This window comes from Caballeronia sp. BR00000012568055, assembly GCF_029439455.1.
Lineage (GTDB): Bacteria > Pseudomonadota > Gammaproteobacteria > Burkholderiales > Burkholderiaceae > Caballeronia.
In genome coordinates, this window is record NZ_JAQFVG010000242.1 from 1 (window position 1) to 57,041 (window position 57,041).

Here is a 57,041-nt window from a genome sequence, read left to right on the forward strand (position 1 = left end):
GTCGTACGTAAGTTATTTGAGAATCATTCTCATTTGTATTGACGCGATTCAATGTCCATCGTACGATCCGTTTCACGCAACAAATGCCTGACCGCGGATCGCCATCTCATGCGCGCACCGAGTGGATCAAACTCGCCGCGCATTACATAAAAACAATTAGGAGTTCAATGAAAACGTACCGACCCAAAGCGAGCCGGTCGCGACGATTCGCGCTTTCGACTTCCGCCGTGCGTCTGACTTTAATGTCGATGCTGGCATGGAGTTCTTTTGCCGGTTCCGCCTATGCAGCCGCCAGTCCCGATGCCACGCCCGAAGCGCCCGAAGCCGATTTGAATATTCAGGCGCAGCCGGGTAATTTCTGGACCGGTTTCTGGACCCGACAGAACATGCTCGGCGATATGGGTGGCGTGCGTCCGTGGCTCGGTAAATACGGCGTATCGTTCTTATTGACGGAGACGAGTGAATATCTCGCCAACGTGCGCGGCGGATTGGGTCGCGGCGGCGCGTATGACGGCCTCACCACGGCAACCGTCAATGTCGATACACAAAAGGCATTCGGTTTGCCGGGCGGTACGTTCAATGTCAGCGCCTTGCAGATTCACGGCACCAATCTGAGCACGCGTTATCTCGGCACGCTGAACACGGCGAGCGGGATCGAAGCGGAAGGCACCACGCGCTTGTGGGAGTTGTGGTATCAGCAGTCGTTTCTGAACAAGCGTGTGGATGTAAAGATCGGACAACAAAGTATCGATCAGGAATTCATCACGAGCACGTACGCGGCCACCTTTATCAATACGATGTTCGGCTGGCCCGCGCTGCCATCGTACGACATGCCATCGGGCGGTCCGGCGTATCCGCTGTCGGCGCTCGGTGCGCGCGTGCGCGGACAGATCACGCCGAATCTCACGGCATTGGCCGGTGTGTTCGACGGCGATCCGCTCGGCAATAATCCCGACAATCTGCACGGCACGAACTTCAACACCCATAACGGCACGTTGTGGATCGGCGAACTGCAATACGCGATCAATCAGCCATCCGATGGCGAAATGGTCGGCATGAACAGCAACAAGCTGCCCGGCACCTACAAACTGGGCGTCTGGTACAACACCAATCGATTCGACGATCAGCGCTTCGACAACAGCGGTCTCTCGCAGGCCGATCAAAACACCACGGGCACCGCGCAATCGCATCACGGCAACTACAGCTTCTACGCCGTCGCCGATCAGATGATCTGGCGTCCCAATCCGGACGAAGCGCGCAGCATAGGCGTATTCACGCGTTTGATGGGCGCACCGGGCGACCGCAATCTCGTGAGCTTCGCGGCGAACTTCGGCGTGGTGATGAAGGCCCCGTTCAAGGGACGCGATAACGACAGCGCGGGTATTGCGGTGACGTATATCAAGGTCGGCAGCCATGTGCACGATCTCGATCTCGACAATCGCGCGATTCTTGCGAGTCCTTACGGCGTGCGCACGCAGGAAACCACGCTCGAAGCCACGTATGTCTATCAGGTCACGCCGTGGTGGACCATGCAGGCCGATGCGCAATACACCTTCAACGCAGGCGCGGGCCAGAATCCCAACGATCCCACGCAGCCCCTGCGCAACACGTTCGTGATCGGCGTGCGCGCCAATCTGACGTTCTGAGCAATCCTTACGATATAGAACAGCATGCAGATCATCACGAACTTTCATCGCTCCATGCGGCAATTGTCGGTCGCGCTGATTGCGGGCATCGCAACATGCGCGGTGGCGCATGCCGAACCGCAGGGCTTTCTCGAAACGCTCAAGCGCAATATCACGCTCGTCAATACCGTGCCGGATAACGGCGATCAAAACCCGTACGCGCTGGTGGTCGCGCCGGTGACATCCGGCACGATCAAGAAGGGCGATGTGCTGATCGACAACTTCAATAACGCGGCGAATTTGCAGGGCACGGGCAGCACCATCGTCAACTATCACCCGGATACGAAGGAACTGACGCTGTTCGCGCAGATTCCGCGTGATCTGAAGGAATGTCCGGGCGGCGTGGGACTGTCCACGGCGATGACCATGCTCAAGACCGGCTGGGTGATCGTCGGCAGCACGCCGAGCAATGACGGCACCACGGGCACCAAGGGCGCGGGCTGTCTGGTCGTGCTGGACTCGAACGGCAAGATCGCGAAGGTGCTGTCGAGCCCGAATATCAACGATCCGTGGGGCAATATGGCCGTGCTCGATAACGGCGACAACGCGACCTTGTTCATCAGCATGGCGGGCTTCGGCGTGGGCAGCGCGGACGGCAATCCGCCCGTATTCAAGCAGGCCACGGTGCTGCGCATGGACCTCGATATTCCGTCGGGACAAGCGCCGGTCGTGAAGAAAGAAACCGTGGTTGCCAGCGGCTTCGGCGCACAGGCCGACAAGGGCGTGTTCCTGGTCGGTCCGACCGGTCTCGCGCTGTCGGGCGATCAAAAGCTGCTCTATATTTCCGATGCCATCGGCAACCGCATCAACGTGATCGAAGACCCGCTCACGCGCGATACGAGCGCGGGCGTGGGTCGCCAACTGACGGCGGATGGCCTGCTGCATCGGCCGCTCGCGATGGTCACCGCGCCCAACGGTCACTTGCTCGTGACCAATGCGCTGAATGGTCAGGTGATCGAAATAATTCCCGAGTCCGGCAAGCAACTCTATGCACGCTGGATCGATACCGACAAGGCGCAGTCGCCGCCGGGTAACGGCGATCTCTTCGGCATTGTCATGACGCCCGAAGGCGACGGCTTCTACTACGTGCAAGACGATGTGAACACACTCGTGATCGCCAAATAAGCGAGCCGGGCAGCAAGGTAAGCAAGCGAAGGACAGCATCATGAATGACGATAAAACCCATCCCCGCCGCCCTGGCCGACGCGGCTTTCTGAAAGCGGGCGCGGCGGCAGGCATTGCATCAACGGCAGGCGTGGCGCACGCCGCGCTGACGCGCACGCATACGGACGATCTCGCGCGGCAAACGGAGCCGTTCTACGGCGCGCATCAGGCGGGCATCGTTACGCCGCAGCAGAGCCATACGTATATGGCCGCGTTCGACGTGAAGACCGACAAGCGCGATGAACTCATCGCGCTGTTACGTGCGTGGACGCAAGCTGCCGCACGCATGGCGCGCGGCGATACGGCCGCTGCACTGAACACGCCCGATGACAAAGCCGCTGCCGATTCCGCCGATATCCTCGGCATCGGTGCGTCGGCGTTGACGATCACCTTCGGCTTCGGTCCGGGTCTGTTCAAAACGAGCGATGGTAAGGACCGCTTCGGAATCGCATCGAAACGTCCTGCTGCGCTGGTCGATCTGCCTCGCTTCAATGGCGATCAGTTGATCCCTGAAAAAACCGGCGGCGACATCATGATTCAGGCCTGCGCCAACGATGCGCAAGTCGCGTTTCACGCGGTCCGCCAGCTTGCACGCATGGGCACCAACGCGAACGTCACGACGATCCGTTGGGGACAAGCGGGCTTTCTCTCCGGACCGAAGGGACAGACGCCACGCAATCTGATGGGCTTCAAGGACGGCACCAACAATCCCGCGACCGCACAGCAGCCTTTGATGAACCAGTTCGTTTGGTCCAACGGCGCCGATGCACCGTGGATGAAAGGCGGCACCTATACGGTGGTACGCCGCATCCGCATCACGCTCGAACACTGGGACACGATGGAGCTGGGCTTTCAGGAACAAGTGTTCGGACGGCACAAATACAGCGGCGCGCCGATCGGCAAGAAAAACGAATTCGATGCCGTCGATCTCGACGCAGCGGACAAGGACGGCAATCCGACCATCGCCGAGAACTCGCACGTGCGGCTGTCGAATCATATGAGCAACAACGGTATGCAGATTCTGCGCCGCTCGTACTCCTATAACGATGGCACGAACTTCTATATCGAACGCTGGCCGCCGTGGCGCCAAGAAACTGAGTACGACGCGGGGCTGATCTTTATCGCGCACCAGTCGGACCCGCGCACGGGCTTTATTCCGATCAACGTGAAGCTCGCCAAGTTCGACATGATGAACCAGTTCACCACGCACGTCGGCAGCGCTATTTTTGCGGTGCCGCCGGGTGCGAAGGAAGGTTCGTATATCGGCGCTGAGTTGTTCGAAGCCTAAAAGAAAACTTCAAGAGGAAACGCTTCATGGCCTATTCACGCTTCGCCGCATTGCGGCAGATTTCGCAAGTGGTGATGTTGTCGCTGTCGGTTGCAGTGAGCGCGCATGCTGCATCGATCACGGTGTATAACGCGCAGCACGAGCAGGTGATGAACCTGCTCGCGAAAGACTTCGAGTCGCAGACGGGCGTTTCCGTGCGCATTCGCAACGGTGAAGGTCCGGCGCTTGCGGCTCAACTCGTCGCGGAAGGCGCGAACTCGCCTGCCGACGTGTACTTCACCGAGAACTCGCCCGAGCTGATGCTGCTCGAAGAGAAAGGTCTCCTGAATAAAGTCGATACCGCCACGCTTCAGATCATCCCCGCTCGATTCAATTCGCCGTCGGGACAATGGGTCGGCGTGACCGCACGTGAAAGCGTGCTCGCCTACAACACGAGCAAGATTCAGCCTTCGCAATTGCCGCCCTCCCTGTTCGATCTCGCCAAACCCGAGTGGAAAGGCCGAGTCGGTATCGCGCCGAGCGATGCGGATTTTCTGCCGCTCGTCAGCGCCGTGCTCGCATTGAAGGGACAAGAGCAAACGCTGCAATGGCTCAAGGGCCTCAAAACCAACGCGCAAATTTTCGATGACGACGAAGGCGTGGTTGCAGCCGTGAATCGCGGTGGCGTGGTGACGGGCATCATCAACAACTATTACTGGGCGCGCCTGCACGCGGAACTCGGCGATAAAGCTACCCGCAGCGCGATTTATCACTACGGCAAGGGCGATGTCGGCGGTCTCGTCAACGTATCGGGCGCGGCGATTCTGAAGAGCGCGCACAACACCGATGGCGCGCAACAGTTCCTCAAGTATCTCGTGAGCGAACGCGCGCAGGCGTTGATGGCCAAGAGCCGCATCAGCTACGAATATCCGCTGCATGCAGGCGTGGAAGCCGATCCCTTGCTCAAGCCCTTCAACGAATTGCAGCCGCCCACGCTGAGCCTCGAACAACTCGGCGACGATAGTCAGGCGGGCAAGCTGCTGCGTCAGGCGGGCCTTATCTGATCCGATGAGCGAAGTGATCGAACAAGGCGAAGCGCCTGCTGTGGCCGATGCGAACGTGGTGCGTGTGAAGAAGCGCGCGCCGCGTGCGTTGACGGCGGGCGCGGCCGTGAGCGCGCTGCTCGTGCTTGCGCCGCTGTTGTTCACGCTGTATCGCGCGGGCGCGTCGGGTATCGACGACGCGATCGAGTTGCTGTATCGGCCGCTCGTCGGTGAGTTGCTCGTCAATACGCTGCTGATTACCGTCAGCGCCACGATTGCGTCCGCGATCATCGGCACGGCGGCGGCGTGGTTTATCGAACGCACGCATTTGCCGGGACGGCGCTGCTTCGCCATGCTCTGCGCTGCGCCGCTTGCGATGCCCGCGTTCGTTTCGAGTTACGCGTGGGTATCGATCAGTCTGGATTTGCAGGACTTCGCAGGCGCGCTGCTGGTTATTACGTTGTCCTACTTTCCTCTGGTTTATCTTCCTGTTGCAGCAGCGTTGCGTGGCATGGACCCGGCGCTCGAGGAAAGCGCGCGTTCGCTCGGATGCGGACGGCGTGCCGTGTTCACGCGCGTCGTGCTGCCGCAATTGAAGCCTGCGTTGTACGGCGGCATGCTGCTCGTTGCGCTCGGCGTGATGTCGGAATTCGGCGCGTTTCAAATGCTGCGTTATCGCACCTTCACGACCGAGATTTACGCGGAATATCGTACGAGTTTCGATAACGGCGGGGCGTCGCTGGTGGCGTGCGTGTTGTTGCTGATGTGTCTCGTCGTGCTGGCGCTGGAGTTTCGTTTGCGTGGACGCGCACGCTATGAACGTGTCGATCGCGGTGCGCGTCGGGCGGCGCTGCGTTACGCGTTGGGCGCGTGGAAATGGCCTGTTGTCGCGGGTTATGTGGCGCTGGCGATCGTTACGCTCGGCGTGCCCATCGGCATGATCGGCTTCTGGCTCACGCAGGAAGGCGCGGCTGCGGTTACGCCCGCTGAAGTATCGCCACAACTTTTATTCGATGCGACCCTGTCGTCGGTCGGCTTCGGTCTGCTTGCTGCGATCGTCACCGTATTGCTCGCGTTTCCACTGGCGTTGCTGCTCGTGCGCTATCCGGGCCGCATCGCCACGATGATGGAACGCAGCGTGTTTCTCGCGCAGGGCGTGCCGGGACTCGTGATTGCGCTGGCGATCGTCTCGCTTGCAGTGCGTGCATTGCAGCCGCTGTATCAAGGGCTGACGCTGCTGATCGTCGCCTACGCGATTCTGTTTTTACCGCTCGCACTCGTCAGTGTCCGAGCTGCGTTGATGCAGGCGCAACCCCGTCTCGAAGACACCGCACGTTCACTCGGACTCGACGCCACGCGCACCTTTTTCCGCGTCATGCTTCCGCTCGCCGGCCCAGGCTTCGGCGCGGCGGCAGCGCTCGTGTTTATCTCCGTCGTCACCGAACTCAACGCCACCTTGCTGCTCGCGCCGCTCGACACGCACACGCTCGCCACGCAAGTCTGGTCCGATACTTCGACGCTCGCCTTCGCCGCCGCCGCGCCCTACGCGGCCCTGCTCACGGCGATTTCCTTCTGCGCATCCGGCTTGCTGTTCGTGCTGCTCGGCCGCTCCGCTTTACACGACACCACCGCATCATGAGCGATCTCCGCGTACAAGGTCTGCGCAAATCTTTCGATGAACATGCGGTGCTGCATGGCGTCGATCTCGCGGTATCGCGCGGGATGTTGTTTGCGTTGCTTGGGCCATCGGGTAGCGGAAAAACCACGCTTTTGCGCATGCTGTGCGGCTTCGAACGTGCGGACGCGGGAACGATCGATATCGACGGAAAGCGTGTCGAAGGTCCGGGATTGCATGTGCCTTCGGAGCATCGGCGGATCGGGTATGTGCCGCAGGAAGGCGCGTTGTTTCCGCATTTATCGGTGGCGGAGAATATCGTGTTCGGTTTGCCGCGTGCGCAGCGCCGCGCGCAGCATCGTGTGGCGGAGTTGCTTGAACTCGTAGGATTGCCAAGCGATTACGCGAAGCGCGCGCCGCAGCAGCTTTCCGGTGGTCAGCAACAACGCGTGGCACTGGCACGGGCGCTTGCGCCCTCACCCGGACTTGTTCTGCTGGACGAACCTTTCTCTTCGCTCGATGCCGCCTTGCGCATAGAAACCCGTCACGCCGTTGCACAAGCGCTTGCCGAAACCGGCACGACCGCGATCCTCGTCACGCACGATCAGGCCGAAGCGCTTTCGCTGGGCCAGCAAGTCGCCGTGCTATGGAAAGGAAAGCTCGTACAAAACGCGCCCGCACGCGAGATTTATCGACAGCCTGCCACGCGTGCGCTCGCTGAATTCGTCGGCGATGCGGTACTGTTACCCGCTGTCGTGGAAGGACGTCATGCGACGTGCGCGCTCGGCAATTTGCCCTTGCTCATGCCGATAGAAAATGGCCCCGCCGATGTCATGATTCGCCCCGAGCAAATCCGCCTCAATGCGCAAAATGCGCAGGGATGTGAAGCACGCGTGATCGATGTCATATTCAACGGCAAAGACGCATCGATTAAATTGCGTATGAAGGACCGGATCATCAGCGCGTGCGTGCAGGGTCATCGCGCACCGCGCATCGACGAGAAAATATCGTTGACGGTCGAAGGCGAAGTCATGGCTTACTCGAAACACGAGCGCGCCAGCTAAGCATCTCCTAAGCAAGCATCGACTACATTCACGGTTCATTGTGAAGGAGGTCGAATGGAGCAGCGAAACGCAACGCTTGCGAAGGTGCCAGAAGTCACCCTCGCGTTCTGGGTCATCAAGATCGCGGCCACCACGCTTGGCGAAACCGGCGGCGATGCCCTCTCCATGTCGATGAAGCTCGGCTATCTCGTGAGCACCTTCATCTTCGCGATCATCTTCTTTATCGCGGTGACGGCGCAGATTCGCGCAAAGCATTTTCATCCCGCGCTCTACTGGATCACCATCATCGCGACCACCACGGTCGGCACCACGCTTGCTGACTTTGCAGACCGCTCGCTCGGCATCGGCTATGCGGGCGGCAGTTCGATGCTGCTCGCGCTGCTCTTGATATCGCTTGCCGTGTGGTACTTCACGATGGGATCGGTATCGGTCACGACGGTGTCATCGCCGAAAGCGGAGCTGTTCTACTGGGTGACGATCATGTTCTCGCAAACGCTCGGCACCGCACTCGGCGACTGGACCGCCGACAGCGCGGGCTTCGGTTATACGGGCGCGGCGCTGATCTTCGGCGGCTTGCTGTTACTGCTGACCGTTTTGTATTACTGGACGAGCGTCTCGCGTACCGTGCTGTTCTGGAGCGCGTTCATTCTGACGCGTCCGTTGGGCGCGGTCGTCGGTGACTTTCTCGACAAGCCGGTTGCAAATGGCGGCCTGAATCTCAGCCGATACGGCGCGTCGCTGGCGCTGGTGGCGTTTATCGGCGCGTGCATGATCGTGTTCAAGCAGCGGCCTGCGAAAGCGAATCATTGAAAGGCAGAGAATGAGCGAAGCGAATGGAACGGGCGCACAATACCCGCGTTCACGTCCACTCATTTCTCGTCATGAACTCACCGACTCCGAATCACGCGCTGCATATCTGGCTGATCCGCCACGGCGAAACCGAATGGAGCAAGTCGGGCCAGCATACCGGCACGACGGATATCGCACTGACCGAAGCGGGCCGCGAGCAAGCGTCCGCGCTCGAACCGCTGCTCGCGAAGGAGCATTTCGATCTCGTGTTGACGAGTCCGTTGTTGCGCGCGCAAGAGACCTGCAAGCTGGCCGGACTCGGCGATAAGGCGACCATCGAACCCGATCTGCACGAATGGAACTACGGCATCTACGAAGGCCTTAAAACCGCCGATATCCGCAAGGAAACGCCGGATTGGTCCGTGTGGTCATCGCCGATGCCGGAAGGCGAAGTCGCCGCCGATGTCGGCCAGCGCGCGCAACGTCTGATCGACAAACTGCTCGCTGCCGATGCCACGCAGATCGCGCTGTTTTCGCACGCGCATTTCCTCCGAACCTTCGCCGCGCAATGGGCCACCGGCGCGCCCGCAATGGGCGAGCATCTCGCGCTCGATACCGCTTCCGTCAGCGTGCTCGGCTTCGATCGCGAGGCGCGTGTGATCCGCAAGTGGAATTTTCAGCCTTGAGACGCGTTGGAAGTGGCTTTCAATTCCGCGAGATGACGCTGCTTCACGCCGAGATCATCCCAATGCGATGGATGACACGTCAGCACCAGTATCTGATGACGTTTCGCCGCTTCCAGCAAAGCGCGTTTGATGCCTTCGCGGCGCGCGTCATCGGTATGAACGACGGCGTCATCGAACAGCAGCAGCGTGGGACGGCCGGCAGCCTGAAGCAAATCCGCATACGCCAAACGTGCGAGTATGCCGAGTTGTTCCTGCGTGCCGAAGCTGAGCATGTCGAGCGTTTCGGGCTGATCGGCGCGCACCAAAGCGGCGGGCGTGAGGCCATCGTCCACGGACAATTCGCCTGACGGAAACACCCGCTTCAAATAATGGTCGATGCGTTGCGTCAGCGGCGCGCGCAAGGTCGCGACAGCGGTATCGCGCTCCTCGATCATCACCGTTTCGAGCAATTGCAACGCGTCCGCTCTCAACCGCAATTGCCGATGCCGATTGTCCAGTTGCTCGATAGCTGCATCCGCCAGCGCCAGCTTTTCACCGATGCCCGACGCGCCGAGCGCTTCGAGCCTGCTGCGCAATTGCGTGAGACGGTTCCATCGCTCGGATTGTTCGTGACGCTGGATCTCGGCTGATTTCGCGTAGCGCTTCGCTTCCGCAGCCGGATCGTCGAGTTGTGCGGCCTCGATCTTGCGGCTGCATGCTTCGAGTTCGTGCACGTAGCCCTTCAGCAGCGCATCTTTCTCCACCAGCTTCGACTGTCGCGCCTGGCGATCGTCCACGAAGCGAGGATCATTCAGGCGTGCTTCATTCATCGCGAGACGGTCGCGAATGACTTGCTCATCGGCCTGCGCTTTAGCCTTCTTTTCTGATGCAATGACTTGCGCGGCACGTGCGCTTTCGAGTTGTACGCGGGTGGCATCGGATGCGCTTTTGGCTTCGGTCAAAGGCAACGCGCCGGTTGTATCGGGCAACTTCGCCAGGCGCGCTTCAGTCGATGCAAAACGCTCCTTCGCAGCAACGAGTTCATCGCGCAACGCGTCGATGCCCTTGGGCGCATGAAGCTCCAGCGTGCGCGCGTGATTCGCTTTATCGGCGCTCAACGATTGCCAACGCTCAAAGCGCGCATTCCCTTCATTCAAACTCGCCACATTCAGTTCGATCAGCAGACGCGCACGCTCCGCGTCGAGCGTACGCAATTCATCGAGCAACGCGGACAGACTCGTCTCGCCCGGCTTGATGATGAGTTCGCCCAGACCCGGCAAAATCAGCGTTTTCTCGCTTTCGAGGCGCAGTTCGCCATTGCCTTCGAGCGTGGCGCCATCGACAGAAATCGCGCTGGTCAGTCGATATTCGATTCGCGTCAGCGCCGCATCTTTTCGCGCCTGCATAGGCATGATTTTTTCGACGACGACACGCAGACGCTTGAGCTTGTTCACATCGATTTCGGCTTGCGCGGCCTGAGCGGTCAACGCGTGCATTTCAGCGCCTGACGCTTCGGCTTTGGCGAGCGTGTCTTCGAGACGCGCAATGTCCGCACGCGAGAGATTGGCCTGATCCGCAAGATCGCGAGCACTGACAGCAACGTTCGCAAGATCGAGCGCCGCGTGCGCATCGTCATGATGTTTCTGCGCTTCGGCGGCAGCGCCAATCGCGCGCTGATGCACATCCGATACTTCGCCCAAAGCCGCTTGCGTCGTCACAAGTAGCTTACGATCATCCGCCACAGCGTTTTCAATATCCGACGCCGCCTTTTCCTGCTGCACGAGCAAAGCCTGCTCCGCGTTGGCAAAATCGATCTTCTGCCTGATCGATTCACGCACGCGTTCCAACGCGACAAATGCTTCGGCTTCCTTTTTATATTTCTCTGCCTTGACTTCGAGCTCTTCCCACGGCTTTTTGCGCTTCGCATCGTCATATTCGGCTTGCAGCGTGGCAAGCTGATTGATGCTTTCATCGAACTGATCTTTTTGATGGCTCAGTTCGTTGCGTTGTTCACGCAACGCCGCAAGTTCGGTTTCCGCTTGCGCCAGCGCGCCCGTGCTCCGCGATGTCTTCGTCAGCAGCTTGTTGCGCTCGCCCTGCACGCTGCGGATCAGCGCATCTTCACCGCCGGATGCCTCGCCGCCCGACAGTTGCGTGAGGGCATCGCGGATATAGCCGAGCGCATGCGCGCCGGAATCGCGCACCTTGTCCGTCTGACCCTGACGCACCCACAGCAAGCCCGGAATGCCCGCATGTTCCGGCTTGCTCGCGCCACGCTCGCTGCGCGAAAAGCCCAGCAATTCAGCGAGTTTTTCTTCGGCTTCGTCTTCCGCAAACACGTGCTGGCCGATACGCAACTCGCAACGGCTCTTGCGCACGAATGACTTCTTCAGCGCATACGCCACGCCGCCCACATTGAACTTCACTTCGACCGTTGGCTGTCCGTCCGGCCGATGCGTCGGCACGATCGCGCTCAGCGTCGAAACCTTGTAGCGTTCGAGAAACACGGTGCGAATGGCTTCGGCAATCGTGCTCTTGCCCGCCTCGTTCGGCCCCGCGATGATATTCAGCCCCGGCTCGAAGCCATCGATCGTCAATCGGTCCGCGAGCTTGCGAAAGTCCTGAATGGTGATGCTTTCGAGGATCATGCCGCCCCCTTGTCATGTTGATCGCGCTGAAAACCCGCCAGCAATAAAAGCGCATTCGATGCCGCCGCCGCTTGCGTTTCGTCCGCCTGCAAAGCACGCAAGCGCGCAACGACATTGGCGAGATAACCGCTGCGTGCGCCCAGCGCGGCGAGGTCTTCTTCGGTCGGCAATACCTTGAGTTCCGTCGTCGATGAACGCAGCGCACGCACACGCGCGCGCGCTTCTTCTATCGCCACGTGAATGGCTTGCGCATCGGCGAGTGCGGCGCTGCCGGTGATGCGCACGCGCAGCACGTCGGTTTCATCGAGTTGCAGAAGCTGCTGGCGCAGCACGTCGATATCGCTCGAAAAGCGGATCTCGTGCTGCAGGTCGCGCCACTGATATTTGCCGATACGAACGCGCTCGACCGAAGGCAACGCACCCGGTGTATCGATACGCACATCGAGCACATAACCCGGCTCGTTCGCGCGAAAACGGTCTTGCTCAGGCGTGCCCGAATACCAGATACGCGGATTCACTTCATACACGCCATGCCAGTCGCCGAGCGCGAGATAGTCGAGGCGCGCGGTCTCGGCACGCGTCGGCGCAATCGGATTCGCGGAGTCGATGCCTTCCTGAAGAATGCCGCTCACGCTCCCATGCGCCACGCCAATGCGAAAGTGTCCCGCAGGCGTTTCGATATGGTCGAAGAAGGTGGTGGTGTCGTCGTAGGTATTGCGTTGCGTGAGCGGCGCGTGCAGCAGCGAAAGCGAAAGCTCATCGAGCGTGCCGACGCCCGGCGTCAGCAACAGACGCACGTTATCGGGCACGCAGCCAAGACGCATGGCGCGCGTCCAGACGCTTTCTGCGAGCGCGGCATCGTGATTGCCGGGCAGCATGAACCACGGCCCCGCGAAGCCGTTGAGCGCCGCGAACAGCTTGCGAATGACCGTGTCCGAAACGGTCTGCTGATCGAACACATCGCCCGCGACGAGCACGGCATCGACTTGACGTTCCGTGGCCAGCAATGCAATACGTCTTACCGTTTCATAACGCGCTTCCGTGAGATGCGCGGCCTCTTCCGCCGTGAACTGGCCGAACTGCGTGCCAATCTGCCAGTCCGCCGTGTGCAGGAATCTCATCGTGTAACCGTCCGTCGTTCTTTTGTTCAATGTACCAACGCGAAAGCGCCGATTTTATCGGAGCCGTTCACTTCAGCATTCGAAAAGGACACGTTGCATACCTTTGATGTCGTGATGATGCAATCGGCATGATGCTGCTTTACCATGTCATTGCCATCATTCAGGACGCACGTCGCCACACGATGAAACCCGAAACGATCTGGCTCGAAGACTCTTACGGCTGCAACGGCTGGGCCGGAGAAATGGCCGAGCGCATTGCGCGCTTCGACTGGACGGATACCTCGCTGGGTCCCATGCCGCAGTGGTCGAAAAGCCTGCGCGCCGCCGTGCAATTGCTGCTCGCTTCGCCCGTTCCTATCGTCATGTTATGGGGCCGCCCCGGCACGATGATCTACAACGACGCGTACTCGCTGTTCGCGGGCGGACGGCATCCGTTTCTGCTCGGCAAGCCGGTCGAAGACGGCTGGCCGGAGATCGCGGATTTCAATCGCAATGTGGTCGATACATGTCTGGCCGGCGGCACGCTGTCGTATTCGGATTTGCGCCTCACGCTTCACCGCAGCGGACAGCCCGAAGATGTCTGGATGGACCTGCATTACAGTCCGGTCGCGGAAGATGACGGACGGCCTGCGGGTGTGATCGCGGTCGTGTTCGAGACGACGGCCAAGGTGCTGGCGGAAGAGAAGCTGCACAAGCTCACGCAAACGCTCGAAGAACGTGTGGCCATTGCGGTCACGGCGCGTGTCGAAGCGGAAGAGCGCTTCAGACAAGTGCAAAAGCTCGAAGCTATCGGCAATCTGACGGGCGGCGTTGCGCATGACTTCAACAACGTTCTGCAAATCATTTCCGCCAATCTTCAGCTCATCGAACTAAAAACCAAGGACGATCCGGAACAATTGCGACGTCTGCGCGCAGTCGGTGAAGCGGTGACGCGCGGCGGCAAGCTTGCCTCGCAAATGCTCGCGTTCGCGCGACGCCAGCCGCTCAGTCCTGCGGTCGTGCGTCCGGCGAAGCTCGTCACGGATATGTGCGAGTTTCTGCAACGCGCGCTGCCTGAATCGGTCGAGTTGAAAACTACCGTATCCAGCGATGTCTGGAACCTGTTCGTCGATCGCAATCAACTGGAAAACGCGCTGCTGAATCTCGTCATCAATTCGCGCGATGCGATCGAAGGCGGCGGCCATATCAGGCTCGATGTGAGCAATGCCGTGATCGGCGATCAAGTGGCGGGCGCGCTCGCGCTGCCCGCTGGCGAATATGTGAAGCTCGCCGTCACCGACGATGGCGCGGGCATGCCGGAAAGCGTGAAGGCGCGCATGTTCGAACCGTTCTATTCGACCAAGGCCGAGGGCGCGGGCACGGGTCTGGGCCTGAGCATGGTCTATGGCTTCGTCACGCAAAGCGCGGGCTGCGTCGATGTGACGACGGCGATAGGCAAAGGCACTACCGTGGCGCTGTATTTCCCGCGCTGTTTGCAGTGTGAAACTGCCGGGGTGCAAAGCGCGCCGCCACGTGCATCGAAAGGTGGCGAAGTCGTGCTCGTCGTCGAAGACGATGCCGATGTGCGGCTCGCGGCCATCGATATGATCGCGCAGCTCGGCTACAAAGTGCTGTCTGCGCAGGACGCGGACGCCGCGCTCGATGTGCTGCGCAAGCATCCGCACATCGACTTGCTGTTCACCGATGTGGTCATGCCCGGCACCATTCGCGCGAACGAACTGGCGCGGATTGCGAGCACGCCGCCATATCGCGCGAGCGTGGTGTTCGCATCGGGCTATACGAGCGACATCATCTTTCATGAGGGGAGGCTCGACGAAGGTGTCGTACTCCTGAAGAAACCGTACAGCTTCGACGACCTCGCGCGCACCATTCGTCACGCGCTCGACACACGCCGATGAAACCGCACGCGCGTGCGCATTCAATCCGTTGAAATCGGCGGTAAACAGGCCTTTTTCCGCTGTTTCGATTCGGCGCGCGCCGGCTATGATGAACCCATCTCCTCGAACGCTCTCCGCCCCCAAGGATGAGCGCTCTTACGGCGTCGCACGGATCTCCTCTCGTGCGGCGCCTTTTCTTTTTGTGCGCCGTTTTTCCCTTTGCAAGAACCGTTTGCACGGTCATGCGCCATCACGCAATACAATATCCGCACAGCACATCGATCACACCACTCAAGGAACCTGTCCATGACTCAAAGCGCATCGAAATCGCTCGCCGGCAAGACGGCTCTCGTTACCGGTTCGACCAGCGGCATCGGACTCGGCATTGCCACGGCGCTGGCGCAGGCAGGCGCGAATCTCGTGCTGAACGGCTTCGGCGATGTGAACGGCGCAATCGCGCAGATCGAAGCGATCGGCGTGAAGGCCGTGCACCACAATGCGGACATGACCAAGCCTGCCGAAATCGAAGCGATGATCGGCTTCGCGAAACAGACCTTCGGCTCGCTCGATATTCTCGTCAACAACGCGGGCATTCAGCATGTGGCGACCATCGACGAATTCCCCGTCGATAAGTGGGATGCCATCATCGCAATCAATCTGAGTTCGGCGTTCCACACCATGCGCGTGGCGCTGCCCGGCATGCGCGAGCGCGGCTGGGGACGCATCATCAATATCGCGTCGGTGCACGGGCTGGTCGGGTCGGCGGGCAAGTCGGCTTATGTGGCGGCGAAGCACGGCATTCTGGGCCTGACCAAGGTGGCCGCACTCGAAAACGCGCGCACCGGCGTAACCGTCAACGCAATCTGTCCTGGCTTCGTGCATACGCCGCTGGTGCAGAAACAGATCGACGCCATCGCCGAACGTGATTCACTCAGCGACGACGACGCGCGCGCCAAATTGCTCGGCGAAAAGCAGCCGTCGGCGCAGTTCGTGACCACGCAACAGATCGGTGATCTCGCCGTGTTCCTCTGTTCCGATGCAGCCAGCGAAATGCGTGGCGCGGAGCTGAAGATCGACGGTGGATGGAGCGCTCAGTAAGCGTGTTCGAGCCGCGCGCGGAATGGCGCGCGGCTTGGTAGTATCGACAGATCTCTTGTCAGAAAACCCGGAGCAAATAACCCATGACCGCTGAAAATAACCGCGCCGAAGAAGCGCGCGCAATGGAACGCATTGTCAATGCAACGCGGCACGTGCAGGCCGCGTTCTTGTCGCTGCAAAAGCAGTTCGCGCCGGAAGGCGATGGCCGTCCGTCGCAAATCGCGCTGGAAACTTTCGATGCCGCGCTTCAGGAACTCGAAGACGCACAAGCCGCATTCGACACCATGCTCAACGATCTCTTCGACGGGAATCGTTAAGCGTTCTTCAACTCCATCGCAGCTTCGGTCGCCGGCGGCGGCCCGATCAGCGCCGCGTCTCCTTCCGGCTGATTCAGCCCCGACCAGCGCACGCCATCGTTCGTCTGGCGACGCGCCGCCGCGACGCCCGCATCGATCAGTTCCTTGAACGATATCGCCGCCGAACTCGTGCGCACCAGCACTTCGCCCTGCAACTCGCTTTCGGCCAGCACGAGACCGACGATCAGTTCCGCGCCCGGCGCACGTTGATGCAAACGGCGCAGCAGATTACGCAGATACGGCGGCGACTCGGCGGCATCGAATGAGACGACGCAGATGATCGTCACGCCGGTCAGATCCACTTCGCCGAAGCGGCCGCGCGAAAAGCGCTCGTAATGCGCCAGATCCGCGAACAGGCCGTGTTTGCGGAACAACTGCACGGCGATGGTCGCGGCAAGATCGTCCAGTTCGCTGCGGCCCGCGATGCACAGGACCGAAGCCGTGTGCCCTTCCGTCGCGGCATCGAAACGGGCGGGTGGCGATTCGGGCAGCAGGCGGCTCGCCTCTTCCGGCGACTCGAAACTCGCGGGCAAGTCCTCCTTGCGCATGACGGGCACGTCGACATCGTCCGTGTCTTCCAGCCCTTCGATGATGTCCAGCGCCGACTCATTGATGCGCTTCATCTGGTCCGCCGTCACCACGCCGCGCAACACGTCGTTGTGCGCGAGGCGCAAGCCTTCGAGCGCGACTTCATCGTAATAGGCGATCAGCGAGCGTTCCTTCAGCAACGATTCGGCTTGCACCAGCGCTTCGTCGGGATCGTTGGCGAGCAGGCGCTGATAGAAATTCTCGGCGGGTGTCAGCGCAGGTCGATCGCCGAACAGCACATCGAGAAATTCGAGTCGATCGACGTGTCGCCCGAGAATCACGAGGCAAAGCGTGAGCGGCGTCGATAAGACGAGACCAATCGGCCCCCAGATCCAGCTCCAGAAAATCGCCGCGACGATCACCGCGAACGGCGACAACCCCGTGCTATGCCCGTACAACAGCGGCTCGACCACCTGCCCGGCGATGATATCCGTCGCAGCAAACAGCACGATGGTCCAGATGAACATGCTCCAGCCCGGACCGACCGCCGCTGCGAACACGACCGCCACGAGCGCAGCGATCCACGTCCCGACGTAAGGCACGAAACGCAGTAGCGCGGTCATCACGCCAAACAGCAACGCGCCCGGCACGCCGATAATCGCCAGCCCGATCGAAATGACGATACCCACGCCCATATTGATGCCGAGCTGCGCCAGAAAATAGCGCGACAGACGGCGCGCGGCCTCGTCCATCGCCGTGGTGGCGCGATGCAGATCGCGCGAGCCGAACAGGCGGATCAGCCGATCGCGTAAATCTTCGCGTTGCAGCAGGATGAAAACCGCGACCACGAGCACGATGCCCGTCGTTTCCAGCGGACTAATGACGGGCGATAAAAACCGCTGCGCCAGTTCCAGCGGCGACGGCGACGGCTCATGCACTTCCACGGGCATCGGCTGATCGATGGGCGACGCGGCCGGATTGTTCTCGTCCTTGCGCGGTTCCTGCTCGCGCGCGGGCGACAGCCGCTTGAGCGCGGTCGATGCGCGGCCCATGTATTCATCGGCGCGGCCCACGGTCATGCGCTGCACGGTATCGATTTTTCGTTCGATCGCCACCTGATACTTCGGCAGATCGCCCGCAAGCTGCGCGACCTGAGCGCCGATCAACGCGCCCACGGCGGTCAGCACGGACAGCGCCACCACCACCGCCACGATCACCGACGGCACTTGGCCGAGCTTGAAGCGCCGCAATAAATCGACGAAAGGCGCGAGCAGAAAGCTCAGCAAAATAGCGAGGATGATCGGAATCATCACTGCGCGCCCGAAATACAGCGAGCAAATCACGATCACGCCCGTAACGAGCGATGCCAGCGCGCGCGTTCCCGGCGCTTCGGGCGGCAAAATCTTCGCGGGAGGACGGCGTGGCACGGGGGCTTGCGGCATGGAATCGGCTCGCTTGAAACGCTTGAGGGAAAGCGCGGGAAACACGCGTGTAGGTTCGATGATCCCACGGCGCGCCTGGCTAGCTTTTGTCTTCCAAGCAAATCATGTGCCGTTGTTTTCTCGTCTATCGCGCTGATCGAAACAATCAGTTGGATGCGCAGGCATGGCGCATGCGAATTTCTTCGTCATCGAACCAACAAGAGATAAGACGAGACCATTATGGGAGTCGATTCACCCTGTATCAAAGTGTGCGAGTTCGATAAGAAGACCGGCTTGTGCATCGCCTGTCTGCGTACGAAAGACGAATGCAAGCAGTGGAAAAAGCTGAAGGACAAGCAGCGTCTGCGCATTATCGACGAGCGGCCGAAGCGGAAAGCGCAGCTTAAAAAGCATAAGTAGCGAGACAAATGCTGGACTGGTCGGCGGTAGGGATATGGCTCGCTCCGTGTCGCGCAGGTCTAGACTGAATTGGTAAGTCGGCCTGAAATGGGAGGTTGTGGTGAACAAATCAGCGTTGATCTTTGCTTCATGCGTAGTGGTGTCTCCGGCGGCTTTCGCGCAGTTGCACCCCAGCCCGGAAACCGATATGTACGCGCCGCAAAACAACACGCAGCTTCAGCCGAACGCGCCGCTCGGCAGTCAGTACCCGACGCACGGCAACGCGCAGGCGGGCGAACTCAATCTGAATCCGAGCGATCCGCGCGCGCAACTCGTCAACGGTTTGCCGAACAACGCGAACAGTGGCGGCTACGGCTCGCCGCTAGCGGGCAATAAGTCGAACGTGCCGCAGCCGCAGAATTAGCCACCGTTCTCGCAACGAGAACAGTGATTTGAATTTCGCAGCTATTCTGCTTCGCAACGCATGATCCCATACTGATCGACAGAAGCCGGGACGTCTCCCGGCTCACGTCAACGGGATCACGCCATGAAGCTTTATCACCATCCGCTGTCCGGTCATGCGCATCGCGCGCGGCTGTTCCTGAATCTGCTCGGCGTCGAGCATGAAGCGATCGAAGTCGATCTGGCCGCCGCTGCGCACAAGTCGCCGGAATTTCTGAAGATGAATTGCTTCGGGCAGATTCCCGTGCTCGTCGATGGCGATCACGTCATTTCCGATTCCAACGCGATTCTCGTCTATCTTTCCAAAAAGACCGGTTCGACCGACTGGCTGCCCGAAGGCGCGCTCGAAGCCGCTGCCGTGCAGCGCTGGCTTTCGGTCGCGGCAGGACAAATCGCTTTTGGTCCGGCGGCCGCGCGTCTGGTCACCGTGTTCGGCAACAAGTTCGATGCAAACGAAGTGATCGCCCGCGCGCACGCCGTGCTCGGCGTCATCGATGCGGAATTGCAGCATCGCGAGTGGATCGCGGATATCGGCGCGAAGCATCCGACCATCGCGGATATCGCTTTGTACAGCTACATTTCGAGCGCGCCGGAAGGCAATGTCGATATGTCCGGTTATCGTCATGTGAATGCGTGGCTGCGTCGCGTGGAAGCGTTGCCGCGTTTCGTCGCGTTCACGAAGACCAAAATAGGCCTCGCCGCCTGAAGGACGTCGAGCATGTCCAGCGTGTCTGAAATCGTGCGTTCGCCGTGGCATCGCGGCGAGATCGCCATGCAGAAGACGGCGGGCGCAGCCGAGCGCATGAGCGAAATGGGCAAGCGCGTGGTGCGCGATCATATGCCGGATCAGCATCGGCAATTTTTCGCGCAACTGCCGTTCATGGTCGCGGGTTCCGTCGATAAAAACGGCGATCCGTGGGCCACGCTGCTCGCGGGCCCTCCCGGCTTTATGCACACGCCCGACGCGACCACGCTGGACATTCGGCACGCCCACGATCCGCTCGATCCCGCCGACGCCGGTCTGCACGACGGCGCATCGGTCGGACTGCTGGGGATCGAGCTGCATACGCGGCGGCGCAATCGCATGAACGGCGTGATTCATCGTGACGATGCGCGCGGCTTGAGCGTGGCTGTCGAGCAGAGTTACGGCAATTGCCCGCAATACATTCAGTTGCGCGATTTCGAATTCGTGCGCGAACCTTCGGAGGCTTCTTTAGCGACGCCTTTGACGATGGACACGCTTTCGCCGCGCGCGAAAGAAATGATTCAACGCGCGGACACGTTCTTCGTTGCGACGTATTTCGATCGTGAAGACGGGCATCGGCAAGTGGATGTATCGCATCGCGGCGGGCGTTCCGGATTTGTTCGGATAGCTGATGATGGCACGTTCACCATTCCCGATTTCGCGGGCAATTTGTTCTTTAATACGCTCGGCAATATTCTCGTCAACGGGCGCGCGGGCTTGCTGTTTCCCGACTTCGAAACGGGCGATATGCTTCAGCTTACGGGCGTTGCCGAAGTACTGACCGATTCACCGGAAACCCCTGCATTTCAAGGTGCGGAACGTTTGTGGCGCTTCAAGGCGCGGCGTATCGTGTTGAGAGAAAACACGCTGCCTTTGCGATGGACTTTCCGGCGCGAAGGCTGGTCGCCCAATTCGCTGATGACGGGCGATTGGCAACAGGTCGCGGAGCGTCTGAAAGCGGCCGCGCTGGCGAACGCGTGGCGCGAATTCCGCGTGAGCAAGATCGTCGATGAAAGCGATGTGATCCGCTCTTTCCATCTCGAACCGATGGACGACGCGGGCATCGTGCCGCACGCGGCAGGCCAGCATTTGCCGATACGCGTCACGCTGCCGGGCTCAGAAAAGCCGCTGGTGCGCACGTACACGATATCCGTCGCGCCTTCGGATGGCGCGTATCGCATCAGCGTGAAGCGTGAGGGACGCGTGTCGTCGTATCTGCACGATAGCGTGCATGTCGGCGATGTGATCGAAGCACGCGCCCCCGCAGGCGACTTTACGATCGATGCGTTGGAACGCCGTCCTGCGGTGCTGCTCGCCGCAGGCGTCGGCATCACGCCTATGTTGGCGATGCTGCGGCATATCGTGTTCGAAGGCTTGCGCAAGCGGCGCGTGCGGCAGACGTGGTTGATCGTATCGGCCCGGACGCTTTCGAATCGCGCGTTCACGCAGGAGATCGATGAAATCGTCGCGCGTGCGGGCGGCGCCGTGCATGTGATTCGCGTGCTCAGCGATCCATACGGCGCGGTATTCAAGCAGGATTACGAAGTATCTGGTCGCATCGATATGGATTTGTTGACGAGCTTTCTGCCGTTCAACGATTACGACTTTTATCTGTGCGGTCCGGGCGCGTTCATGCAGTCGATTTACGATGGCTTGCGCGCGTTGAATATCGCAGATGCGCGGGTGCATGCGGAAGCGTTTGGGCCTGCTTCTTTGGTGCGTACACTTGATCGCGGCGTGGAAGCGAAGCCTTTGGTTCCTGCTGCGACTGAGGCTGTGGTGAGCTTTGTTAAGTCGAAGAAAGATGTGCAGTGGAAGCCAAAAAACGGCACCTTGCTCGAGCTTGCCGAAGCGAATGGTATCGATGCGGAATTCAATTGCCGGGGCGGGACGTGTGGAACGTGTCGAACGCGGATCGTGCAGGGGAAAGTGTCGTATGCGAGTGAGCCGGCGTTTCGTGTGGGCGAGGATGAGGCGTTGATTTGTTGTGCGGTGCCGGCAGCATCGGAGGATGGATCGCAGGCATTGAAGCTGGCGCTTTGATCGATGCATGCGAGAATGCACGGCATCGCATCCACCGTGCAACTCGCGCATCTCCACATGGACCGCTTCCAGGCAATGACGACCTTCGTCACCGTGGTCGAAACGGGCGGCTTCGCATCCGCCGCGCGCAAGCTCGATGTCTCGCCGTCCGTGGTCAGCCGCGTCGTGACCGAGTTGGAAGAATGGCTCGGCGTGCGGCTGCTCACGCGCACTACGCGCGTCGTGCGTCTTACCGAAGCAGGCAGCGGCTATTTCGAGGACTGCCGGCGCATTCTCGGTGAAATCGATCATGCGGAAAACGCCGCCACCGGCATGCACGCATCGCCGCGCGGCGTGCTGTCGATCACCGCGCCGACCATGTTCGGGCGCTTGCATGTCACGCCGATCGTGCTCGATTATCTGCGCCGTTATCCCGATGCCGATGCCAACTGCTGGTTCGTCGATCGCGTGGTGAATCTGGTCGAAGAAGGTATCGATATAGCCGTGCGGATCGCGCCGCTGCCGGATTCGTCATTGCAGGCGATCTCCGTCGGTCACGTCCGGCGCGTGCTCTGCGCGTCGCCCGCGTATCTGGCGGCGCACGGCACGCCCGCGCATCCTGATGATCTCGCGGAACATACGATCATCACCTCCACCGGCTCTTCCGCGCCGACCGAATGGCGCATGCGCGAAGGCGAACGCGATATCGTCGTGCGTACGCAGCCGCGTTTGACCACCACCACGAACGATTCGGCTATCGCCGCCGCGCTGAGCGATTTCGGCATCGCGCGGCTGCTGTCGTATCAGATCGCGGAATATGTGCGCGATGGACGGCTCGTGATCGTGCTGGAAGAGTTCACCGCGACGCCCGTGCCCGTTCATCTCGTGCATCGCGAAGGGCGTCATGTCACGCAAAAAGTACGCGCGTTTCTCGATATGGCAGTCGCCACCTTACGCGCCGATCCATCTTTGAACTGACGTTGCGCACATCGCGCTAAACAGATTCGCTTTGCGCAATTGTGACGAAAGCGCGAATGAATCGAACGGGCGTTAGCGCATCACCCGTGCAAAATGGCCGCAAACCATGCAACATAGCTGTCTCGACCGATCGAACGATCGGCGCGTTTCAGCCTCTGTCGAACCTTCAACGGCTCACGCACCATGACCAACCCTACTTCTGCAAACCACGAGCGCGCGCTCGACATGATCATTTTCGGCGGCGGCGGTGACCTCGCCGCACGCAAGCTGCTGCCCGCGCTTTACATGGCGCACACGCACTGCAACCTTCCCGCCGATACGCGCATTCTCGCCATCGGCCGCAAAGACTGGTCGCGCGAAGATTATCTGAAGAACTTCATGGAAGAGCAGTCGCGCGCGTTTATCGATAAATCCGCGTTCGATGCCCAGTCGTGGGACAAATTCCTCGCGCTGTTCGATTACGTGCGGATCGACGTGGAAAATCCGTCGGACTTTCAGCGTCTCGCACAAGCCGTGCGCCCGGATTCGCAGCGCGTGTTTTACCTGTCCACATCGCCGGAACTGTTCACGACCATCTGCGATAACCTCGACTCCGCCGGCATTCTCGATTCGACTTCGCGCGTGGTGCTGGAGAAACCGCTCGGCCATGATCTCGCCTCCGCCGTCGCCATCAACGATGCAGTGGGCAAGCACTTCAAGGAAGAGCAGATTTATCGCATCGACCATTATCTGGGCAAGGAAACGGTCCAGAACCTGATGGTGCTGCGCTTCGGCAATGCCATTTTCGGGCCGCTGTGGCAGGCGCCGTATATCAAGAGCGTGCAGATCACGGTGTCGGAAACCGTGGGCGTGGGCAGCCGCGCGGGTTTCTACGATCACACCGGCGCGCTGCGCGATATGGTGCAGAACCATTTGCTGCAACTGCTGTGTATCGTCGCGATGGAACCGCCCGTTTCGCTCGATCCGGACGCCGTGCGCGATGAAAAGCTCAAGGTGCTCAAGTCGCTGCGCCCCATGACCGTCGCCGATGTCGCGCGCGATACGGTGCGCGGCCAGTACACGGCGGGCGCGGTGGGCGGCGAAGGCGTGAAGGGTTATCTGGAAGAAGCGAACGTGCCGGCGGACAGCCGCGCGGAAACCTTCGTGGCGATCCGCGCGCATATCAACAACTGGCGCTGGGCCAATGTGCCGTTCTTCCTGCGCACGGGCAAGCGCATGCAGAATCGCCGCTCGGAAATCGTGATCGACTTTGCCGATCTGCCGTTTTCCATCATTCCGGATGGGCCGCGTCATTACGGCAATCGCCTGACCATCACCTTGCAGCCGGAAGAATCCATCCAGTTGCAGATGATGGCGAAGGAACCCGGCAGCGGCATGCATATGCAGCCGGTCACGCTGAATCTGGACTTGCAGCAGGCCATGCAGCAGCGTCGCGCGGAAGCGTACGAGCGTCTTTTGATCGATGTGATTCGCGGCAGGCTCACGCACTTCATGCGTCGCGACGAGTTGGAAGCGGCGTGGACGTGGGTCGAGCCTATTTTGAACGGCTGGAAGGAACTGGGCGATCGGCCGCGCGGTTACACGGCGGGCACATTCGGGCCGGCGGCTTCGTCGGCGTTGATGGCAAGGGAGAATTTGGCCTGGGCGGAAGAGGCTTAAATCCCGCTCTCTTTCTATGCGATGCGGTGAATCACCGCATCGCCCTTCTCCGCGCCATCCAGTGACCGGCGCTCATCACGCTCGCCAGCACCAGAATCCCGCCCAGGATCCCCAGCACGCGCATCAGCGCGGGCATCGGATCGGACGACCAGTGGTGGTCCTGCACGAACACCATCAGAAACGCGATGGTGAATTGCCTTCCCACGTAACTCGCGCCCTGCGTGCCCGTCTGCACGTGACAGCCGATCCACACGCCCGCGCACAGCACCAGCATGCAGGCGAGCGCATCGTCGCCGAGCAAGGGCAGCAGCGCGAGGCTGATCGCGCCCGCTAATAAGCAGCCGACGAATCGCTGGACCATACGCGTGACGATCGGCTTGCGCGTCGGCTTGCCGAGTGACGACGCGGGCAGAATCAGCACCGCGATGGCCGTGACCATCGCCTGGGCGAAACCGGGCAGGTCGAACGTGTAGGCGAACGCGGCGAGGATCATCACCGACCACGCGCTTTGCCAGGCTAAGCGGCGGCGCATCGCCAGCGCGGCGTGTTCGGCGCGCGCCGCGTGCGTGGCTTCGAGCGCTTGCACGGATTGCGCGGCATCGGATGGGATGATGGTGATTTTCTGCGCGGCGGCGTTGCGGCCATCTACGCGATCCGCCGTCGCCGAGGCCAGCGCCTGCGACACGGGCACTACGCCTTTCTTTTTCCGATACTGCTGCACGCCCGCGTGAAACAGCGCCGACACGGCCACCGTCGCGAAGGTGCCGACGATCACCTCGGCCACGCGCAACAGCGCGAACGACGCCGTCGCCGTCGCGGAGCCGAGCAGATGCGCCTCGAACGTGACCATCAGCGAGGTCACGGCACCCAGCACCCACGCGTAGCCCGCATCCGACACCAGCGCGCGATACACCGACACGCCTGCGATCAGCCCGAGCAGCGGCACGAACAGCCACGGCACATCGCCGATCAGCGGTCCCGCGAGCGCCCCGAGCAACGCGCCCGCCACCGTCCCCAGCACACGATGCACGCCGCGTTGCGCGCACGCGGCGAATTTGCTCTGCATCACCGCGAAACCGCTGATGGCGGCCCACCAGATGTTGGTCAGATGGAAAGCGTAGGCGAGCGAGACGGCCAGCGCGACGGAGAGCATCGCTTGCGTGGCGAAGCGGGCGCGCGTCGCGCTCGGTTTGATGGCGATGAGTTCGCGGCCGATCGCGAGGAACGTGTCGCGCACGATCTGTGTGAGCGTGCCGAAAGCCGCCGCCGGCGCGCGCGACGGGGTAAGCGTGGAACGGGATTGGTCGGTGTGCATCGTTCGGGTTCTTGTGCGCGTAGGGTTGAGACTAGACGCGTATGACCCGCAACGACAAGCAGAAGCCAAAAAACATCGCTAAACCAGTTGCGAAAGTGCAAATGTCGCGACGAGATTGTGAAGCGCGTGAATCGCGGTTACGACCCAGAACGGCGCGCCGCGTCTGTCCTGTTCGATCACGAAGACCGCGCCGAGCACCAGTCCGCTGGCCGCCCCACGCAGCGCGTATTCGGGGCTGTAGCTCACGTGCACCAGCCCGAAACATATCGCCGATACACCGATCGCCCAGTTCGCGCGGCATCGCGTAAAGCGCCGCAATCCGCCGATGATCGCCCACTGGAACACCAGCGTTTCCGTCAACGGCGCGATCGCGGGCAGGCGCGTGAGCGACGCGCGCAATGGAACGCTCATACGCGCGACGTCAGCAGGCGAATGCCCGCCGCCGCGAACACGAGCGCGAGGCAGGCATCGAGATAACGCTGGATGCGCGTGTAGATGCGCCGGGCCGAGGGCATCGAAAAAAGCGCGGCGTAGCCGCCAAACACGCATACGCCGATACACAGGCAGCCCGCCACCACCGCCAGCATATGCGCCGTACCCTGCCCTGCCGACGAGCCCAGCGCCGCCACCGACATCCACACGAGAATCGCCTTCGGATTGGTCAGATGCAGGAGCGCGCCGCGCGCGTAGAGGCGACCGGCGCGCTGGTCACTCGAATTCGACGATACGGCGCGCTTCGGCGGGCGCAACGCCGCGCGGCCCGATTTGAACGCGAGCCACAACAAATACACGCCGCCGAAAATCTTCACCGCGACGAGAAAGCCGGAATACGCGGTCAACACGGCGGAAAGGCCGAGCGCGGCGAGCATCGCCCAGAAAAAGGAGCCGGACATCACGCCCGCCGCGAACGCGAAGGCCGCGCGCCGCCCCGATGTGCTCGCGATCGACATGATCGCCAGATTGCTCGGGCCGGGACTGGCCGTGCCGACGAAATAGGCCGAATAGGCAAGCAGAAGATTCGCGCTGAGGAAGGCAGGTGTGGTCATGTTTTGGCGTCCGATCGAGTGCGTTATCTTCCTTCAGAACGAAGACTCGCGTACAGAGACGCTTGGCGCGCGCGACGACAGCACAGTTTGCAGGCCATCGGCGAGGGCATCGAAGACGGCGCGGCAACGTGGGCTGGCGCGCAGGTCTTCGTGCATCGTCACCCAGGTTTCGAGCGACAGCGCGCAGGCTTTGGGCAGAATGCGCACGAGCGAATCGCGTTTGGCGAGCGGCACCTGACATATGCCGATGCCCGCGCCCGCGCGAATCAGCGCGAGATGCGCGAGGTCGCTGTCGGCGCGAATCGAAAAGAGCGCGCGGGTCCAGCCGGGAAACGACTTGCTCGCCTCGCGCACGAACGCGGTCGGCTGGTCGTAACCGATGATCGAATGCTCCGCGAGCGCGGCCAGATTGCGCGGCGTGCCGTGCTTTTGCAGATAATCGCGGCGCGCGTGCAGCCCGAGTTCGATATTGCCGATACGCCGCGCGACCAGTTGCGTCTGCCGTGGCCGCACCATGCGCACGGCGATATCCGCTTCGCGGCGCAGCAAATCGTGCACACGGTTCGACAACACCAGTTCGATCACCAACCGTGGATACTGCTCGCGCAAGGCCGCGATAATCGGCGGCAGCCATTCCACGCCCACCACTTCACTCGCCGATACGCGCACCGTGCCCTGCACGCGCTCGCCGTCCGCATGACCGCTCGCCGCGCGCTCAAGCGATGCCGCCGTGCTCTGAATCGCTTCGGCGTGCGGTTGCAGCGCCAGCGCGACATCTGTGGGCATCAATCCAAGCTGCGAGCGCGTAAACAGCGATACGTTCAACGCGCTCTCCAGCGTTTCGATATGCCGTCCTGCCGTCGGCTGCGTGATGCCGAGCGCACGCGCCGCGCCCGACAGCGAGCCTTCCTGAAGCACCGCAAGCAGCGTGCGATAGAGTTCCCAACCAATCGTTTCAGCCATACAAATTTGTATATCGAGTCTACGGAGTTCAACAATTTTATTGTGCGCCGAATACGCGGACAATGGGTTCCATTCGAGCTGAATAGATGGAGCATCGTATGGCCAAGGTTCTCGTGTTGGGCGCGACGGGCGGTATCGGCGGGGAAGTGGCGGCGCAGTTACGCGATGCGGGCTGGAACGTGCGCGCGCTGCGGCGTCGTGCGGGTTCCGAGCGTAGCGAAGGCATCGAATGGGTTCATGGTGATGCGATGAATCGCGACGACGTCATGCGCGCCGCACAAGGCGCGGACGTGATCGTGCATGCGGTGAATCCGCCCGGCTACAAGCGCTGGTCCGAACTCGTGCTGCCCATGCTCGATAACACCATCGCGGCGGCGAAGGCACAGGGCGCGACCATCGTGTTGCCGGGCACGGTCTATAACTTCGGGCCGGATGCGTTTCCGCTGCTCGATGAAAATTCGCCGCAACGTCCGGTCACGAAGAAGGGCGCGATCCGCGTCGAAATGGAAGCGCGATTGAAGCGTGCGAGTGAAGAAGGCGCGCGCGTGTTGATCGTGCGGGCAGGCGATTTTTTCGGGCCGAATGCGGCGAATAACTGGTTTTCGCAGGGACTCGTGAAGCCCGGTCAGTCGGTGAAGAAGATCAGCAATCCGAGCACGCGCGGTATCGGACATTCATGGGCTTATCTGCCGGACGTGGCGCGCACGACGGTCGAATTGCTCGCGCGTCGCGAATCGCTCGATGCGTTTGCGCGCTTTCATATGGCGGGTCATTGGGACGATGACGGCACGCAATTCACTGCCGCCATTCAACGCGTGGTCGCAAAATGCAGCGGTCAGAAGCCATCGATCGGCACGTTTCCGTGGTGGCTCATCACGGTTGCATCGCCATTCAACGAGACGTTCCGCGAGATGGGCGAGATGCGTTATCTATGGCGCGAACGCGTGCAGATGAACAACGCGCGGCTCGTGCAGACGCTCGGGCGCGAGCCACACACGCCGCTCGATCAGGCGATCGAAGCGACGCTCATCGGTTTGAAATGTCTCGATGCCTAAGACTTAAGCCGATTCAACGTCCAGCTTCACTTCCCATAACGACTTGCCGTTGAGATCGTGCAGCGAGACCGTCATCGCGCGGCTCACCGGATCGATCTTCGCGCGGCCGTAGAACTGCTGCATCGCGGCGGGCGATTGATTCTGCGGATTGTTCGCGGGAATGCTCACATAACGCAGCTCGGGGCCGAAGGTCGTATCGAGATCGTTCGGGCCGAACGTGCCTGCATTGATAGGACCACCGACGAATTCCCAAAACGGCTTGAAGTCGCTGAATTGCGCGCGTGAAGGATCGTAGTGCGTGGCCTGCGCGTAATGCACATCGGCCGTGACCCACACCACGTTCTGAATATTCTCGCGCTTGATAAAGCCGAGAATCTCCTTCATTCAAGCTCGCGGCCGAGCGGCGCGCCATTGTCCGCATTCGCCCACGCTTCGAACGTGCCCTTCGGCACATCGGGATTTGCGTCGGGTACGACGAGGGAAATCGGCATATCGCTGGCAATCACCTTCCACGTCGCGCGCGATTGCTTGAGCGATGCCTTCAGCCATTCCGTCTGCTGCGAGCCGAGAAACGCGGCATCCGCATCCAGACGCGACTGCTTGTTCGGCGAATTCGGCCCGCGATACGAACGCTCGTCGAGCATGAAAACATCGAGCAGCGGCCCGAACTGAAACGCGCGATACACCTGCTCCGGATCGAGTTGATTGATGCGAAACGGGTTGTATTCGAACATCGCTTGTTTCGCACGCGCTTCGAGCAGATTGATCGCGCGCGTCTGATAACGCTTCTCCGCCGCACCGATCTGCTGGCCCGGATACCAGTTGTTGCGCACTTCGTGATCGTCCCACTGCACGAGGAACAGGACTTCGGCGGTGAAGCGGCGCTTGCTCGCATCGAGCTGGTTATAGGCGAACGCGGCGCGATAATCGTCGAGCGTCTGCGCGACATGCGACTTGCCTTTGGTGACGATGTTGGTCCACATCGTTCCGTCGGGCAATTTCACTTGGGATTCGATCACGCTGTCCGCATAAATCTGATCGCCCGAGTGAATAAAGAAATCGGGCGATTCGCGGCGCATCGCTTCATAGATGCGATATCCGCCGAAGCGCTCGTTGATGCCCCAGCCTTGACCCGCTTCATCGCCGGAAAAGACGAAGGTGATCGGCTTGCTCGCATCGATCGATGCCGTGCGCAAACGCCCTTTCACAGGCTCGCTAAACGCTTTTCCATCGACGAGATCCTGAAAGCGCACGCGATAGAACACATCCGCGCCGGGCGACAGCCCCTTCACGTCGATACGTCCCGTGAAATCGCTGCCCTCCAGCACAGCCGGCCCGATACGCCGCTGAAACGTTCTGAACGCCTCGTCCGTCGAATACTCGACGATCATGCGCGAAGGCCGATCCGCACGGCTCCACACGATGCCGCTGGTCGATGTCACATCGCCGCTCATCACGCCGCCGGGCACTCGCGGGCGCAGCTTATCGGACGTGACGACCGCCGGCGCGACGCCTTGCGCCAGCACATCGCCGATGCGTGAACCCGTCAGCGCGACGCCCGCGCCGGTGAGAAGACCTTTGAGCAATGTGCGGCGATCCAGCATATGAGCATCCTTTTTATGGAATGGGGACGAACGTGCGCTGCGTCGAACCGACGATGTTAAAGCTCAACGGTGTCGCTTTTGTTTCAGCTTCCGCTTCGACGGGCGCGGCATCGTTCGATACGATCAGCACGCGGCGATTGCTGTAACGCGTCACCGCATCCGACACGCGTTCTTCCCAGCAGCGCCAGTGTGCGGTCTTCGAGCGGCCGACCACGATCAGATCGGCATCGAGTTCGCGCGCCGCCCGCGCGATTACGCAGGAGAGCGTCATATTGCCGGGCAGATCGATGGTGACGCACGAGCCTTCTATTCCCGCTTCGCGTATGGCGTTCATCGCGTGATCGGCGACTTTGCTCGCGTGCGCTTCGATCAGCGCGAAGGTGCGCCCGCAATCGCTTTCTATCGATGCCGTCGCCCACCACGGCACGCGATCGACCACATGCAGCGCGGTCAGTTTCGCGTTCGTTTCGCGTGCGCGTTCGATGGCGGTATTCAGCGCGGTGCAGTCATTGCCCGCGCCGATGGCAACCAGAATATGCTTGATCATGATCTCTTCTCCGATGCATGGTTCGACCGAACAGTATCGGCCGATACGTTGGCTGGCATGCAACACATGAAGCGATGAATGGCCGCGTCGTCCTTGCTGCGCCGATGTCGCCATTGAGTTGCCATCGTTTGCCATGATTGGCACGTCATGTGCATAGAGTGATGCGTCGAGCCGGCTGCCTGCCACTGTCCGGTGCGATCGGACCGACTGCCTCGCGCATCGGTCCGTTTTTTTATGCGCTTTTAAAGACCCGTGCGTGGTTCGTACGGGCGCGCCGCATGATGCGGAACGTTTTCCAGTTGCGGACGCAGCGCATCGCTAAAGGTCTTCTTTTGCTGATCGTTCAGCGTGTTGTAGAACGTCAGCCATGCTTTCGCCGATCGTTCGGGAAACTGAGCATCTTCCTGTTCGGCTTTCACATGTTGAGCGTGGATGGCCGAGAGATTCAGGATCGGCTGCGTGAGCAGCGACTGCGTGTTTTGCAGCAGTTCGGCCGCGTGCGTCTGCGCTTCGGCGTGGCTTTCGCGCATGGCGAAGAGTGCGGCCTGCCATTGCGCGTCCTGATCGGCCGTGAGATTCAGTTGATCGTGAAGCGTGCGCATATCGATCGGCTGAACGTGAACGGCGGTGTCGCTGTCGATATTCGGCAATGTGCCTGCGTAGACCGGCGCCGTGCCGAATGCGAACGAAGATGCGGCCACGGCGGCAAGCAGCATATAGGCGGCGCTGCGGATTTTGAGCTTGGTCATTTCGGTTCCCTCTCGATTGGTTGTGCTTCGTTTGACCTTGGAAACGAAGTCTAGAGAGGGGGAATTAGGGAAGAGTTAAGGCGAGGCGGCTCCCGTATCCCCTCACCTCTGTCGGAATACCTCTCATGCGTTACCTTCATGCATGAATCAGATTCATCCCCGCCATGAACATCGATCGTTTGCAACGGACGGGCGACAGCGCGACCATAAGAACACCGCGGCACAACACGCCGGACCCCACACGGAGACAAACCATGAGCGACGTACTCGACAAACCCGCTGAATCGACGTCTATCGTCCAGGACGGCAAGGTTTCGATTTATCAGCCGACGCAGGAAGGCCTGATTTTCCCGGAGCTGCCGCAATTCAAAAGCAGCGCCGAGCATCGGCAATATTTGAAGGAGCATCTGGTCGCCGCGTGCCGCGCCTTTGCGCTGCAAGGCTTCGACTATGGTTTCGCGGGCCACCTGACCGTGCGCGATCCGGAAAATCCCGGTCTGTACTGGACCAATCCGATGGCCATCCACTTCAATCAGGTGAAGGTTTCCAATCTGATCTGCGCGGATCACAACGGTACGGTTGTGGAAGGCAATCACGCAATCAACCGTGCGGGTTTTGTGCTGCACGCCGCCGTGCATGAGGAACATCAGGACATCGTCGCGATGTGCCATGCGCACACGGTCTATGGCACCGCGTTTGCCTCGCTCGGCAAGCCGCTGCTGCCAATTTCGCAGGATGCCTGCGCGTTCTTTGAAGATCACGTCGTTATCGGCGATGAAGCGGGCAAGGTTGCAGTCGAAGTGAAAGGCGGGAACAAGGTTTCGGCGGCGTTCAAGGGCGTGAAGGCGGCGATCCACCAAAACCACGGTCTGCTGACCGCGAGCCGCCACAGTATCGATTCCGCCGCGTTCTGGTTTATCGCGCTGGAGCGCTGCTGCCAGCAGCAATTGATGATCGAACAGACCGGCATCACGCCGAAATTCGTCACCGAAGACCGCGCGCGATACAGCCGGGAGCACGTGGGCAGCGACTACATCGGCTGGCTGCACTTCCAGACCATCTGGAACGATCTGGTCGCCACGCAGCCGGACATGTTCGACTAAATCACGTTGAGCATCGACAAAGCCGTTTCCTGAAGCGGCTGCAAAAGACGAGCGAGCGCTGCCTCGCTCGTTTCCTTTCCGATCGGCATATTCACCGACAACGCCGCCACCACTTCGCCATGCCGGTTCTTGATCGGCACCGCGATGCCTCGCACGCCCATCTGCAACTGCTGCTCCATTTCGACGTAACCATCCGCGCGCGCCTTGCGAATGCGCTCGTACAGCGTGTCCCGATTCGTGATCGTCAGCGGCGTGAAGGGCTTGAACTCGGTGGCATCGAGCCAGCGCCGCACGGACGCCTCATCTGGCCGATACGCCAGCATCACGATCCCGCCCGACATCAGCGCGGCCGGCACACGTGCGCCGAGCACGAAGCCGGTGGTCATCACGCGCGTGGACCCGTTACGCGCGATGATCACGAGATCCCATTCGTCCAGCACACTCACATACACCGACTCGTGAATCTGCGCGCTGAGCTGCTGCAAATACGGCTGCACGATTCGCGGCAGCCGCGCCGACTCGAAATACGACCATCCCACGCGCAGCACGCGCGGCGTCAGATTGAACAGCTTGCCATCGGTCTGGACGTAACCGAGATGCGCCAGCGTCAGCAAATAGCGGCGCGCGGCCGTACGCGTGAGGCCGGTGCGCACGGCGGCCTGCGTGGGCGTCATGCGCGCGTGCTGATCGTCGAAGGCTTCGAGGATCGCCAGACCCTTTTCGAGACCGGCGATCCAGTCGCGTTTATCCAGTTCCGGTTTAGTCATGGCGATATGCTTGTTTAGTTATGGATAGACGTGTGTTTTCGTGCCGGGCTAAAGCCATTTGCTAGTGCTAACCCCTGAAACGAGCGATCATCGAACACATGCGCGCGATAATCGCGCAAAATTTATCATAAAACATTGATTCAAAAGGGTTGCGCTTTTAATCTTCAGTCACTCCAGAGCGACACGAAATTTTGCACATTCGATAACCGCCGCTCGACCAGAACCCACTGAAAACCCATTGTTCGGAGACAACTCTATGGCTAGCCTTCAGGACGAAGCGCACGGCGGCCGCCAGGCGAAGAAAGCGACGGCGAGCGGCTGGATCGGCTCGGCGCTCGAGTATTACGACTTCTTCATCTACGCCCAGGCAGCAGCGCTGATTTTCCCGCAGCTTTTCTTTCCGTCGGGCAATCCGAAGGTGGCGATCGTCGCCTCGCTGGCGACCTACGGCGTGGGTTATGTCGCGCGTCCGATCGGCGCATTCGTGCTCGGCCATCTGGGCGATACTCACGGCCGCAAGAACGTTCTGCTGATCTGCATGTTCCTGATGGGTTTCTCGACGATGGCGGTCGGCCTGTTGCCGACGTATCACAGCGTCGGCATGCTCGCACCGGCACTGCTGGTGATCCTGCGTCTGGTTCAGGGCTTCGCGGTGGCCGGTGAAATCTCCGGCGCGAGTTCGATGATTCTCGAACACGCCCCGTTCGGCCGACGCGGTTATTACGCGAGCTTCACGCTGCAAGGCGTGCAGGCGGGCCAGATTCTCGCCGCTGCCGTATTCCTGCCGCTCGCCTACTTCATGCCGGAAGACATGTTCAATTCGTGGGGATGGCGCATTCCGTTCCTGCTGTCGGCGCTGGTGCTGGTCGCGGGTTACATCATCCGGAAGGAAGTGCATGAAACGCCGGCTTTCACGTCCGAAGGCGCACACGGCGATTTGCCGAAGTCGCCGATCAAGGAAGCCTTCGCCAACAGCACGCCCGACATGGTTCGCGTGGTCTGCATGGCGCTGATGAACGTGATTCCGGTCGTCGCCACGATTTTCGGTGCGGCGTATGCGGTGCAGGCGTCGTACGGCATCGGCTTCCACAAGAGCGTGTATCTGTGGATTCCGGTGGCGGGCAATATCCTCGCGGTGATTGTGATTCCGTTCGTCGGCAATCTATCCGACAAGATCGGCCGCCGTATTCCGATGATTGTCGGTTCGCTGCTCGCGGGTCTCTTGTCCTTCGCTTATCTGTATGCGATCAGCATCAAGAACGTGCCGCTGGCGATCGTCGCATCGCTGTTGATGTGGGGCATCGTGTATCAAGGCTATAACGCGATTTTCCCGAGCTTCTTCCCGGAACTGTTCCCGACGCGCTCACGCGTTTCGGCGATGGCGATTGCGCAGAACATCGGCACAACCATCACGGCGCTGCTGCCGGCGCTGTTCGCTGCGGTCGCGCCGCCGGGATCAACGAACATTCCGTTCACCATCGGCGCACTGGCTTTCAGCGTGACGATCATCGCTTCGATTGCGGCATTCTCGGCGCGGGAGACGTATCGAGTACGACTGAACGATCTCGGCAAGAAGGATGCAGTGCCGATGAACGAGCAGGAATACGAACGACTCCGCGCGGATTCGATGGCGGTGGAGAAGGTCGCCAAGGCGCACGCCTGAATGAAAGTTTGATCGCGAGTGTTGGAGTGTTTGGACGGGCCTTGAGGCAATCAAGGCCCGTTTTTTTATGGGTGATTACATCCCATGTAATTGGCGCGATTCCCCCATGCGCCTACTCTTTGCCTGTACCTTTTCACAGCCAAGGAGCACACCATGTCGCACTTCACGCTTCACACGATCGACACCGCGCCCGCGCAATCGCAACCCGTGCTGCACAAATTGCACGATACCTTCGGCACGATCCCGAACATCGCCGCGGCGATGGCGAATTCGCCGGTGCTAATCAACGGTTTTATCGGCTTGTTCGAGCGTGTGCACGCGAGCAGTCTCACCGAGCCGCAGATTCAGACGCTTTTGCTCACCAACGCCGTCACCAATGCGAGCGCCTGGCCCGTCGCGTTCCACTCGGCGCTCGCGTTGAATCAAGGCGTATCACGCGCCGATGTCGATGCCATGCGCGCAGGCCATCTTCCCGGCGATAATCGACTCGCCGCGCTGTCGATGCTCGCACGCACGCTGATCGAAAAACGCGGCCTTTTGAATGTGTCGGACGAAGCGCGCTTTCTCGAAGCCGGCTTCACGTCAGAACAAATCCTCGAAGTGATCGCAGTCGTAGCCGCATCGACGATTACGAACTACACGGCAAGCGTCACGAAGCCGCCACTCGAAGACGCGTTCGCGGAGTTCGCGTGGTCTTCTAAGGATATCGAATGAATCTTGACAGGCAGGAATTCGGCTCGCTGCTGCGTTATTGGCGCGATGTGCGCGGCGTGAGCCAACTCGATCTGTCGTTGGATGCGGGCATTTCGCAGCGGCAGATCAGTTTTATCGAAAGCGGGCGCAGCGTGCCGGGCCGCGATACGGTCATCACGCTCGCGCAAACGCTCGATGTGCCACTGCGCGAACGCAATGCGCTGCTGCTCGCCGCCGGTTACGCGCCCGTTTATTCCGACGCGCCGTGGAACGCGCAGGAAATGCAAAGCGTGACGCGCGCGCTTGCGCGTGTAGTGCGTCAGCACGAACCATTTCCCGCGCTGGTCATGGATCGCCATTGGAACGTGCTGATGACCAACGAAGCCGCGCCGCGCTTTTTCAACCGCTTTATCGATATGTCCGCGCGCAAAGGGCCGCGCAACATGCTGCATTTGCTGTTCGATCCGCACGGCATGCGCCCTTTTATCGACGATTGGGATAATGTCGCGCGCAGTCTTTTACAGCGTGTATATAGAGAATCCGTGGGACATGTGATCGATGGCGAAACGCAGCATCTGCTCGATGAGTTGCTCGCGTTTCCCGACGTACCGCGCGACTGGAGCACGCATCATACACAAGCAACTGCGCCGGTCATTCCATATGGATTCCGAATCGATGGACAAGTGCTACGTTATTTCTCGATGGTCACGAGCGTAGGCACGCCGCAGACCATCGCCGCACAGGAGCTTCGGCTGGAATGTATGTTTCCGCTCGACGATGCCACCGAAGCGTGGCATGACTCGCTCACGCGCCCTGCTGCTTACGCTCCGTGATATCCGCTGCCGTGCCCAGCCACTCGACGATATTCCCTTCGCCATCGAGCAAAGGCACCGCGCGCGACAAAGTCCAGCCCAGCGCGCCATCCACACGCAACACGCGATGCTCGAGTTCGAATACCGTGCGCGTGTCGATTGCGTGACGAATCGCCTGCATCACGCGCGCCTGGTCTTCGGGGTGAATGTAGGTATTGAGCCAATCGCCGCTGGGCGAGGAAGTATCGGAAATAAAGGCTTTTCCTTGCAGAGAACTCATCACGCTCCAGTCCGGACTCATGCGATACACCACGTCGAAACTCGCGGCCAGATATGCGTGCAACTGTTCCTCGCTTTTATGGCGCGCAGCTTCCGCGCGCTTGCGCACTTCGCCCTCCATGTAGCGCGACAGAATGATGGACGCCGTGTTGGTCAACAGCGCCGTCAGCCGCAAATCGCGGCGCGACGCCGCCCGCGCCTGCGATGAATAAATCGCCAGCGTACCCACCAGTTGTTGCGCGGGGCTGATCAGCGGAAAGCTCCAGCAACCGCGATATCCGAATCGATCGGCAAGCCATCGCCACGGTTCCCAGCGCGGATCTTCGTGCACGTCCGCGGTGAGGACCGCTTCGCCGGTATGCGTCACCAGTCCGCACGCAAGCGATTCGGGACCAATGCGAAAGCCATCGACCGCTTCCGCATATTCATCAGTCATCCCAACTATTCGATGCAGTGTCGTCCCATCGCCATTGGCCAGATACACGGCCGCACGCGTGCCCGGCCCGAGCGTTTCCTGCGCGATGCGCACCAGCATGCCCAGCGATTGTTCCAGCGGCGCTTCATTGATCGCGGCTTCGAGCGCTTCACGCTGGCCGCGCGTCCAGTTGGCGTATTCGTCGAGTTCCTCGTTGCGCGCGCGCAATTCTTCTTCGGCGCGCGCCCGTTCGACCGCGGCCCAGATGCGCTCCGCCATCAGTTCGAGAAACATCAGTTCTTCGCGCGACCACGTATGCGGTGAAGCGAGATGCACCACCAGCGCGCCGAGCACGCGGCCCGATTGACCTGAATCCACGAACGGCGCGTTGGCCCACGCGCCGACGCCGAACGCGCGACAGATATCGCGTTGCGCCGCGCTCATCGCCGGATCGATCATGACGTCGTTGCTTTGACCGGCGCGGCCGATCATATCGATGGCATAGCGGCGTCCGAGCATATTCACGCAGCCATCGGCCGCATCGGTGGCGACGATTTCGAGTTCATGCGCGCCGGCCGGTTCCATGTAGTTGATGCGCAGCGCGCCGAGTTGCTCGCGCAGCATGCGGATCGCGGTGCTGCGCGTATCGCGATGCCCGGCGGGACAGCGCATCGCATCGGCAAAACGCACCATGAAACTGTGCGATGCGCTTTCACGCAGCGCCTGTTCCGCGCGCTTCAGCTCCGAGATATCCGTGAAATTCACCGCGACGCCCGCGTTCTTTTCCGTGCGCGACATAAACGGCCGGATGCGCCGCAAAAAGCACTTGTCTTCCTGATTGCGCACCTCGGCTTCGCGCGGTTCGTCGGTCTGCATGACGGCGCGCACATCGCGAATGAATTCCGGATCGTCGAAGCGCGGGAAGAAGTCGGTGATCGGGCGGCCCACGTCGCCTGCTCTGAGCGGAAAGAGTTCATGGATCGATGGCGTGAACCATCGCACGCGCAACTCTTCATCGAGAAACAGCGTCATGACCGCGCCCGCGCTCAGCACGCGACTCTGCATTTCCAGTTCGGCGATCTTGTTTTCGAGCGTCGCGTTCACCTGGTTCAAATCGTCGTTGGCGATATTCAATTGCTCATTCGATGCCCTCAGTTCCTCGTTCAGCGCGTGCAGTTCCTCGCGCGAGGCTTCGAGTTCTTCACGCGAGACGCGAATGGCTTCGGTCCAGTCTTCATTCGATGCCTCGCGCTTGTCCAATCCGCCGCGCCGTTCGCCCGCCAGAAACGACACCAGCACGCGCGGCGATGCGCCGTTTTCAGCGGTCTGGATCGGCGTGATTCTGATTTGAAGCGCATGCGGGCCGTCGTCTTCTTCGTGCAGGCCGTGAACGGCGGCGGGCTGGCCATCCGCGAATGCGCGCAGCGCCGCCGACCTCAGGCTCGACGCGAGTTCGCGCTGCGTGAGCTTGAGCAGATTGTCGGTCGGCTGGCCGGCGGGAAAATTGAGGAACTTGTCGGTGTCGCCGTAGACCTGAAGAATGCGGAATTCGTCATCGATCAAAACGGATGGCAAATCGAAATGCTCAACCGCCGCGCGATGCGCGACCGACGGCACCGCCGCCGCGTGCCGGAATCGCGCCATGCGATACGGAAAGCGGATGCGCACATCCGCCGCCGGACCGGTTTTGCGATAGATATGCCAGCGGCCCGAAACGGGTTCGAAGCCTTTTTGACGTGCCGATAACGGCTCGCCCTTGCCGAGGAACAGATAACCGCCGAGCCGCAGCGCGCTGTGCAGCAGAAACAGCACGCGTTCGGTCGCTTCGGGATCGAGATAGATCAGCAGGTTGCGGCAGGTGACGAGATCGAGTCCATGAAATGGCGGATCGACCAGCAGGTCTTGCGGCGCGAACACCATTTTTTCGCGCAGCGCGCGTTCGATACGGCAGTTGCCATCGACCGAATAGAAGAAGCGCGCCTGACGCTCGGCGGAGACTTTTTCGAGCGCATTGGCTGCGAACACGCCCCGGCTCGCGCGCGTTACGATATCGGGCGAGGCGTCGGTGGCGAACACCTGAAAGTCCGCCGATGCACCGCTTTCGCTCAGCAGCATCGCTACGGAATAGGCCTCTTCGCCGGTCGCGCAGGCCGTGGTCCACGCGCGGATGGTTTCGCCCGCGCGCTCCTTCAGCAATGGCTCGATCACGTCGTGCTTCAGCGCGTCCCACGCGGGTGGATCGCGGAAAAACTCGGTGACGTGAATGGGGATGCCGCGAATCAGCGCTTCGAGTTCGGCGGGATCGTCGTGCAGCAGGGATTGATAGTTGGCGAACGAGCGCACGCGGCGCGCGTCCATGCGCTGCTGGATGCGCCAGAGCAGAGGCGTCGCCTTGTAGCCGCTCAGATCGAAACCGGCCTGCTTGCGGATCATGCCGACGATTTCATCGAGCGTGCGCGCAATCTCGCCGGTCCACGCGACCTGGCTTTCGGGCCGCACATACGCGGGCGAGGCGCACAACGCCAGTTGCCGCGCGATCTCGCCGACCGGCAGCACGTAATCCGCCGCGCCCCGCGCGATGACCGCGCGCGGCATGTCGTCGTTCATCGTCGTGACCGGGTCTTGCACGATGACCACGCCGCCCGCCTGCTTCACGCAGATCGCGCCCGCCGCGCCATCGGTGCCGGTGCCGGACAGCACGGCGGCGATGGCTTTCGGGCCGCGATCGCCCGCGAGACTTTCGAACAGCGCGTCGATCGTATCGATGCCGGGCCGGCGCGATCCGCCTTCGGCCGGCCGCGTGCGGAAGATGCCGTGTTCAAGCGTGAGTACATCGTCGGAACTGGCGACGTAGATGCGATTCGGCGCGGGACGCTCGCCGTGCATCGCCATACAGACGGGCAGCGGCGTCCATTTGTCCAGCAGTCTGACGAGCTGATCGCGCTGTCCCGGCATGGAATGCTGGACGATGACGATAGCCAGCGCTGGCTGCGGCGGCATCGCCTGAAGCAGACTGTGCAAAGCCTCGATACCGCCCGCCGATGCACCGATGCCCACGACAAAACAATCGTCGGCGGATGCGGGCTTGATCTGGGGTGTGGCCATAAATCACTTCAACTGGAATAAGCGCGCGACTTGTCAGTATGCGCCACTCATGTGTGCGCCATTTACTGCGGCGCTGCGCTGAATCGTCAAAACAATTGAAATTAGATTGAACGGTAAATCGTTTGCCGACTCCTATAAGTCGGCACGTTCACCGTTATTCTTCTGAACAATATGAGCTTGCATCATGAATTGATCAGGAATGCGGAATGCTTGTCGATGCGCTTCGGAAGTCCTTCCCAATGTTTGCCAGCCCACCAAATTTCTATGATGGAAAGGTGACGTAAGCACATCGAAAGCCTCTATAATCGATTCACCCCGGCAGAGGAATCTATTCAATGGCATCGCCAGTATTCGAGTCTGTCCGCCTGGACGACATCATGCTCAAGCCTGACCCGATCGATCCGTCGTGGATACTCGAAGGCGACCCCGTCGCGCGCAGCGGACTGTGGTCGCTGAGTCCGGACAAGACTACGTCGTCATGGGTGTGGGATTGCACGGCCGGTCGTTTCAACTGGTACTTCGATGCCGACGAAACCATCTACGTGATCGAAGGCGAAGTCATCATCACAGCCGAAGGTCAGGAACCGCGCTCCTTGCGCGCCGGACATGCAGCTTTGTTTTATGCGGGTACGCGTTCCGAATGGTATGTGCCGCGCTATGTGCGCAAACATGCCATTCTGCGTCCGCATCTCGCGCGGCCCGTGGCGCTGGCCGTAAAGGTCGGCATCAAGTTGCGGCGCAAGGCGAATGGCTCGCTTGCACGCTCGTTTTGATACCTTGTTTTAGTACGTCTGTTCGGCAATCACCTCCGCGACTTTTTCTAACGCACGTTCGAGCGTAAGCATATCGACCGAGCCGAGCGCGAGCCGTATTGCATGCGGCACGTGTGCGGACGTGGCGAACGGCTGTGCGGTCGATACTGCAATTCGCGTACGCATCAGCGCTGCGGCGATTGCATCGGCGCGTACTTCCTGATCCAGCGGCAACCAAAGAAAGTACGAATTGCGATGCCCCGTGCGCTTCACGCCGCTAAGCACGCGCGCGGCAAGTGATTGCCGCGCGGCTGCATCGCGGCGCTTTTCTGCTTCGAGCGTGGCTAGCGTGCCGTCTTCAATCCATCCGCACGCAATCGATGTCAAAGCTGCAGGCGTGTTCCATGTCGTGGCGCGAATCGTGCGTTCGAGCTTCGCAATGTGTTCGCGCGGCGCGTGGATAAAGCCGACGCGCAATCCCGTCGCAATACTCTTCGATACGCTCGACACATACACCGTCGATTCCGGCGCAAGCGATGCAAGCGGCGGCGGCGCATCGTCGGCGAGAAAGGCATACGCGCCGTCTTCGATGATCGTCACGCCATGCTTGCGCGTCATCGCGACGAGTTGCCGCCGTCGAGTCGCGCTCATCACCCAGCCAAGCGGATTGTGCAACGTCGGCATGGCGTAAAGCGCGCGCACGCGTCTGCGTTTGCACAATGCGCTCAACGCATCCAAATCAGGTCCATTTCCCGCCGATGCAACCGGCGCGAGTTCCAGCCGCGCCGCTTCGGCGGCGAGCTTGAAGCCGGGATAAGTCAGTGCATCGACGGCGATCACGTCGCCGGGTTCGAACAGCGCCATCGCGGTCGTGGTCAGCCCGTGCTGCGCGCCGCTCACCAACAACGTCGTTTCCATCGATGCAGGCACGCCGAGGCCCGCGAGATGCCGCGCCACGGTTTCGCGTTCGTGACCGCGTCCGCCGTGCGGCTGATAACGCAGCAAGGCATCGAGATCGCCGGATGCCGCGAGTTGACGCAAAGCCGCGCGCAACAACTCCGTCTGCCCCGGCGACGACGGATAGTTAAAACTCAGATCGACGATTTCCGCGCCCCACGCCTGAAGGTCGATGCCTTCTCCACGCGGCAGCGCTTCCTTCACAAAGGTGCCGCGCCCGGTCTCCCCGCTGACGAGGCCCATCGCGCGCAATTCGGCATAGACGCGCGTGGCCGTGACGAGCGCGAGACCTTCGCGCGCCGCCAGATCGCGATGCGTCGGCAAACGCGTACCGGGACGCAGACGGCCCGCGCGGATATCGCTGGCTAAGCGATCGACGAGTTGTTTATAGCGCGCTTCAGGCATGCGGATGTATCCATGACAATTATTTGATTGTATCGATTGTCGGTCTTACTATGGCGCGACTCAACCCTTGCATCGAATCATCATGCATATCGCCATTCTCACTTTCGACGGCTTCAATGAACTCGATTCGCTGATCGCGCTCGGCATTCTCAATCGCGCGGGACAAAAGGACTGGCGCGTGTCGATTGCGAGTCCCACGCCGCGTGTGCGTTCGATGAACGGCATCGTGATGGACGCGCAGGCGTCGCTGCAAGACGCGTGCGATGCGGACGCCGTGCTGGTCGGCAGCGGCATCAAAACGCGCGAGGTCGTCGCGGATGCTTCGCTGATGTCGCAACTCAAGCTCGATCCGTCGCGACAGCTTTTAGGCGCGCAATGCTCCGGCACGCTGATTCTCGCGCGCCTCGGCTTACTCGACGATGTACCCGCCTGCACCGATACGACCACCAAACCGTGGGTACAGGAAGCGGGCGTCGATGTGCTCGAACAGCCGTTCTTCGCGAAGCAAAATGTGGCGACGGCGGGCGGATGTTTGTCGTCGCAATATCTGGCTGCGTGGATGATCGCGCGACTGAAGGGAATCGAAGCAGCGTCCAGCGCGATTCATTACGTCGCGCCGGTGGGAGAGAAAGACGCGTACGTATCGCGCGCCTTGGCGAATATATCGGAATACTTATGATGTTTTAATTCTTGCGTGCGCGCGGTGTAAAGCTCACCGTCTCCGGCGCAATTAGAAACGCTTCGGCGAGTTCGGCAAGCGAGCGGCCGCTGTCCATCGAAGTCTTCTGCAACAGCCTGAACGCGACGTCTTCGCTCAAACCGTATCGCGCCATCAAGGCGTTCTTGGCGCGCTGCACGAGCTTGCGTTCATGCAGTGCGCGGCGCGCTTCGTCGAGTTCGACTTCCATGCGCGCGAGCCGCGCCGATTGCGCTTCCAATACCGACTTCAGACTGCTGACCGTCGCGCGGTCTTTGCCAATCAGCATATCCGATGAAACCGGCGCGCTGTCGCCGCCGAAGAAATGATCGAGCGCCTGCGTATGCGTCGGCGGTGTATCGCGTAATGCCTTCATCAGCGCTTCGGAATCGCGCAGCGCTTGTTGCGCAATAGCGATCGACGCATCGCATGCTTCGCGGCCGCGCGCCGCAAGCGCGAGTTGCAGATGCCACATATCCGTGATGCGCGCGCTGCTGGCATCGAACCATGATTCGGTGAGCGATGAATCGATCGCATCGCCTGCGCGCGCGTTGCACAGGATTTGCCGCAAGCTCAGAAACGTGCCGACATGCGCGGTGATCGCGCGACTTTTCCACCAGTCGGTTTGCGCGGCATCGGCGAAATTGTCGAAGACTTCGAGGCTGTGTTGCTGCGCGTTGATCAGATGTACGAATCGTTGCTGCTGATCCGCCGGAAAGCCGCCCGACGCGAACATATGCGCGCCGACCGCGCGTTCCTGGCCCGCTTCTTCCTTGCCCTGAACCACGTGCACGAGCGCGACGAGCGTGCGCGAAATGGAGGGCTCGGGCGCGCCATCGGCAAGCTGGAAGATGAGTTCCATCAATCCGCCGATAACCTTGCTGAACGCCAGCACCGACTCGGGCGCCGTCATGCCGCGACGATCGATCCGCCCGCGCATCGCATCCAGCGATTCGAGATCGAGCAGCACCCACGCAATCATCGCAAGCATGCGCGACGAGGCATCGCGCTCCGGCGAAAGCTGGAGATCGAGATGCGCGTTCAGTTGCGCGATCAGCGGCGCAAGTTCGTTGCGGACGGCCGCGCGTTCATCGCTGAAGCGCTTGCCATCGGAGGCGAGAAAAATGCTCGTGACGCCGCGTTCACGCTGCAAAACGTGAATCGTGCGGCCAATCAGATCGACGAGTTCGATACGTTCGGCCAGCAGCCGCAACGACGCAATCTCTCGTTCCTTGGCGCGCAAAGCGAATTGCGAAGCGGGGGCGAACATCGAATAAAAAGGCCTTGAATCAGATGCTCCGATTGTAGGCCGACAATATTCACTGCGCTTCGCCGCCCGCCATGGTTTCGATGATGGTGCCGAGTTGCGCGCTCATCGGCATATCAAGGCTGGTTCCGGACGGCAAACGTTGCAGGAACCAGCGCGTATATTGCCGATCGATCTCGCCATCCGCCGCGAGTTGCTGGAACGCGTTCTTCACCACTTGCGCCAACTGCGGATCGTTCTTGCGATACATGATGCCGTACGGGTCGTACGACAGATAATCGCCGATCACCTGATATTTGCCGCCCTTCGCCGCGTTCTCCGCGATCAGGCCGTAGAGCAGCACGTCGTCGGTGGCGAAGGCATCGGCCTGGCCGCTGGCGACTTGCGCGAAACCTTGCGCATGATCGGGCACCACGACGAGCTGCATGCCGAGCGAGAATTTTTTATCGATATCGCGCAGGGCTTTTTCATTCGTCGTGCCCGATGTCACCGCGACCTTTTTCCCCGCGAGATCGCGGAACGATTTGATCGGCGAGCCGCGCTTGACCATCACCTTGGTTCCGGCGACGAACATGATCGGCGAAAACGCCACGCGCTTTTGCCGCTCGACGTTGCTCGTGGTCGAACCGCATTCGAGATCGACGCGGCCGCTCTCAACCGAGTCGATACGATTCTCCGCAGTCACAGGCACCCATTGCACAGTGAGATGCTTGTTGATCGACGTTTCTATCGCCGCGACGAGCGACTTGCATAGCTCGATCGAATAACCGATCGGTTCCTTGCGCGCGTTCAGATACGAAAACGGCACCGACGATTCGCGATATCCCAGCGCAATGCTGCCCGTATCGCGCACTTTGGCGAGCGTGCCGCTGAGCGTGGCGGGCGCGAAGGTATCGGCGGCGGGTTGCTGATTGGCCTGATCGTCGTCCGCCGCCTTCGCGCTGAACGCGGCGAACAGCATCAACGCCACGCATGCCACGCGTATGCGCTGCATTTTCATGGCTCGGTCTCCGTCAGACTTGCGCCGGATGGGCCAGCGTCGCTTCCTGCTCGGACTCGATGCGCGCTTCGTTCGCCGCTGCTTCGGACTCCGACATGAGTTCGCCTTCCCACTTCGCGACCACGGCGCTTGCAATCGAATTGCCGACGGCGTTGGTCGCGGAACGGCCCATATCGAGGAAGGTATCGACACCGAGAATCAGCAACAAACCCGCTTCAGGAATGTTGAACTGATTGAGCGTCGCCGCGATCACCACCAGCGATGCGCGCGGCACGCCCGCCATACCCTTCGATGTGAGCATCAGAATCAACAGCATGGTGATCTGCGTACCGAGCGACAAATGAATGTTGTACGCCTGCGCAATGAACAACGATGCGAACGTGCAGTACATCATCGAGCCATCGAGATTGAAGGAATAGCCCATCGGCATGACGAAGCTGGATATCTTGCGCTTTACGCCGAATCGGTCGAGAGCGTCGAGAATCTTCGGATACGCGGCTTCGGAACTGGCCGTTGCAAAGGAGAGCATGAACGCTTCCTTGATAAGCGACAGCAGCTTGAACACGCGTCGTCCGAGAAAGATAAAGCCCGCGAGCGTAAGCAATCCCCACAGCAAAAACAGGCTGAAATAGAAGTCGGCCATAAAGACGGCGAACTTCAAGAGGATGGTCAAACCGTTGACCGCGACGGTCGCGGCCATTGCAGCGAATACGGCGAGCGGCGCGAGTTTCATCACGTAGCCGGTGATCTTCAGCATGACGTGAGAAAGCTGATCGATTGCATCGAGCAGGATCTTGCCCTTCTCGCCGAGCGCGGCCAAGGCGACGCCGAAGAACATCGAAAACACCACGATTTGCAGGATTTCGTTGTTCGCCATCGACTCCGCGAAGGAGCGCGGGACCATGTGACTGACGAAGTCCTTCAGCGTAAATTTCGCCGTCGCCAGATTCGCCGATGCGCCGATATCCGGCAGCGGCAAACCAAGGTTATCGCCCGGTCTGAGCAGATTGGACATCAGGAGCCCGAGCAGCAGCGAGATCAGCGATGCAGTGACGAACCACGCCAGCGCCTTCGCGAACACGCGCCCGACCGAGGCTGCATCGCCCATATGCGCGATGCCGACCACCAGCGTGGAGAACACCAGCGGCCCGATCAGCATCTTGATCAGTCGCAGGAAAATATCCGACATCAGCGAGATATAACCAGCAACCTCGGCGGCGCTTTTCTTGTCGGGGAAGTTCGTGAAGATCATGTAACCGACACCAATGCCGATCACCATTGCGACGAGAATCCAGACGGCTGCGGAACTCCTTTTCATCTCCAGGCCTCCATTGTCTGCATGTCGAATGATTACATGTCAAATTTCGGGTGGATGCGATATTGCCGATTACTGCCGTCTGCGAATCTTCAGATATTAGACCTTGTTTTGCGTGCTGCCGCGTTTTTCTATGCTAAACCGTTATCGCGGAAACGCGACTCCCGAAAAACGCGAACACGGAGACATAAATGGCGGGCTTCAACGAACGCATTCTGAACGGCATCAGCGTGTTTGCCGCGATTGTCGATGCAGGCACGTTCGCGGCGGCGGGCGATCGGCTCGGCATGTCGCAGCCGGGCGTGAGCCGCGCCATCGCGCGTTTGGAAGCGCGTTTGAATATCCGCTTGTTCGATCGCACCACGCGCACCGTTTCGCTCACCGACGACGGAAGACGTTTCTTCGAACACGTGATGCCGCATCTCGCGGGACTTGAAGAAGCCGCGGCCACCGCATCCGGTGGCGCAACGGCGGTGCGTGGCCGCTTGCGCGTGAATGTCGATCCGATTTTTTCGCGCCTGTTGTTAGGCCCGCGACTGGAAGCGTTTCTGAGCGCGCATCCCGAGCTCGAACTCGAACTCCTCACGCGTGATCGCCTTGGCGACATGATCGCCGATGGTTTCGATCTTGCCGTGCGCTTCGGCGAGCCGCGCAATTCGAGTCTCGTCGCACGTAAGTTACTCGATACACCCGTGCGCACGGTTGCCGCGCCATCGTATTTGCAGCAGCACGGCAAGCCCGCAACGCCGCAGGCGCTCGCCACGGACGCGCATACGTGCATCGAGTTTCGCGATCCGGAAACGGGGCGTCCTTATGCCTGGGAGTTTCATCGCAAGAAGAAGCGAATCATCGTCGAGACGCGCGGCAAGCTCACGCTCAACGATCCCGGCACAATGCTGAGCGCGTGTCTTTCAGGCTATGGCATCTCGCAGATACTCATGCTCGGGCACGAACATCTGATCGAAGAAGGCAAGCTGATCGACCTCTTTCCCGACTGGCCCGACGAACGCTTTCCGCTCTATGCGTATTACCCGTCGCGGCATCATCCGCCCGCTAAAACAAGGGCTTTTCTCGATCTCGTCGTCGCTTTGACGGACGGATGATTCTGCGCTTTACAACTCGACGATACGACCGGTGCGCGCGCTTTCGATAATGGCCGCGAGCGTGGCCGCGTTATCCAGACTCGCCTGCATGTAATACGCGCTCGCCGCCTCATCGTGCGATGCGATCATCTGCGCAAACCGCTCGGCGGCAAATAAAAAGCCGCTGCCCGTTTGCGACGTGACCGCTTCGAATGGCACGGAATTGGGGATGCCGCGACGCACGCGCATCTGACTCGGCAGATAGCCGTATGCGTTGCCCGCGATTTCATCGCTGGTGTGATTGAGGTATTCGGTATCGATCGTGCCTTGCGTGCCGACGATCGTCGCCAGGCGATGATTCGCGCCATCCATCGCGCAGGAAAGCTGCGCACGGCGGCCATCGGCATAAAGCAGCGTGGCCATGAGGCTGATATCGACATTGCTGTCAGCCCAAGTCGCGACGGCCTGCACGCTGTGCGGCGCGCCGCCCATCACCAGACGAATCAGACTCAGCGGATAGCTGCCTGCATCGAGCAATGCGCCGCCGCCGAGTTCCGGCTTCATGCGGATATTCGTGCCGGGATCGCGCACGGTAAAGCCGAAATTCGCCTGCATGCTGCGCACCGAGCCGATCGCGCCTTCGCCGATCAGCGTCATCATGTCGGTGGTCTGCGGCTGGAAGTAGAACGGAAAGGCTTCGAGCAAAAGCACGTTATGACGCTCGGCGGCATCGAACATGCGCTCGGCTTCATCGCGATTCAATGCGAGCGGCTTTTCGCAGAGGATGTGCTTGCCGTGCTCGGCGGCCTTGATCGCCCATTCGGCGTGCAGGCTATTGGGCAGCGGGAGATAGATGGCGTCGATTTCGGCGCTCGCGAGCATCGCTTCGTAGCTGCCGAACCAGGTGTCGATCTGATTGGCTTCGGCGTAGGCTCGGGCGTTGTCTTCGCTGCGGCTGGCGACGGCTGTGACGCGTACGCGTTCGCTGGGTCTGACATCGCGCGTGAATTGTTTGGCGATGTTCGCGCCGCCGAGAATGCCCAGGCGCAGGGGCGATGAAGTCTGAAGCGTGGACACGGTGTCTCCTTTCGATTAACAGACTGGTTAATCTGAAGGTATCACACTTTTGCCAACTCCTTCTGCACCACCGCCCGCAAGCCGCGCACCGAAACCGACAGCCCGCTTACATCACCGCGATTTTTCACCTCAAGCATCGCATGATGCCGCTGCGCCACGCGCAACGCGATGGCAAGACCCAAACCGCTGCCCTGCCCCGGCGTGCCTGCGCATCGGTAAAACCGGTCGCAGACGCGGTCGATTTCGTTTTCGTCGATTCCGCTGCCCGTATCCAAAACCGTCAGCGCAATTCCGTTTTGATCGCGCTGCAAGTTCACATCGACACGTCCGCCCGAAGGCGTATGCCGTATCGCGTTATCGAGCAGATTATTGATTAGCACAGCGAACGCATGCGTATCGCCGAGAATGGTGAACGGATCGTGGCTGTCGCATGCGGCGTCCAGTTCCAGCCCGAGATCGATGGACTTCGCTTCCGCGATCAAGGAAAAGTCGCTGACGCGCGCCTCGCACACGCTGCGCAGACTCATCGGCGCGATGGCGGCTTCGCGCGCGGCATCTTCACGCGCCATGCTCAACAACTGCTGTGCAAGATGAATCAGCCGATTCAAGCGCCCGTCGATCTTCGACAGCGTCGTGCCGTCCACGCGCAAGGAACCATCGCCGATTGCGCCTTGTATCTGCAATTTGAGCGCGGCGAGCGGCGTGCGCAGTTCGTGCGCGGCATCGGCAACAAAGGTGCGTTGTGCCTGCGATGCCTCGTTCAGCCGCGTCAGCAATTCGTTGAGCGCATCGACGAGCGGACGCAGTTCGATCGGCATGGGCGCGAGCGTGATCGGATCGAGCGATTCGGGCGAGCGCTCCTTCAGCGCGTTCGATAACCATCGCACCGGCGCGAGGCCGCGCGCCACCACCACCAGCACGAACACCACGATCACCGGTATCAGCAAGGCCAGCGGCCAGATGATGCGCAAGGCCAGCGTCATCGCCAGATCTTCGCGCACGGAGAACGGCTGCGCGACCTGCACGAAGCGATCCGGCTGATTCACGCCGAACGCGCGCCAGCGGTCGCCTTCGCGCTGCACGGAACGAAAGCCTTCGCCGAAGCGCGGCAACTCCGGTTCGTGCGGCGTGTGATAAATCAGCTTGCCCGACAAATCCCAGATGTCGATTACCAAACGGTCATCGGCAATGCCTTGCAGATTGTGGTCGCGTCCTTCGGCAATATCGTTTGCGCCGATGTTGTGCGGCAGCACATGCGCGACCGTGGTGAGTTCGTAATCGAACAATTCGCCCGCTTCCGCGCGCGCGGTGCTGAAGATGCCGTAGCCCGCCGCAAGACACGCCGCCGCGAGTCCGAAGATGAGCCATCCGAGCAGCCAGCGGCGAATCGACGTCATCCAATCCTCTTCAGCCGATACCCCACGCCGCGCACCGTCACGATCTCTTCCGCGCCGATTTTGCGCCGCAGGCTATGCACGTGTACTTCGATCGCGTTGCTGCCGATTTCCTCGCCCCATCCGTACAATTTTTCTTCGAGTTCGGAGCGGCGGAACACGCGCGCGGGTTCTTCGATCAACGCCTGCAGCAAGGCAAATTCACGCGGCACCAAATTGAGCGCGACGCCCGCCTTGCTCGCTTCGTGCGCGGCGGGATCGAGCGTCAATTCGCCATGCGAATACACCGGATGCTTATGCCCCGTGCGGCGACGCAGCAGCGCGCGCACGCGTGCCGCGAGTTCGTCGAGATCGAAGGGTTTCATCAGATAATCGTCCGCGCCTGCGTCGAGGCCGCGGATGCGGTCGTCCACGGCATCGCGCGCGGTGAGGATCATCACGGGCGCGTCGCCGCCCTTTTGCCGATACGCCGCGAGCACGTCGAAGCCATCGCGTCGCGGCAGGTTCAGATCGAGCAGCACGAGGTCGTACACGCCGTTGCCCAGCGACAATTCGGCCGCGCGGCCGTCCTGCGCCCAATCGACCGTATAGCCCGCACGGCGCAACGCGGCGAGCACCGTCTCGGCGATCATCTCGTCGTCCTCAACCAAGAGCAGGCGCATGCGGATTCTCCAGAATCGAAATCATTCGCCTCCGATTTTCCTTTCCAATTGCTTAAGTCCCACTTAAGCGTCATAGACGCCGATGCTTAGCGAATTCGCTCGCGGCGTTAAGCATCGGATAAGGTTCACCGCCGCACTATACGACAAGCGCGCCACCACTGGCCGCGCGTCGGAGGTGCCGATGCAGGCGTCCACACTCGTTTCATTGCGCGCCAATGCGGTCCTGATCGCGTTGTGCGTGGCCGCATCCGATGCGGCGTGGCTTGCCATCTGCGGATGCGCGGGTCATCCGAATGCCATTCAAGCGCCGTTGACGCGCCTGGCGACGCTGTTGAGCGCTGCGTTTATCGTGATCGCGGTGCGGCGCATCGCAAAGCTTTCGTTCGATGCCGCCCGCGCCTCGCGTCGTATCGCGTGGGCGCAGGACGCGGCGCATCGGCTCGTGATCGCCCGTCCTTCTTCGGACGATTGGCTCGTTCAGCTTCATGTCGAATTGCATCCCTCCGCTTCGCGGCGGAGCGTCGCGCACGCGTGTTCACATGCGGCGGCGGCTTGCAGAGTGCCACGCGATCGGGCGTGATCTCGGACTTCGCCCGATCCCCTTTGCCCGGCCTCGTGCCGGGATTTTTTTGCTCGTTCGATTTTCAGGTGAGGGTTTTCGGGAGCGAGGTTTTTGGCACGCTCCGTTTGTGTTTTGAGTGCTTTATTTAGGGGGTTTTCTGTTTGCACGCGCGGATCGATCACGCCTAAAGGTGAGCGAATTCGGGAGCGCGCGAATGGTGAGTCTTTGCGGTATCAAACACTAACCCATGACGTCTTGCGAAAGTTGCGGATCGCAACTAATATTGCCTGCATGGCCGCAAGGAGACGCACATGGACTTTATCGACGCCCCGCCGCAATCACGCGATCAAACCATTCTCGAACTGCGCGAGTTCTCCCGCCGGCTGGTGCGTGAGCTTGGTTTTATGCGCAATACGCTGGCGGATAGCGGACTCGCGCCTTCCGCCGTGCACGCGATCATCGAGATCGGCGCGACGCCGGGCATTCAGGCGCGCGATCTCGCGGATACTTTGCGGCTCGATAAATCCAATGCGAGCAGGCAACTCGCGCGGCTCGAATCCGCGGGATATGTGTCGCGACAGACATCGAGCGACGACGGCCGTTCGTCCGAGCTTTATCTCACCGCTGCGGGACAGAAGCTGCGCAGACGAATCGACAAGTTCGCGACCGATCAGGTGTCGGATGCGTTGCGGCGTCTGGTGCCCGAGGATCAGCGCGCGTTGGTGCGCTCGCTCGGCTTATATGCCGATGCCCTCGCGCATGGTCACGCGCATCCTGTCACGCGTGCGGCGCATGCGGAAAGCGCGCGCGTGGTGGAGGGATATCGGCCGGGATGTATCGGTGATATTGCGGGTTTGCATGCGCGTTTCTATGCGCATCACGCGGGATTCGGCGTGTATTTCGAGCGCAAGGTTGCCACCGAACTCGCCGCGTTTGCGGAGTCGATTCCCGCGCCGGGCAAAGCAATGTGGCTCGTGATGGAAGGCGAGCGCGTGCTCGGCTCGCTGGCGATCGATGGCGATATGAAGAAGCGCGTCGCGCATCTGCGATGGTTCATCATCGACGATAGTTTGCGCGGCTCCGGCATGGGCCGCGAACTGATGTCACGCGCAATGGCTTTCGTCGATGAACACTACGATGAGACGTATCTCTGGACCTTCAAGAGTCTCGATGCGGCGCGCCATTTGTACGAGTCCTTCGGCTTCGAACTGGCGGACGAAGCCGAAGGAGATCAGTGGGGCACGAAGGTTGTTGAGCAGCGGTTTACGCGTCGTGGTTCGTAAGCTTTAATCCAGCGCATCCTGCGAACGCTCGCGCATGAACGCCACCGCGATCAGCGACAACGATCCGCACGCCAGCACGTACCACGCGGGCGCATACACGCTCTTCGTGATCTCGATCATCAAGGTCACGAAGAACTGCGCGAAGCCGCCGAAAATCGCCACGCCCAGGCTATAAACGATCGCCGCGCCCGTGGCACGCACCGAACGCGGGAACAGCTCACCGAGCATCGCGCCGACGGTGCCGACGTTCAGCGAATGCACGATCGACAACGCCGTGACGACGGCAAGCAAGGTCGTCGCGGTCGGCGATTTATTGAGCAGCACGAACGCGGGATAAATGCCGAGCATCAACAGCACGCGCGTGGTCTGCGCAAGCTTGTTGCGTCCGATTCGATCCGACAAATAACCGCCGAGCGGCGCGAGAAAGAACAGAATGCCGCCGGAAACACAGCCTGACAACATCGCCGTCCAGCCGGGAAGCCCGAGCGTTTTCACGCCGTAAATCGACAGATAGAACACGATGATGAAATGCGCCGACGTCCCGCCGATGGTCACGCCGAGTCCCGTCAACACCGCGCGCATATGTTCACGAAGTACCGTAAATAAAGGCACTTTCGGCGCTTTCACCAATGCCGATGCGTGCGCATGCGGTTGCGGTGTCTCTTCCATCGTGCGGCGCAGCCACCAGCCGACCGGAACGATCGCCGTGCCGATCACGAACGGCACGCGCCATCCCCAGCTTTCGAGCTGCGTCGCACTCAGCGATGCACTCAGCGCCACGCCCGTCAACGCGCCCGCGAGCGCGGACAAGCCCTGACTCGCGAACTGCCACGAAGCATAAAAGCCACGTCGATTGGCAGGCGCTTGTTCAAGCAATAACGTGGTCGATGCGCCCACTTCGCCGCCCGCCGAAAAGCCTTGAATCAGGCGCGCGAGCACGAGAATCACGGGCGCGAGCACGCCGACCTGCGCATACGTCGGCGCAACGGCGATCATCGCGGTGCCGAGCGCCATCAGGCCAAGCGTGAGCAGCATCGCTTTCTTGCGGCCCGCGCGATCCGCGTACATGCCGACCACCAGTCCGCCGATCGGCCGCGTAAAGAAGCCGACGCCGAAGCTCGCCACCGCCAGCAACAACTGGCCGATCGGATCGTTCACCGGGAAAAACAGCTTGCCGATGATCAGCGCGAAGAACGCGTAGACCGTGAAGTCGTAGAACTCCAGCGCATTGCCGACCGCCGCCGCCGCGATAAGCCGCGCGCGTGCGCGTTTGCCAGAGCGCGACGGGGTATCGACGGATGAGTCTGCGAAAGTGGGTGTGTTCATGTTGGTCTAATCCGCGAGATAGGCTTCGGCCAGACGCACCCAATAACTCGCGCCGATCGCGAGGATATCGTCGTTGAAATCGTAGCCGGGGTTATGCACCATGCAGCCGCCCTTCGATCCCGTGCCGTTGCCGATCCACGCATACGTGCCCGGACGCGCTTCGAGCATGAAGGCGAAGTCTTCGCTGCCCATCAGCGGCGCGGCGGCGGGATCGACACGTTGCGCGCCGAGCATTTTGGTGGCGACATCCGTGGCGAAGGCGGTCGGTTCCGCATGATTGACGAGCACGGGATAACCGAGTTCGTAATCGATTTCGGCGGTGCAGCCGTATGCGAGCGCTTGCGCGTGGACCAGTGCGGTGATGCGCTCCTTCAGCAGCATGCGAACGGTCGGATCGAGCGCGCGCACGGAGAGTTTGAGCAGCGCGGTCTCAGGAATCACGTTGTTCGCTTCGCCCGCCTGCACGCTACCGACGGAAACCACCGCGGGCTTCTGCGCATCCACTTCGCGCGCGACGATGCTGTTCAAACCCAACATGATCGATGCAACCGCCGGCATCGGATCGCGCGCGCGATGCGGCATCGCGCCATGTCCGCCAACGCCACGCACCACGATATTCACGCGATCCGACGACGCCATGCCCGGACCGGGGCAGAAGAACATATCGCCTGCGGGCAGGCCCGGCATATTGTGCAGCCCGAAGATGGCATCGCACGGGAATTTGTCGAAGAGACCGTCTTCGATCATCGCGCGCGCGCCGGCCTCGCCTTCTTCGGCGGGCTGGAAGATCACGGTGAGCGTGCCGGAAATCTGACGGCTTTCGGAAAGATAGCGCGCGGCGCAAAGGAGCATCGCGGTATGGCCGTCGTGGCCGCAGGCGTGCATCGTGCGCGGCGTTTTGCTGGCGTACGGCAAGCCGGTGGCTTCTTCGATCGGCAAGGCATCCATATCCGCCCGCAAGCCGATGCGCTTGCCGCCATCGCCCTGTTTCAGCACGCCCACTACGCCCGTCTTGCCGAGCCCGCGATGCACCTCGTAGCCCCATTGCGCGAGCAATCCGGCGACGAGATCGCTGGTCGCTTTTTCTTCGAACGCCAATTCGGGATGCGCATGAATGCGCTGGCGCACGGCGACGAGTTCCGGCGCAATCGCCGCGATGCCGGGAATGACGGGTTCGACTGACAGCATGAAGGCTCCTTCTTCGATACGGATCAACAAGCCTTCAGCATATAAAGTCGAAAAGCGAACCAAACGACAGTAAATTAAATGTGTGAACGCTTTTGGTTGTCGGCAAAAACCCTAGGTTATCTTTGTTATGAGCATGAAACTCCATCAGCTGCGCGCGTTTCTGACGACCGCCGAGCAAGGCAGCATTCGCGCGGCGTCGCGCACGCTGCATCTTTCGCAGGCCGCGCTGACGAAGGCGATCAAGGAACTCGAATTGGATTTGGGCGTGCCGCTGATTTTGCGCACGGCGCGCGGCGTTCAATTGACCGCGTTCGGACAGCAATTGCGCGTGCGCTCGCATCTGATCGTAAGCGAAATGCGGCGTGCGGAAGAAGATATTGCGCAGATGAAAGGCGCGGGTGCGGGCAGCGCCAGCGTGGCCGTTACGCCGACGGCGGCCTTGTCGATTTTGCCGCAGGCGTATCGCGCGTTCAGGCGGCAGATGCCGAATGCGCGCGTGAGTTTTATCGAAGGATTTCCGGGCGTGGCCATGCCGCGTCTGCGTGATGGATCGCTCGATTTCGTGGTGGCCGTGGTCGTGCCCGAGCATCTCGCGCCGGAGTTCGATCACATCGAGTTATATGAAAGCCGTTCGGTGATCGTTGGGCGTGCTGATCATCCGCTGAAGGAGTGCACGCGTCTGGCCGAATTGAGCGATGCCGAATGGCTGCTCAATCCATCGCCGGAAAGCTCGACACAGGCTTTGCTCGATGACTACGCCCGACGCGGCCTCGCCATTCCGGGACGCGTAATCGAATGCCCGAGTTTCGTGATCGCGCACGGCTTGCTGCGCGGCTCCGATGCGATCGCTGCGCTGCCGGAGTCGCTGCTGAAGCATCACTGGGTCGGCGACGGTCTCGCCGTATTCCCGATCGTCGATACCTTGCCCGCAGTCTCCGTGCGCGTGGTCACACGCCGGGACAGTCCGCTTACGCCTGCGGCTACGTTACTGCTCGATTGCCTTCGGCACGCCGCGATGTCGCAGTAATCGAATTAATTCGGAATCCCTAGAACTTCAGTTTCAGCATAAAACCGAGCGTAAAGGGAAGATCGCTCGAAGGAATCGGCGGAATCAGGATGATGTTCGCGCCCACGCGCTTGTAGTCCAGCATGATGAGCGGCGCGGCGACCGGACCGATGGTGTGATCGTGGCCGAAACCATAACTGCCGTAGTTGTAGCCCGAGATGATGCCGGCCATCGCGGCGAGCCGGATGTGATTCCAATGCAGGAATTCCGGTCCCCACACACCGCCGCCATAAAACGACGGCTTCGACAGCGAGTTTCGAAAGTAGCCGCCTGTCAGCGCCCAACT

49 protein-coding genes and 1 pseudogene (1 of these 50 running past the window's edge) are annotated in these 57,041 nt (G+C 60.8%); 28 read left to right on the plus strand and 22 right to left on the minus strand.

What is annotated here, in order from left to right; genetic code table 11:
- Window positions 1-167: 167 nt before the first annotated feature.
- From P7F28_RS11325 to P7F28_RS11360, 8 genes are all read left to right on the plus strand, one after another.
- The gene (locus tag P7F28_RS11325; protein ID WP_370467299.1) at window positions 168-1,646 is read left to right on the plus strand and encodes a carbohydrate porin; all 1,479 of its coding nucleotides are present in this window, start codon (window positions 168-170) and stop codon (window positions 1,644-1,646) included.
- A gap of 54 nt (window positions 1,647-1,700) precedes the next feature.
- The gene (locus tag P7F28_RS11330; protein WP_277184648.1) at window positions 1,701-2,810 is read left to right on the plus strand and encodes a hypothetical protein; all 1,110 of its coding nucleotides are present in this window, start codon (window positions 1,701-1,703) and stop codon (window positions 2,808-2,810) included.
- Between the two features lie 40 nt (window positions 2,811-2,850).
- Window positions 2,851-4,137, plus strand: a complete 1,287-nt coding sequence (gene efeB / locus P7F28_RS11335; protein ID WP_277184577.1) for an iron uptake transporter deferrochelatase/peroxidase subunit — start codon at window positions 2,851-2,853, stop codon at window positions 4,135-4,137.
- 26 nt (window positions 4,138-4,163) lie between these two features.
- The gene (locus P7F28_RS11340) at window positions 4,164-5,180 is read left to right on the plus strand and encodes an iron ABC transporter substrate-binding protein (RefSeq protein WP_277184578.1); all 1,017 of its coding nucleotides are present in this window, start codon (window positions 4,164-4,166) and stop codon (window positions 5,178-5,180) included.
- A 4-nt stretch (window positions 5,181-5,184) separates the two neighbouring features.
- A complete protein-coding gene (locus tag P7F28_RS11345; protein WP_277184579.1) occupies window positions 5,185-6,798 on the plus strand; it encodes an iron ABC transporter permease in 1,614 nt (537 codons plus the stop codon).
- Entirely contained in the window at window positions 6,795-7,838 is a 1,044-nt protein-coding gene (locus P7F28_RS11350) for an ABC transporter ATP-binding protein (RefSeq protein WP_277184580.1), read from the plus strand. Before P7F28_RS11345 ends, P7F28_RS11350 begins: the two co-directional genes overlap by 4 nt.
- Before the next feature lie 54 nt (window positions 7,839-7,892).
- Entirely contained in the window at window positions 7,893-8,648 is a 756-nt protein-coding gene (locus tag P7F28_RS11355) for a hypothetical protein (RefSeq protein ID WP_277184581.1), read from the plus strand.
- A gap of 71 nt (window positions 8,649-8,719) precedes the next feature.
- Window positions 8,720-9,313, plus strand: a complete 594-nt coding sequence (locus tag P7F28_RS11360) for a histidine phosphatase family protein (protein ID WP_277184582.1) — start codon at window positions 8,720-8,722, stop codon at window positions 9,311-9,313.
- Here the strand turns inward: P7F28_RS11360 and P7F28_RS11365 are convergent.
- Both P7F28_RS11365 and P7F28_RS11370 read right to left on the minus strand, forming a co-directional pair.
- Window positions 9,304-11,940, minus strand: coding sequence for an AAA family ATPase (locus P7F28_RS11365; protein WP_277184583.1), 2,637 nt, complete (start codon window positions 11,938-11,940; stop codon window positions 9,304-9,306). The two genes, P7F28_RS11360 and P7F28_RS11365, sit on opposite strands and share 10 nt — an antisense overlap.
- Complete coding sequence (locus tag P7F28_RS11370; protein WP_277184584.1) at window positions 11,937-13,061, minus strand: DNA repair exonuclease; 1,125 nt, start codon at window positions 13,059-13,061, stop codon at window positions 11,937-11,939. The genes P7F28_RS11365 and P7F28_RS11370 overlap by 4 nt, the downstream gene beginning before the upstream one ends.
- A gap of 242 nt (window positions 13,062-13,303) precedes the next feature.
- Here P7F28_RS11370 and P7F28_RS11375 point away from each other — a divergent pair, with 242 nt between their 5' ends.
- The 3 genes from P7F28_RS11375 (at window position 13,304) to P7F28_RS11385 (ending at window position 16,353) form a co-directional block, all read left to right on the plus strand.
- Window positions 13,304-14,959 (plus strand): ATP-binding protein, encoded by a 1,656-nt coding sequence (locus P7F28_RS11375; RefSeq protein ID WP_370467300.1) that lies wholly within the window; start codon window positions 13,304-13,306, stop codon window positions 14,957-14,959.
- Between the two features lie 285 nt (window positions 14,960-15,244).
- Window positions 15,245-16,036 (plus strand): 3-hydroxybutyrate dehydrogenase, encoded by a 792-nt coding sequence (locus P7F28_RS11380; RefSeq protein ID WP_277184585.1) that lies wholly within the window; start codon window positions 15,245-15,247, stop codon window positions 16,034-16,036.
- A gap of 83 nt (window positions 16,037-16,119) precedes the next feature.
- Window positions 16,120-16,353 carry a hypothetical protein gene (locus P7F28_RS11385; protein ID WP_277184586.1) on the plus strand — a complete coding sequence of 78 codons (234 nt, stop codon included), beginning with the start codon at window positions 16,120-16,122 and terminating at the stop codon, window positions 16,351-16,353.
- Here the strand turns inward: P7F28_RS11385 and P7F28_RS11390 are convergent.
- Window positions 16,350-18,362 carry an AI-2E family transporter gene (locus tag P7F28_RS11390; protein WP_277184587.1) on the minus strand — a complete coding sequence of 671 codons (2,013 nt, stop codon included), beginning with the start codon at window positions 18,360-18,362 and terminating at the stop codon, window positions 16,350-16,352. The genes P7F28_RS11385 and P7F28_RS11390 overlap by 4 nt on opposite strands.
- Before the next feature lie 219 nt (window positions 18,363-18,581).
- Between P7F28_RS11390 and P7F28_RS11395 the strand changes: the two genes are divergently transcribed.
- The 6 genes from P7F28_RS11395 (at window position 18,582) to zwf (ending at window position 24,606) form a co-directional block, all read left to right on the plus strand.
- Window positions 18,582-18,761, plus strand: coding sequence for a DUF1289 domain-containing protein (locus tag P7F28_RS11395; protein WP_277184588.1), 180 nt, complete (start codon window positions 18,582-18,584; stop codon window positions 18,759-18,761).
- A gap of 187 nt (window positions 18,762-18,948) precedes the next feature.
- A complete protein-coding gene (locus P7F28_RS11400) occupies window positions 18,949-19,164 on the plus strand; it encodes a hypothetical protein (protein WP_277184589.1) in 216 nt (71 codons plus the stop codon).
- Window positions 19,165-19,287: 123 nt separating this feature from the next.
- Complete coding sequence (locus tag P7F28_RS11405) at window positions 19,288-19,908, plus strand: glutathione S-transferase family protein (protein ID WP_277184590.1); 621 nt, start codon at window positions 19,288-19,290, stop codon at window positions 19,906-19,908.
- 12 nt (window positions 19,909-19,920) lie between these two features.
- Window positions 19,921-21,990, plus strand: a complete 2,070-nt coding sequence (locus P7F28_RS11410) for a pyridoxamine 5'-phosphate oxidase family protein (RefSeq protein WP_277184591.1) — start codon at window positions 19,921-19,923, stop codon at window positions 21,988-21,990.
- A gap of 57 nt (window positions 21,991-22,047) precedes the next feature.
- Window positions 22,048-22,947 (plus strand): LysR family transcriptional regulator, encoded by a 900-nt coding sequence (locus P7F28_RS11415; RefSeq protein WP_277184650.1) that lies wholly within the window; start codon window positions 22,048-22,050, stop codon window positions 22,945-22,947.
- 183 nt (window positions 22,948-23,130) lie between these two features.
- Window positions 23,131-24,606: a glucose-6-phosphate dehydrogenase gene (gene zwf / locus P7F28_RS11420; protein ID WP_277184592.1), complete on the plus strand. Its 1,476-nt coding sequence runs from the start codon at window positions 23,131-23,133 to the stop codon at window positions 24,604-24,606.
- A 31-nt stretch (window positions 24,607-24,637) separates the two neighbouring features.
- On the opposite strand, the gene P7F28_RS11425 is transcribed toward zwf, so the two are convergent.
- The 4 genes from P7F28_RS11425 to P7F28_RS11440 form a co-directional block, all read right to left on the minus strand.
- Window positions 24,638-25,921, minus strand: a complete 1,284-nt coding sequence (locus P7F28_RS11425) for an FUSC family protein (RefSeq protein ID WP_277184593.1) — start codon at window positions 25,919-25,921, stop codon at window positions 24,638-24,640.
- 78 nt (window positions 25,922-25,999) lie between these two features.
- A complete protein-coding gene (locus tag P7F28_RS11430) occupies window positions 26,000-26,332 on the minus strand; it encodes a CPBP family intramembrane glutamic endopeptidase (RefSeq protein ID WP_277184594.1) in 333 nt (110 codons plus the stop codon).
- A complete protein-coding gene (locus tag P7F28_RS11435; RefSeq protein WP_277184595.1) occupies window positions 26,329-26,967 on the minus strand; it encodes a LysE family translocator in 639 nt (212 codons plus the stop codon). The genes P7F28_RS11430 and P7F28_RS11435 overlap by 4 nt, the downstream gene beginning before the upstream one ends.
- A gap of 33 nt (window positions 26,968-27,000) precedes the next feature.
- Window positions 27,001-27,930: a LysR family transcriptional regulator gene (locus tag P7F28_RS11440; RefSeq protein WP_277184596.1), complete on the minus strand. Its 930-nt coding sequence runs from the start codon at window positions 27,928-27,930 to the stop codon at window positions 27,001-27,003.
- A 98-nt stretch (window positions 27,931-28,028) separates the two neighbouring features.
- Between P7F28_RS11440 and P7F28_RS11445 the strand changes: the two genes are divergently transcribed.
- The gene (locus P7F28_RS11445; protein WP_277184597.1) at window positions 28,029-28,985 is read left to right on the plus strand and encodes an NAD-dependent epimerase/dehydratase family protein; all 957 of its coding nucleotides are present in this window, start codon (window positions 28,029-28,031) and stop codon (window positions 28,983-28,985) included.
- A gap of 3 nt (window positions 28,986-28,988) precedes the next feature.
- Here P7F28_RS11445 and P7F28_RS11450 read toward each other — a convergent pair.
- The 3 genes and pseudogenes from P7F28_RS11450 to P7F28_RS11460 form a co-directional block, all read right to left on the minus strand.
- Window positions 28,989-30,589: pseudogene (locus P7F28_RS11450) on the minus strand (alkaline phosphatase).
- Between the two features lie 13 nt (window positions 30,590-30,602).
- On the minus strand, window positions 30,603-31,136 hold the full coding sequence (locus P7F28_RS11455) for a universal stress protein (protein WP_277184598.1): 534 nt from the start codon (window positions 31,134-31,136) through the stop codon (window positions 30,603-30,605).
- 242 nt (window positions 31,137-31,378) lie between these two features.
- Window positions 31,379-31,885: a periplasmic heavy metal sensor gene (locus P7F28_RS11460; RefSeq protein ID WP_277184599.1), complete on the minus strand. Its 507-nt coding sequence runs from the start codon at window positions 31,883-31,885 to the stop codon at window positions 31,379-31,381.
- Between the two features lie 254 nt (window positions 31,886-32,139).
- Here P7F28_RS11460 and P7F28_RS11465 point away from each other — a divergent pair, with 254 nt between their 5' ends.
- The gene (locus P7F28_RS11465; protein WP_277184600.1) at window positions 32,140-32,988 is read left to right on the plus strand and encodes a class II aldolase/adducin family protein; all 849 of its coding nucleotides are present in this window, start codon (window positions 32,140-32,142) and stop codon (window positions 32,986-32,988) included.
- Here P7F28_RS11465 and P7F28_RS11470 read toward each other — a convergent pair.
- Window positions 32,985-33,755: an IclR family transcriptional regulator C-terminal domain-containing protein gene (locus P7F28_RS11470; protein ID WP_277184601.1), complete on the minus strand. Its 771-nt coding sequence runs from the start codon at window positions 33,753-33,755 to the stop codon at window positions 32,985-32,987. The two genes, P7F28_RS11465 and P7F28_RS11470, sit on opposite strands and share 4 nt — an antisense overlap.
- A gap of 256 nt (window positions 33,756-34,011) precedes the next feature.
- Between P7F28_RS11470 and P7F28_RS11475 the strand changes: the two genes are divergently transcribed.
- From P7F28_RS11475 to P7F28_RS11485, 3 genes are all read left to right on the plus strand, one after another.
- The gene (locus P7F28_RS11475) at window positions 34,012-35,418 is read left to right on the plus strand and encodes an MFS transporter (RefSeq protein WP_277184602.1); all 1,407 of its coding nucleotides are present in this window, start codon (window positions 34,012-34,014) and stop codon (window positions 35,416-35,418) included.
- Between the two features lie 153 nt (window positions 35,419-35,571).
- Entirely contained in the window at window positions 35,572-36,132 is a 561-nt protein-coding gene (locus P7F28_RS11480) for a carboxymuconolactone decarboxylase family protein (RefSeq protein ID WP_277184603.1), read from the plus strand.
- Window positions 36,129-36,944, plus strand: coding sequence for a helix-turn-helix domain-containing protein (locus P7F28_RS11485; RefSeq protein ID WP_277184604.1), 816 nt, complete (start codon window positions 36,129-36,131; stop codon window positions 36,942-36,944). Before P7F28_RS11480 ends, P7F28_RS11485 begins: the two co-directional genes overlap by 4 nt.
- On the opposite strand, the gene P7F28_RS11490 is transcribed toward P7F28_RS11485, so the two are convergent.
- A complete protein-coding gene (locus tag P7F28_RS11490) occupies window positions 36,916-40,722 on the minus strand; it encodes a chemotaxis protein CheB (protein WP_277184605.1) in 3,807 nt (1,268 codons plus the stop codon). The genes P7F28_RS11485 and P7F28_RS11490 overlap by 29 nt on opposite strands.
- 335 nt (window positions 40,723-41,057) lie before the next feature.
- On the opposite strand from P7F28_RS11490, the gene P7F28_RS11495 reads away from it, so the two are divergent.
- Window positions 41,058-41,495 carry a cupin domain-containing protein gene (locus P7F28_RS11495; RefSeq protein ID WP_277184606.1) on the plus strand — a complete coding sequence of 146 codons (438 nt, stop codon included), beginning with the start codon at window positions 41,058-41,060 and terminating at the stop codon, window positions 41,493-41,495.
- Between the two features lie 9 nt (window positions 41,496-41,504).
- Here P7F28_RS11495 and P7F28_RS11500 read toward each other — a convergent pair whose 3' ends face one another.
- The gene (locus P7F28_RS11500; protein ID WP_277184607.1) at window positions 41,505-42,836 is read right to left on the minus strand and encodes a PLP-dependent aminotransferase family protein; all 1,332 of its coding nucleotides are present in this window, start codon (window positions 42,834-42,836) and stop codon (window positions 41,505-41,507) included.
- Window positions 42,837-42,918: 82 nt separating this feature from the next.
- On the opposite strand from P7F28_RS11500, the gene P7F28_RS11505 reads away from it, so the two are divergent.
- Complete coding sequence (locus P7F28_RS11505; protein WP_277184608.1) at window positions 42,919-43,515, plus strand: DJ-1/PfpI family protein; 597 nt, start codon at window positions 42,919-42,921, stop codon at window positions 43,513-43,515.
- A gap of 4 nt (window positions 43,516-43,519) precedes the next feature.
- Here P7F28_RS11505 and P7F28_RS11510 read toward each other — a convergent pair whose 3' ends face one another.
- From P7F28_RS11510 to P7F28_RS11520, 3 genes are read right to left on the minus strand one after another with little or no spacing between them, the layout of a single operon-like run.
- On the minus strand, window positions 43,520-44,803 hold the full coding sequence (locus tag P7F28_RS11510) for a nitrate- and nitrite sensing domain-containing protein (RefSeq protein WP_277184609.1): 1,284 nt from the start codon (window positions 44,801-44,803) through the stop codon (window positions 43,520-43,522).
- A 49-nt stretch (window positions 44,804-44,852) separates the two neighbouring features.
- A complete protein-coding gene (locus tag P7F28_RS11515) occupies window positions 44,853-45,800 on the minus strand; it encodes an amino acid ABC transporter substrate-binding protein (RefSeq protein WP_277184610.1) in 948 nt (315 codons plus the stop codon).
- 13 nt (window positions 45,801-45,813) lie between these two features.
- Window positions 45,814-47,118: a dicarboxylate/amino acid:cation symporter gene (locus P7F28_RS11520; protein WP_277184611.1), complete on the minus strand. Its 1,305-nt coding sequence runs from the start codon at window positions 47,116-47,118 to the stop codon at window positions 45,814-45,816.
- A gap of 188 nt (window positions 47,119-47,306) precedes the next feature.
- Between P7F28_RS11520 and P7F28_RS11525 the strand changes: the two genes are divergently transcribed.
- On the plus strand, window positions 47,307-48,218 hold the full coding sequence (locus tag P7F28_RS11525; RefSeq protein WP_277184612.1) for a LysR family transcriptional regulator: 912 nt from the start codon (window positions 47,307-47,309) through the stop codon (window positions 48,216-48,218).
- A gap of 9 nt (window positions 48,219-48,227) precedes the next feature.
- Here P7F28_RS11525 and P7F28_RS11530 read toward each other — a convergent pair whose 3' ends face one another.
- Genes P7F28_RS11530 through P7F28_RS11540 form a run of 3 tightly spaced genes read right to left on the minus strand, consistent with a single transcriptional unit; the run spans window position 48,228 to window position 51,330 of the window.
- On the minus strand, window positions 48,228-49,274 hold the full coding sequence (locus P7F28_RS11530; protein ID WP_277184613.1) for a Gfo/Idh/MocA family oxidoreductase: 1,047 nt from the start codon (window positions 49,272-49,274) through the stop codon (window positions 48,228-48,230).
- 41 nt (window positions 49,275-49,315) lie between these two features.
- Window positions 49,316-50,671 carry an ATP-binding protein gene (locus P7F28_RS11535; protein ID WP_277184614.1) on the minus strand — a complete coding sequence of 452 codons (1,356 nt, stop codon included), beginning with the start codon at window positions 50,669-50,671 and terminating at the stop codon, window positions 49,316-49,318.
- A complete protein-coding gene (locus P7F28_RS11540) occupies window positions 50,668-51,330 on the minus strand; it encodes a response regulator (protein ID WP_277184615.1) in 663 nt (220 codons plus the stop codon). The genes P7F28_RS11535 and P7F28_RS11540 overlap by 4 nt, the downstream gene beginning before the upstream one ends.
- Before the next feature lie 181 nt (window positions 51,331-51,511).
- On the opposite strand from P7F28_RS11540, the gene P7F28_RS11545 reads away from it, so the two are divergent.
- Both P7F28_RS11545 and P7F28_RS11550 read left to right on the plus strand, forming a co-directional pair.
- Window positions 51,512-51,910 (plus strand): hypothetical protein, encoded by a 399-nt coding sequence (locus P7F28_RS11545; RefSeq protein WP_277184616.1) that lies wholly within the window; start codon window positions 51,512-51,514, stop codon window positions 51,908-51,910.
- Between the two features lie 293 nt (window positions 51,911-52,203).
- A complete protein-coding gene (locus tag P7F28_RS11550) occupies window positions 52,204-53,175 on the plus strand; it encodes a helix-turn-helix domain-containing GNAT family N-acetyltransferase (RefSeq protein WP_277184617.1) in 972 nt (323 codons plus the stop codon).
- A gap of 3 nt (window positions 53,176-53,178) precedes the next feature.
- On the opposite strand, the gene P7F28_RS11555 is transcribed toward P7F28_RS11550, so the two are convergent.
- Together P7F28_RS11555 and P7F28_RS11560 are read right to left on the minus strand one after the other, a co-directional pair.
- Window positions 53,179-54,501: an MFS transporter gene (locus P7F28_RS11555; RefSeq protein ID WP_277184618.1), complete on the minus strand. Its 1,323-nt coding sequence runs from the start codon at window positions 54,499-54,501 to the stop codon at window positions 53,179-53,181.
- 6 nt (window positions 54,502-54,507) lie between these two features.
- Complete coding sequence (locus P7F28_RS11560) at window positions 54,508-55,689, minus strand: M20 aminoacylase family protein (protein ID WP_277184619.1); 1,182 nt, start codon at window positions 55,687-55,689, stop codon at window positions 54,508-54,510.
- 133 nt (window positions 55,690-55,822) lie between these two features.
- Here P7F28_RS11560 and P7F28_RS11565 point away from each other — a divergent pair, with 133 nt between their 5' ends.
- Window positions 55,823-56,716, plus strand: a complete 894-nt coding sequence (locus tag P7F28_RS11565) for a LysR substrate-binding domain-containing protein (protein ID WP_277184620.1) — start codon at window positions 55,823-55,825, stop codon at window positions 56,714-56,716.
- A 19-nt stretch (window positions 56,717-56,735) separates the two neighbouring features.
- Here P7F28_RS11565 and P7F28_RS11570 read toward each other — a convergent pair whose 3' ends face one another.
- Window positions 56,736-57,041, minus strand: partial view of a hypothetical protein gene (locus tag P7F28_RS11570; protein WP_277184621.1) — the 3' portion only. The gene runs 213 nt beyond the window's last position; the window shows 306 of its 519 coding nt (coding positions 214-519); the start codon falls outside the window, past its right edge; the stop codon is at window positions 56,736-56,738.

What these genes read in the sequence shown, in the direction of transcription:
- P7F28_RS11465 (WP_277184600.1), top strand. Translation starts at nt 32,140, where the DNA reads ATGAGCGACGTACTCGACAAACCCGCTGAATCGACGTCTATCGTCCAG.
- P7F28_RS11325 (WP_370467299.1), top strand. Translation starts at nt 168, where the DNA reads ATGAAAACGTACCGACCCAAAGCGAGCCGGTCGCGACGATTCGCGCTT.
- P7F28_RS11400 (WP_277184589.1), top strand. Translation starts at nt 18,949, where the DNA reads ATGTACGCGCCGCAAAACAACACGCAGCTTCAGCCGAACGCGCCGCTC.
- P7F28_RS11540 (WP_277184615.1), bottom strand. Translation starts at nt 51,330, where the DNA reads ATGCGCCTGCTCTTGGTTGAGGACGACGAGATGATCGCCGAGACGGTG.
- P7F28_RS11520 (WP_277184611.1), bottom strand. Translation starts at nt 47,118, where the DNA reads ATGAAAAGGAGTTCCGCAGCCGTCTGGATTCTCGTCGCAATGGTGATC.
- P7F28_RS11430 (WP_277184594.1), bottom strand. Translation starts at nt 26,332, where the DNA reads ATGAGCGTTCCATTGCGCGCGTCGCTCACGCGCCTGCCCGCGATCGCG.
- P7F28_RS11360 (WP_277184582.1), top strand. Translation starts at nt 8,720, where the DNA reads ATGAACTCACCGACTCCGAATCACGCGCTGCATATCTGGCTGATCCGC.
- zwf (WP_277184592.1), top strand. Translation starts at nt 23,131, where the DNA reads ATGACCAACCCTACTTCTGCAAACCACGAGCGCGCGCTCGACATGATC.
- P7F28_RS11425 (WP_277184593.1), bottom strand. Translation starts at nt 25,921, where the DNA reads ATGCACACCGACCAATCCCGTTCCACGCTTACCCCGTCGCGCGCGCCG.
- P7F28_RS11495 (WP_277184606.1), top strand. Translation starts at nt 41,058, where the DNA reads ATGGCATCGCCAGTATTCGAGTCTGTCCGCCTGGACGACATCATGCTC.
- P7F28_RS11475 (WP_277184602.1), top strand. Translation starts at nt 34,012, where the DNA reads ATGGCTAGCCTTCAGGACGAAGCGCACGGCGGCCGCCAGGCGAAGAAA.
- P7F28_RS11355 (WP_277184581.1), top strand. Translation starts at nt 7,893, where the DNA reads ATGGAGCAGCGAAACGCAACGCTTGCGAAGGTGCCAGAAGTCACCCTC.
- P7F28_RS11345 (WP_277184579.1), top strand. Translation starts at nt 5,185, where the DNA reads ATGAGCGAAGTGATCGAACAAGGCGAAGCGCCTGCTGTGGCCGATGCG.
- P7F28_RS11480 (WP_277184603.1), top strand. Translation starts at nt 35,572, where the DNA reads ATGTCGCACTTCACGCTTCACACGATCGACACCGCGCCCGCGCAATCG.
- P7F28_RS11410 (WP_277184591.1), top strand. Translation starts at nt 19,921, where the DNA reads ATGTCCAGCGTGTCTGAAATCGTGCGTTCGCCGTGGCATCGCGGCGAG.
- P7F28_RS11395 (WP_277184588.1), top strand. Translation starts at nt 18,582, where the DNA reads ATGGGAGTCGATTCACCCTGTATCAAAGTGTGCGAGTTCGATAAGAAG.
- P7F28_RS11370 (WP_277184584.1), bottom strand. Translation starts at nt 13,061, where the DNA reads ATGAGATTCCTGCACACGGCGGACTGGCAGATTGGCACGCAGTTCGGC.
- P7F28_RS11445 (WP_277184597.1), top strand. Translation starts at nt 28,029, where the DNA reads ATGGCCAAGGTTCTCGTGTTGGGCGCGACGGGCGGTATCGGCGGGGAA.
- P7F28_RS11565 (WP_277184620.1), top strand. Translation starts at nt 55,823, where the DNA reads ATGAAACTCCATCAGCTGCGCGCGTTTCTGACGACCGCCGAGCAAGGC.
- P7F28_RS11330 (WP_277184648.1), top strand. Translation starts at nt 1,701, where the DNA reads ATGCGGCAATTGTCGGTCGCGCTGATTGCGGGCATCGCAACATGCGCG.
- P7F28_RS11455 (WP_277184598.1), bottom strand. Translation starts at nt 31,136, where the DNA reads ATGATCAAGCATATTCTGGTTGCCATCGGCGCGGGCAATGACTGCACC.
- P7F28_RS11515 (WP_277184610.1), bottom strand. Translation starts at nt 45,800, where the DNA reads ATGAAAATGCAGCGCATACGCGTGGCATGCGTGGCGTTGATGCTGTTC.
- P7F28_RS11440 (WP_277184596.1), bottom strand. Translation starts at nt 27,930, where the DNA reads ATGGCTGAAACGATTGGTTGGGAACTCTATCGCACGCTGCTTGCGGTG.
- P7F28_RS11365 (WP_277184583.1), bottom strand. Translation starts at nt 11,940, where the DNA reads ATGATCCTCGAAAGCATCACCATTCAGGACTTTCGCAAGCTCGCGGAC.
- P7F28_RS11485 (WP_277184604.1), top strand. Translation starts at nt 36,129, where the DNA reads ATGAATCTTGACAGGCAGGAATTCGGCTCGCTGCTGCGTTATTGGCGC.
- P7F28_RS11385 (WP_277184586.1), top strand. Translation starts at nt 16,120, where the DNA reads ATGACCGCTGAAAATAACCGCGCCGAAGAAGCGCGCGCAATGGAACGC.
- P7F28_RS11510 (WP_277184609.1), bottom strand. Translation starts at nt 44,803, where the DNA reads ATGTTCGCCCCCGCTTCGCAATTCGCTTTGCGCGCCAAGGAACGAGAG.
- P7F28_RS11545 (WP_277184616.1), top strand. Translation starts at nt 51,512, where the DNA reads ATGCAGGCGTCCACACTCGTTTCATTGCGCGCCAATGCGGTCCTGATC.
- P7F28_RS11525 (WP_277184612.1), top strand. Translation starts at nt 47,307, where the DNA reads ATGGCGGGCTTCAACGAACGCATTCTGAACGGCATCAGCGTGTTTGCC.
- P7F28_RS11500 (WP_277184607.1), bottom strand. Translation starts at nt 42,836, where the DNA reads ATGCCTGAAGCGCGCTATAAACAACTCGTCGATCGCTTAGCCAGCGAT.
- P7F28_RS11435 (WP_277184595.1), bottom strand. Translation starts at nt 26,967, where the DNA reads ATGACCACACCTGCCTTCCTCAGCGCGAATCTTCTGCTTGCCTATTCG.
- P7F28_RS11555 (WP_277184618.1), bottom strand. Translation starts at nt 54,501, where the DNA reads ATGAACACACCCACTTTCGCAGACTCATCCGTCGATACCCCGTCGCGC.
- P7F28_RS11490 (WP_277184605.1), bottom strand. Translation starts at nt 40,722, where the DNA reads ATGGCCACACCCCAGATCAAGCCCGCATCCGCCGACGATTGTTTTGTC.
- P7F28_RS11340 (WP_277184578.1), top strand. Translation starts at nt 4,164, where the DNA reads ATGGCCTATTCACGCTTCGCCGCATTGCGGCAGATTTCGCAAGTGGTG.
- P7F28_RS11380 (WP_277184585.1), top strand. Translation starts at nt 15,245, where the DNA reads ATGACTCAAAGCGCATCGAAATCGCTCGCCGGCAAGACGGCTCTCGTT.
- P7F28_RS11390 (WP_277184587.1), bottom strand. Translation starts at nt 18,362, where the DNA reads ATGCCGCAAGCCCCCGTGCCACGCCGTCCTCCCGCGAAGATTTTGCCG.
- P7F28_RS11375 (WP_370467300.1), top strand. Translation starts at nt 13,304, where the DNA reads ATGGCCGAGCGCATTGCGCGCTTCGACTGGACGGATACCTCGCTGGGT.
- P7F28_RS11560 (WP_277184619.1), bottom strand. Translation starts at nt 55,689, where the DNA reads ATGCTGTCAGTCGAACCCGTCATTCCCGGCATCGCGGCGATTGCGCCG.
- P7F28_RS11415 (WP_277184650.1), top strand. Translation starts at nt 22,048, where the DNA reads ATGGACCGCTTCCAGGCAATGACGACCTTCGTCACCGTGGTCGAAACG.
- P7F28_RS11505 (WP_277184608.1), top strand. Translation starts at nt 42,919, where the DNA reads ATGCATATCGCCATTCTCACTTTCGACGGCTTCAATGAACTCGATTCG.
- P7F28_RS11535 (WP_277184614.1), bottom strand. Translation starts at nt 50,671, where the DNA reads ATGACGTCGATTCGCCGCTGGCTGCTCGGATGGCTCATCTTCGGACTC.
- P7F28_RS11550 (WP_277184617.1), top strand. Translation starts at nt 52,204, where the DNA reads ATGGACTTTATCGACGCCCCGCCGCAATCACGCGATCAAACCATTCTC.
- P7F28_RS11460 (WP_277184599.1), bottom strand. Translation starts at nt 31,885, where the DNA reads ATGACCAAGCTCAAAATCCGCAGCGCCGCCTATATGCTGCTTGCCGCC.
- P7F28_RS11470 (WP_277184601.1), bottom strand. Translation starts at nt 33,755, where the DNA reads ATGACTAAACCGGAACTGGATAAACGCGACTGGATCGCCGGTCTCGAA.
- P7F28_RS11350 (WP_277184580.1), top strand. Translation starts at nt 6,795, where the DNA reads ATGAGCGATCTCCGCGTACAAGGTCTGCGCAAATCTTTCGATGAACAT.
- efeB (WP_277184577.1), top strand. Translation starts at nt 2,851, where the DNA reads ATGAATGACGATAAAACCCATCCCCGCCGCCCTGGCCGACGCGGCTTT.
- P7F28_RS11405 (WP_277184590.1), top strand. Translation starts at nt 19,288, where the DNA reads ATGAAGCTTTATCACCATCCGCTGTCCGGTCATGCGCATCGCGCGCGG.